General features: G+C 51.2%; 37 protein-coding genes and 1 pseudogene (1 of these 38 running past the window's edge). 24 read left to right on the forward strand and 14 right to left on the reverse strand.

The features are described 5' to 3' along the window. Positions 1-237 precede the first annotated feature (237 nt). From C233_RS22400 to C233_RS0107100, 11 genes and pseudogenes are all read right to left on the reverse strand, one after another. Positions 238-492, reverse strand: a pseudogene (locus tag C233_RS22400) (N-acetyltransferase family protein); the annotation flags it as partial. A 46-nt stretch (positions 493-538) separates the two neighbouring features. Beyond that, on the reverse strand, positions 539-1,756 hold the full coding sequence (locus C233_RS0107055) for an acyloxyacyl hydrolase (RefSeq protein ID WP_025068689.1): 1,218 nt from the start codon (positions 1,754-1,756) through the stop codon (positions 539-541). A 15-nt stretch (positions 1,757-1,771) separates the two neighbouring features. Then, positions 1,772-3,427: an AMP-binding protein gene (locus C233_RS0107060; protein ID WP_018666891.1), complete on the reverse strand. Its 1,656-nt coding sequence runs from the start codon at positions 3,425-3,427 to the stop codon at positions 1,772-1,774. 64 nt (positions 3,428-3,491) lie between these two features. Further along, on the reverse strand, positions 3,492-4,046 hold the full coding sequence (locus C233_RS0107065; RefSeq protein ID WP_018666892.1) for a helix-turn-helix domain-containing protein: 555 nt from the start codon (positions 4,044-4,046) through the stop codon (positions 3,492-3,494). A 27-nt stretch (positions 4,047-4,073) separates the two neighbouring features. Next, the gene (gene proC / locus C233_RS0107070) at positions 4,074-4,847 is read right to left on the reverse strand and encodes a pyrroline-5-carboxylate reductase (protein WP_018666893.1); all 774 of its coding nucleotides are present in this window, start codon (positions 4,845-4,847) and stop codon (positions 4,074-4,076) included. 123 nt (positions 4,848-4,970) lie between these two features. Further along, positions 4,971-6,092: an aspartate aminotransferase family protein gene (locus C233_RS0107075; protein WP_018666894.1), complete on the reverse strand. Its 1,122-nt coding sequence runs from the start codon at positions 6,090-6,092 to the stop codon at positions 4,971-4,973. A 35-nt stretch (positions 6,093-6,127) separates the two neighbouring features. Next, positions 6,128-7,096, reverse strand: coding sequence for an N-acetyl-gamma-glutamyl-phosphate reductase (gene argC, locus C233_RS0107080; protein WP_018666895.1), 969 nt, complete (start codon positions 7,094-7,096; stop codon positions 6,128-6,130). After that, positions 7,089-7,307: a PspC domain-containing protein gene (locus tag C233_RS0107085; protein WP_025068687.1), complete on the reverse strand. Its 219-nt coding sequence runs from the start codon at positions 7,305-7,307 to the stop codon at positions 7,089-7,091. The genes argC and C233_RS0107085 overlap by 8 nt, the downstream gene beginning before the upstream one ends. A gap of 1 nt (position 7,308) precedes the next feature. Continuing rightward, complete coding sequence (locus C233_RS0107090; protein ID WP_018666897.1) at positions 7,309-8,520, reverse strand: argininosuccinate synthase; 1,212 nt, start codon at positions 8,518-8,520, stop codon at positions 7,309-7,311. 67 nt (positions 8,521-8,587) lie between these two features. Then, entirely contained in the window at positions 8,588-9,145 is a 558-nt protein-coding gene (locus C233_RS0107095) for a GNAT family N-acetyltransferase (RefSeq protein WP_018666898.1), read from the reverse strand. A gap of 34 nt (positions 9,146-9,179) precedes the next feature. Next, positions 9,180-9,653: an arginine repressor gene (locus C233_RS0107100; protein WP_018666899.1), complete on the reverse strand. Its 474-nt coding sequence runs from the start codon at positions 9,651-9,653 to the stop codon at positions 9,180-9,182. 265 nt (positions 9,654-9,918) lie between these two features. Here C233_RS0107100 and C233_RS0107105 point away from each other — a divergent pair, with 265 nt between their 5' ends. From C233_RS0107105 to C233_RS0107205, 20 genes are all read left to right on the forward strand, one after another. Continuing rightward, the gene (locus C233_RS0107105) at positions 9,919-10,314 is read left to right on the forward strand and encodes an HU family DNA-binding protein (RefSeq protein WP_018666900.1); all 396 of its coding nucleotides are present in this window, start codon (positions 9,919-9,921) and stop codon (positions 10,312-10,314) included. 605 nt (positions 10,315-10,919) lie between these two features. Continuing rightward, positions 10,920-13,442 carry a glycoside hydrolase family 88 protein gene (locus C233_RS0107115; RefSeq protein ID WP_025068686.1) on the forward strand — a complete coding sequence of 841 codons (2,523 nt, stop codon included), beginning with the start codon at positions 10,920-10,922 and terminating at the stop codon, positions 13,440-13,442. A 2-nt stretch (positions 13,443-13,444) separates the two neighbouring features. Further along, on the forward strand, positions 13,445-16,234 hold the full coding sequence (locus tag C233_RS0107120) for an alpha-L-rhamnosidase (protein WP_051089635.1): 2,790 nt from the start codon (positions 13,445-13,447) through the stop codon (positions 16,232-16,234). Positions 16,235-16,239: 5 nt separating this feature from the next. Continuing rightward, positions 16,240-18,075 carry a rhamnogalacturonan lyase family protein gene (locus tag C233_RS0107125; RefSeq protein WP_026314771.1) on the forward strand — a complete coding sequence of 612 codons (1,836 nt, stop codon included), beginning with the start codon at positions 16,240-16,242 and terminating at the stop codon, positions 18,073-18,075. Positions 18,076-18,128: 53 nt separating this feature from the next. After that, positions 18,129-19,649, forward strand: coding sequence for a glycoside hydrolase family 28 protein (locus C233_RS0107130; RefSeq protein ID WP_025068685.1), 1,521 nt, complete (start codon positions 18,129-18,131; stop codon positions 19,647-19,649). Positions 19,650-19,783: 134 nt separating this feature from the next. Beyond that, a complete protein-coding gene (rhaB, locus tag C233_RS0107135) occupies positions 19,784-21,250 on the forward strand; it encodes a rhamnulokinase (protein WP_018666906.1) in 1,467 nt (488 codons plus the stop codon). Between the two features lie 41 nt (positions 21,251-21,291). Continuing rightward, entirely contained in the window at positions 21,292-22,545 is a 1,254-nt protein-coding gene (locus tag C233_RS0107140) for an L-rhamnose isomerase (protein ID WP_018666907.1), read from the forward strand. Between the two features lie 91 nt (positions 22,546-22,636). Continuing rightward, positions 22,637-23,668: an L-rhamnose/proton symporter RhaT gene (gene rhaT / locus C233_RS0107145; RefSeq protein WP_025068684.1), complete on the forward strand. Its 1,032-nt coding sequence runs from the start codon at positions 22,637-22,639 to the stop codon at positions 23,666-23,668. A gap of 37 nt (positions 23,669-23,705) precedes the next feature. After that, the gene (rhaD, locus tag C233_RS0107150) at positions 23,706-24,515 is read left to right on the forward strand and encodes a rhamnulose-1-phosphate aldolase (protein WP_026314772.1); all 810 of its coding nucleotides are present in this window, start codon (positions 23,706-23,708) and stop codon (positions 24,513-24,515) included. Between the two features lie 15 nt (positions 24,516-24,530). Continuing rightward, entirely contained in the window at positions 24,531-25,685 is a 1,155-nt protein-coding gene (gene fucO, locus C233_RS0107155) for a lactaldehyde reductase (RefSeq protein WP_034777455.1), read from the forward strand. Between the two features lie 21 nt (positions 25,686-25,706). Then, positions 25,707-27,029, forward strand: coding sequence for a glycoside hydrolase family 88/105 protein (locus C233_RS0107160; RefSeq protein WP_018666911.1), 1,323 nt, complete (start codon positions 25,707-25,709; stop codon positions 27,027-27,029). A 143-nt stretch (positions 27,030-27,172) separates the two neighbouring features. Beyond that, positions 27,173-28,099: an AraC family transcriptional regulator gene (locus C233_RS0107165; protein ID WP_018666912.1), complete on the forward strand. Its 927-nt coding sequence runs from the start codon at positions 27,173-27,175 to the stop codon at positions 28,097-28,099. A gap of 273 nt (positions 28,100-28,372) precedes the next feature. Beyond that, positions 28,373-31,564, forward strand: coding sequence for a SusC/RagA family TonB-linked outer membrane protein (locus C233_RS0107170; RefSeq protein ID WP_018666913.1), 3,192 nt, complete (start codon positions 28,373-28,375; stop codon positions 31,562-31,564). A 16-nt stretch (positions 31,565-31,580) separates the two neighbouring features. Then, entirely contained in the window at positions 31,581-33,233 is a 1,653-nt protein-coding gene (locus tag C233_RS0107175) for a RagB/SusD family nutrient uptake outer membrane protein (protein ID WP_025068682.1), read from the forward strand. A 111-nt stretch (positions 33,234-33,344) separates the two neighbouring features. Beyond that, positions 33,345-34,742: a sulfatase-like hydrolase/transferase gene (locus C233_RS0107180; RefSeq protein WP_039747363.1), complete on the forward strand. Its 1,398-nt coding sequence runs from the start codon at positions 33,345-33,347 to the stop codon at positions 34,740-34,742. A 137-nt stretch (positions 34,743-34,879) separates the two neighbouring features. Further along, positions 34,880-37,024, forward strand: coding sequence for a hypothetical protein (locus C233_RS0107185; RefSeq protein WP_026314775.1), 2,145 nt, complete (start codon positions 34,880-34,882; stop codon positions 37,022-37,024). A gap of 195 nt (positions 37,025-37,219) precedes the next feature. Then, positions 37,220-40,501: a DUF4450 domain-containing protein gene (locus C233_RS0107190; RefSeq protein ID WP_018666917.1), complete on the forward strand. Its 3,282-nt coding sequence runs from the start codon at positions 37,220-37,222 to the stop codon at positions 40,499-40,501. 23 nt (positions 40,502-40,524) lie between these two features. After that, positions 40,525-42,138: a DUF5060 domain-containing protein gene (locus C233_RS0107195; protein ID WP_025068681.1), complete on the forward strand. Its 1,614-nt coding sequence runs from the start codon at positions 40,525-40,527 to the stop codon at positions 42,136-42,138. 156 nt (positions 42,139-42,294) lie between these two features. Further along, positions 42,295-43,254 carry a polysaccharide deacetylase family protein gene (locus tag C233_RS0107200; protein WP_018666919.1) on the forward strand — a complete coding sequence of 320 codons (960 nt, stop codon included), beginning with the start codon at positions 42,295-42,297 and terminating at the stop codon, positions 43,252-43,254. 58 nt (positions 43,255-43,312) lie between these two features. Beyond that, entirely contained in the window at positions 43,313-47,686 is a 4,374-nt protein-coding gene (locus C233_RS0107205; RefSeq protein WP_018666920.1) for a hybrid sensor histidine kinase/response regulator transcription factor, read from the forward strand. Here the strand turns inward: C233_RS0107205 and C233_RS0107210 are convergent. The 3 genes from C233_RS0107210 to C233_RS0107220 all read right to left on the reverse strand — a co-directional run bounded on the left by C233_RS0107210 (position 47,672) and on the right by C233_RS0107220 (position 51,829). Beyond that, positions 47,672-48,094, reverse strand: coding sequence for a hypothetical protein (locus C233_RS0107210; protein ID WP_018666921.1), 423 nt, complete (start codon positions 48,092-48,094; stop codon positions 47,672-47,674). The two genes, C233_RS0107205 and C233_RS0107210, sit on opposite strands and share 15 nt — an antisense overlap. A gap of 29 nt (positions 48,095-48,123) precedes the next feature. After that, the gene (locus tag C233_RS0107215; RefSeq protein WP_026314777.1) at positions 48,124-49,695 is read right to left on the reverse strand and encodes a right-handed parallel beta-helix repeat-containing protein; all 1,572 of its coding nucleotides are present in this window, start codon (positions 49,693-49,695) and stop codon (positions 48,124-48,126) included. A 214-nt stretch (positions 49,696-49,909) separates the two neighbouring features. Further along, a complete protein-coding gene (locus C233_RS0107220) occupies positions 49,910-51,829 on the reverse strand; it encodes a rhamnogalacturonan lyase (protein ID WP_025068680.1) in 1,920 nt (639 codons plus the stop codon). 247 nt (positions 51,830-52,076) lie between these two features. On the opposite strand from C233_RS0107220, the gene C233_RS0107225 reads away from it, so the two are divergent. The 4 genes in view from C233_RS0107225 to C233_RS0107240 are tightly spaced (at most 36 nt apart) and all read left to right on the forward strand, a layout consistent with a single transcriptional unit that may run on beyond the window. Then, on the forward strand, positions 52,077-53,750 hold the full coding sequence (locus C233_RS0107225; RefSeq protein WP_018666924.1) for a fimbrillin family protein: 1,674 nt from the start codon (positions 52,077-52,079) through the stop codon (positions 53,748-53,750). A gap of 10 nt (positions 53,751-53,760) precedes the next feature. Next, on the forward strand, positions 53,761-55,041 hold the full coding sequence (locus C233_RS0107230) for a rhamnogalacturonan acetylesterase (RefSeq protein ID WP_025068678.1): 1,281 nt from the start codon (positions 53,761-53,763) through the stop codon (positions 55,039-55,041). Positions 55,042-55,068: 27 nt separating this feature from the next. Next, positions 55,069-55,845, forward strand: coding sequence for a hypothetical protein (locus C233_RS0107235; protein ID WP_018666926.1), 777 nt, complete (start codon positions 55,069-55,071; stop codon positions 55,843-55,845). A gap of 36 nt (positions 55,846-55,881) precedes the next feature. Further along, positions 55,882-57,671 carry the 5' portion of an exo-beta-1,4-galactosidase gene (locus C233_RS0107240; protein ID WP_373278732.1) on the forward strand. Its footprint extends 1,060 nt past the window's final position, so the window shows 1,790 of its 2,850 coding nt (coding positions 1-1,790); its start codon is at positions 55,882-55,884; its stop codon lies off the right edge, out of view.

Raw genomic sequence — 57,671 nt, forward strand, 5'->3', positions numbered from 1 at the left:
CTCTCATTAAAACTTTTGCGGTATTTTTCCAGAACATCAAATTCTGTGAAGCCCAAAGTTGGGTGAATTTCGGAAATATTTTGTATCTTAGCCATATCTTAGTCGGGGAATTTCCCCCGTTTTGGCCTTCAAACCTTATTTGCGGGGGAATACCTAAAGATACAAAAAAGCCAGCTAATTCGCAATATTTTGTGTATGAATTAGTTGGCTGATTTTATATTATTTACTGAATGTCCCCAGATATACGGTCGTTTCGAGGGTGTACCGGTAGGCTGCCCGCTCCTTCCAGGGGTGGGCATAACAGTAGCCCGCTACTTTATTGCCAGCTTCGCATACGAAGTAAGGAAAGCGTGGGTAGATTTCGGCTATGCGCCGGCGCATCTCGTCCTCGGACACCGGTTCCGTTTCGAATGTAATGGTGCTGCCGGTGATGTATTCGTTGTAAATCTCCGCGATGCGCCCGGCATCCTGGAGCCGTACCTGTCTAATCATACCGTAATAGCTGTTTGACATGGCAAAGGTAGTAAGATTTCCGTAATTAGCGGTACAGGCGGGGACGTTTGTTGTTGAACCGGTAGCCCACGCCCAACATCAGGTAGTTGGGTTCGTGGAAATCCTTCAGGTTGTAGCCGATATGCAGAAACGTATCGTGAGGCATATCTATTTTGAGTGCCAATATCTGGTAGAAAGATTGCAGGTCGCCACCACCGTGCAGGATATTGCCTCCGAAACCTATGCCGACGGTGAAATAAGGCATCACCCACTCCCCGCGTGCCGAGACACCCAGCGAGAGCTGCTTGCGGAGCGGGGGAGTACCGAAGGCATCTTCCTCGTTCCCGCCGTCGAGCGGAGTGATGTAATCTTTGGCATAGACATTGGCGCTGGCATCGTACACACCGTCCAGGGACACCCCTGCGCGGAATTTATATCCGAAATTGTACATAGGAGCGAAGCAGAAACCTGCCACGGCATATCTGCCGGGTGCGGGGACCTGCCCGCCCGAAACATCGATAGCCTTGCGCCGCCATGAGCCGAACAAGGTAAGGTCGTAGCTGACATGCCTGGGAAATACCGGAGCCGGAACCGGTTGCGACTGCCATATCATATCCTCTATATTCCGGTTGAAGTTATATACCACCCCGATTTTAAAGTCCACGGTATTCAAGCCCGTATTGGGATATTGGGTATTGCCGTTCGAGAAATGTACGGCCGTTGCGCCGATGTTGAGGTCGAATTGCGGAGAGAGTATCCAGTTCAGATGAACCCCGGCGTTGAGGTACGCATTGACTTTAGTCCCTATGACGGTATTATTGGGGTTGGCGAAGTAGTCGTAAGGCTTCCAGCCGAAAGACGCCCCGAAACCCCATTCGTAGTTGAGTGACAAGCGGGGAGTGAGCCTGGCGATACGTGCCCCTTGAAATATGTAGAGGGCGACGGGCGTTCCCGTCTCGCTGTGGTTGCCGAAGTCGAAATAACCTAATCCTATACCCTGGTAAGAACCGCCGTATATGCACTCGGCGGCAGTGCCCGGCCGTAGCTGGAACGAGTATTTGAGATGAGCGGAGTAGGCGGAGCTCAGCCTTTGGCGCATGACGTTCTCTCCCCGCAGGAAAGAATTGGTGGGGAATATATATCCCGGGCGGCCTTCGATGCCGAGCCGGTGGATATAACCGTTCTGTGCATATATGCCGACGGACAGAAAGAGTGCTGTCATCAGGAGGATGATACCTCTTTCTGTCCGTCGCCTGCTGCTCATGCTTGGTGGCATCGGTTATCTCTCGTCGTTTTTCCGGATTTCCACACGGCGGATTTTACCGCTGATAGTCTTGGGAAGCTCGTCTACGAATTCTATGACGCGCGGATATTTGTAAGGAGCGGTCACCTTCTTCACATGGTTCTGCAACTCCTTGACCAACTCCTCGCCGGCACGGTTCTTGTAATCCTTGGACAGCACGATAGTAGCCTTCACCACTTGTCCGCGGATTTCGTCGGGAACTCCGGTGATAGCGCATTCTATAACCGCCGGATGCGTCATCAGGGCGCTTTCCACCTCGAACGGGCCGATGCGGTAGCCGCTGCTCTTGATAACATCGTCGGCACGTCCTACGAACCACAGGTAGCCGTCCTCGTCTTTCCAGGCAACATCGCCGGTATAATAGATATTGTCGTGCCATGCCTCACGGGTACGGTTGGCATCGCGGTAATATTCCTTGAACAGGCCGAGCGGTTTGCCCTTGTCCGTACGGATTACAATCTGTCCCTGCTCGCCGGCTTCTACGGAACGGCCGTCATGGTCTATCAGGTCTACGTCGTATTGCGGGTTGGGCAGTCCCATACTGCCCGGCTTGGGCTGCATCCAGGGCATGGTAGCTACGGTAAGGGTCGTTTCCGTCTGGCCGAAGCCCTCCATAAGCTTGATGCCGGTGAGCTTCTTGAAAGTGTCGAACACGGCAGGGTTCAGCGCTTCGCCGGCAATGGTGCAGTATTGAAGCGAAGAAAGGTCGTACTTCGTCAAGTCCTCGTGAATCAGGAACCGGAAGATAGTGGGCGGGGCGCAGAGCGAGGTAACACGATAGTCCTGTATCTTCGTCAGGATATCGGCAGGCGTAAACTTCTCATGGTCGTACACGAAGATATTGGCGCCCGCTATCCACTGTCCGTAGAGCTTGCCCCATACGGCCTTGCCCCAACCGGTATCGGCAATGGTGAGGTGCAGGCTGTTTTCGTGCAGGTTGTGCCAGAAACTTCCGGTAACGATATGCCCCAGCGGGTAGGTGAAGTCGTGGGCTACCATTTTGGGCTCGCCGGTAGTGCCGCTGGTGAAGTACATCAGCGAGATGTCGTCGTTGCTGTTGGCATGCTCCGGCCTTGCGAAAGGAGCGGCGCCGGCTATGCCTTTGTGAAAGTCCTCGAACCCTTCGGCTACCTCCGGACCGACGCTGACCAGCTTCTCCACACTCGGAGACTCCGGCATGGCGGCGGTGACGTGGTCGGTGATGACAGGCTCGCCGGCACAGACAATCATCTTGATGTCCGCAGCATTGCAGCGATATACGATATCCTTCTTGGTAAGCAGGTGCGTGGCGGGAATAACGACAGCGCCCAGCTTGTGCAGCGCGATGATGCTGAACCAGAACTCGTAACGGCGTTTCAGAATCAGCATCACCATGTCACCGTGCCCGATGCCGAGGCTTTGGAAATAAGAGGCCGTCATGTCCGTATAGCGTTTCATGTCGGCAAATGAGAACTGTATCTGTTCGCCCTTGTCGTTGGTCCAGAGCAATGCGGGTTTGTCGGGTTGCTCGGCAGCCCAGGCATCTACTACATCGTAGCCGAAGTTGAAGTTCTCCGGTACGTTAATCTTTAAATTCTTGATAAAGTCCTCTTGAGATGTGAAGGACGTCTGCGATAAAAATCTTTCTACCATAATTAAAAAAGTGATAATGGGTCAGCGTGGTAATGTGTCAGCATAAGGAAATGCTATCACCTTATCACATGATTACGGCGAGGAAACGCACTTTCTTTCCGTCCAGCGCTTTCATGCCGTGCGGCAGCTTGGAGTTGAAATACAAACTGTCTCCTTCGTTTAAAATCAAATCTTTGCCGTCGATGCTCAGCATCATACGTCCTTCCAGTACGAGGTTGAACTCCTGTCCCGAATGGCTGTTGTAATGTATCGGCTCGCTGTCGGGCTTGGGCTCTACGGTCACGATGAACGGGTCGGCATTGCGGTTCATGAAGCCGGCGGCCAGCGACTGGTATTTATAGGCCTTGGTACGCTCGATGCTGGTTCCTTTTCCGGCACGGGTCAGGAAGTAACTGCTCATCTTCGGCTCCTCGCCGAACATCAGGGCATCCAGCGCAATGCCGTAGCGACGGGCTATTTTCTGTAACATGCTCACGGAGATGTCGAATTCTCCGGTCTCTGCAAGACGGTATTCCTCTGCCGAGATGTCGCAATCGCGGGCAATATCCTCGGTAGTCAGTTCCAGTACCTCGCGCAATCCGCGCAGGCGTTCGGCTATTTGTTTGATTTGTTCGTCCATGGAATTATTATTAAGTGGTGGGTTGGGTTATTTGCTTGCTTTTATGGCGTTGATAACGGCGGAGGAAAATCCCCGGTGCTCCAGCTCGTTGATACCTTTGATAGTGATGCCGCCGGGGGTACACACCTTGTCTATTTCCGCACTGGGGTGCGTATCGTTGTTCAATATGAGCTCGGCAGCACCTTTTACCGACTGGGCTACCATGCGCATGCCGTCTTTGGGATAAATACCCATTTCGATACCAGCCTGCATGGCCGCCTGGATATATTTCAGCACATAGGCAATGCCGCAGGAAGTCATGGCGGTGGCCGCAGCTATTTTCTCCTCGGAAATCAGCATGGCAAGACCCATTTGGTTGAAAATGTCGAGCAGCAACCGTTCCTGTTCCTTGTCGGCATTACGGCTTGCGATGAGCGTCATGCTCTCCATTTCGCTGATAGCCGTGTTGGGGATGAGGCGGAACATAGTCATTTCCGGTTCGGCTACATAATGCGCCAGCTCCTCGAAAGTGATGCCGGCGGCTACCGAGATAATGATTTGCCTGCTTTTCAGCTTCAGCTCGCGCAGCACGCTCTTGATAAGCCACGGCTTGACGGCAAGTATGATGAGGTCGGCTCCGGTAACGGCCTCCTGGTTGTCGCGGGTGGTTTGCAGGGCGGGAAACTCTGCTTTCAACGCATCCAGTTTGCCCTGCGTGGGATTAGAAACGACGATGTCGCCGGCCGGTATGATAGTACCTTTGGCCAGGCCGCGGGCGATAGAGCCGCCCATATTTCCTGCACCGATAATTGCTGTTTTCATATCATTTTCCTTTTAAAAACGTTGTCTTCGGGCAAAGGTAAAGAATTTCTATAAAAAACGACCGAAACAGGAAGGTATTCTTCTTTCGGTCGTCTCTTTTGCCGGCTGATTATCTTTCAAATATCAAAGTACTTTCTTAAAACGTTCCAGGAACATGCCGGCTTCGTCCATTCCAAGACATAGCGGCGGCAGCAGGCGGAGCACATTCGTGCCGCTCACACCGGTGAACACATGCTGCTCTTTCAGCAACTTCGAACGTAGTTCCTTGACGGGCTCCTCGAATTCGAGGCCAATCATCAGGCCGCGTCCGCGCACTTCCTTGATTTGCGGGAACCGCCTCAATTCATCCAGCAGGTACGCGCCTACCGTGGCGGCATTCGCCACGAGCCCTTCCTGCCCGATAACGTCCAGTACGGCGAGCGCTGCGCTGCAAGCCAGGTGATTACCGCCGAAAGTAGTTCCGAGCTGTCCGTAGACGGGGGTGAACATCGGGCTGATAAGCACGCCCGCCATTGGGAAACCGTTGCCTATGCCTTTGGCCACTGTGATGATATCGGCCTTGATACCGTTGTACTGGTGGGCGAAGAACTTGCCGCTGCGTCCGTAACCGCTCTGGATTTCATCCAGAATCAATACGGTATCGTGTTCGGTGCAGGCCTGGCGCAAGGCTTGCATAAATTCGTCGGTCGGCAGTTGTATGCCGCCTACCCCCTGGATACCCTCGATGATAACCGCGCATACATCGCCTTTAGCCAGCTCTGCCTGCATGGCCTCCGTATCGTTCAGCGGGAGGTAGGTTACATGCCCGCAGGCATTGATAGGAGCGATGATTTTAGGGTTGTCCGTTGCCTCCACCGCCAGCGAGGTACGTCCGTGGAAAGCTTTCGAGAAAGATACCACGCGCGTCCGCCCGTTGTAGAAAGAAGCCAGCTTGAGAGCGTTCTCGTTGGCCTCGGCTCCGCTGTTGATAAGGAACAGGGAATAATCGTCGTAGCCGCAGGCCTTTCCCAGCCGCTCCGCCACTTGCTGTTGCAGCTTGTTGATAACCGAGTTGGAATAAAATCCCAGCGTGGCTACTTGCTTGCTTATCATCTCCACGTAATGCGGATGCGCATGCCCGATAGAGATTACTGCATGACCGCCGTAGAGGTCGAGGTACTCTGTACCCTTGTCGTCCCATACACGGCAGCCCTTTCCTTTGACAATATCGATGTCGAAAAGAGGATATACGTCGAATAGTTTCATAATACGAAATTGTTTTTTACCATACGGTTCTTAATTTAGAATGCAGAGGGCTTTAGCCGCAAGCCGACGGTTTCTTCCAGGTTGAACATCAGGTTCATGTTATGTACGGCCTGGCCGCTGGCTCCTTTCAGCAAGTTGTCTATGCAAGAGATGACGAGCAGCTTGTCACCGTGCTTTTCCAGGTGGATAAGGCATTTGTTGGTGTTTACCACCTGCTTCAAGTCGATGTTCTTGTCCACGATGTGCGTAAAGGAATCTTTGGCATAGTATTCCTCGTACATGCGGACGATTTCCTCCAATGCGACTTTGGTCTTTACTACGATAGTGGCAAAAATGCCGCGGGGGAAGTCTCCACGGTAGGGTATGAAGTCGATATCCGAGTCGAAGCTGTTCTGTAACTGTTTGAGCGACTGCCTGATTTCGGGAATGTGCTGGTGCTCGAAAGCCTTGTACACGCTCAGGTTGTTGTTGCGCCAACTGAAGTGGCTCGTCGCCCCCGGCTTGACGCCTGCGCCGGTACTGCCGGTAATGGCGTTTACCGTAATGTCGCCGTTCAGCATCAGGTGCTTGGCAAGCGGCAGCAGCCCCAACTGGATACACGTTGCGAAACAACCGGGGTTGGCAACATGCTTTGCCTTGCAGGTAGCCCGGCGGTTCAGCTCGGGCAGCCCGTAGATAAAATCGTGGTCGTCGCTTTTGATGCGGTAATCCATGGAGAGGTCGATGATTTTCAGGTCTTCCGGCACATTATGGCTTTCCATGAATTTCCTGGTATCGCCGTGTGCGGTGCAGAAGAAAAGCACATCGATTTCGTCCAACGGCAGCGCGTCGGTAAATACTAAATCCGTTTCTCCGTACAGTCCTTCGTGTACGTCGGTAATTTTGTTGCCGGCATTGCTCGAGCTGTTGATGAATACGATTTCCGCTTCCGGGTGGTTCAGCAACAGGCGTATCAGTTCGCCTGCCGTATATCCGGCTCCGCCGATGATTCCTACTTTAATCATTTTGATACAATCTATTGGGTTCTTCTGGTATGATAATCAGTAATATAGTATATATAATGACACCTGAAAATACGGTAAAGACCGTCGCAAGGACATAAAGGATACGTACTAAGGACACGTCGAGCCCGAAGAAGTCTGCAAGCCCCGCACACACACCGGCAATCATTCTTCCGGTGCGTGGGCGTGTAAGCCTCTGTTTCCCGTTTGTCATATCAGATGTTTCCTTTCTCCTCTTTGTGGTTGGCATAGTAAGCGCGCAGTGCGGTAGAGGTTACCTTGATGAAACCTTTGGCATCTTCCGCCGTCCAGCCTTTCTGCATCTCGCCGTACTCGCCGAACTTGTTCTTCACGAGGTCGTCCTCGCTTTCTACACCTACCGTAGAGAAGCAGAGCGGATGAAGCTCGAGGATAGCCGTACCGTTGACATTGCGCTGCGAGGATTCCAGCATGGCTTCGATGTCGCGCATCACCGGTTCCAGGTACTGGCTTTCGTGCAGGAACATGCCGTACCAGTTGGCCACCTGGTCTTTCCAGTACTGCTGCCATTTGCTCAATGTATATTTCTCGAGGAACTTGTGTGCACCGATAATCAGCATGGGAGCCGCCGCCTCGAAGCCTACGCGTCCTTTGATGCCGATAATCGTATCACCCACGTGCATATCGCGTCCGATGCCGTAAGCCGCACCGATTTCCTCCACCTTCTGAATGGCTTTGATAGGGTCGTCGAACGCCTCGCCGTTAACCGCTTTCAGCTCACCCTTCTCGAAAGTCAGGCGTAGCTGCTCGCTGCCTTCTTTAGTACAATGTTTCAAGTAAGCGCTTTCGGGTAGTCCCTGTGCGGAGTCCAGTATCTCGCCGCCGCAAATGGAAGTACCCCACAAGCCTACGTTATAGGAGTATTTCAGCTTGGCGAAGTCGGCGGCGAATCCGTGCTTGTTCAGGTAGTCAATCTCCTCCTGGCGGCTCAGCGCCATGTCGCGTGTCAGCGTGATGATTTCCACACCCGGCGCCATTACAAGGAAAGTCATGTCGAAACGGATTTGGTCGTTGCCGGCGCCTGTAGAGCCGTGGGCAATGGCATCCGCACCGATTTCATTGGCATAGCGGGCAATGGCGAGCGCCTGGAATATACGTTCGGAGCTTACGGATATAGGGTATGTCCCGTTGCGCAGCACGTTGCCGAATACCATGTACTTCAAGCTCTTCTCGTAGTATTCCTGCGTTACATCCAGCGCGACGTATTTCACAGCTCCCAGCTTGTAGGCGTTCTCTTCGTTCGTTTTCAACTGCTCGGGGCTGAAACCGCCGGTATTGGCGCAAGCTGCATATACTTCGTATCCTTTCTCCTTGGCAAGATACATCACCGTGAATGAGGTATCCAGACCGCCGCTGAATGCGACTACTACTTTTTTCTTCTTTTCCATAACTTAGGGAGTTTAGAGAATTGCGATTTCGGACTTCCAATCATAAATCTGAAATCATAAATCTATTTTATATTTTATCTTCTTCATGTAATTCCGGGTCGTAAAGCATTGCTGTGCAGATGCAGAACTTCCGGTTTTTGGCTACCAATATGTCGTGGTTGATGCAGCCTTCGCAACCTTTCCAGAAGGCGTCATCGTCCGTCAGCTCGTTAAAAGTCACCGGCACGTAGCCCAGCTCGGTATTCATCTTCATTACGGCCGCCCCGCTGGTGAGGCTGAATATCTTGGCTTTAGGCCAACGCAGGCGCGCCAGGCGGAAAGAGGCCGTCTTGATGCGCTTGGCCAACCCCAGGCCGCGGTAATCGGGATGTACGATAAGTCCCGAGGTGGCTACGTATTGCTTGTTTCCCCAGCTTTCTATGTAAGTGAAGCCCGCAAACTCGTCTCCGCACAGGGCTATAATGGCTTTTCCTTCTTTCATTTTGGTCGCTACGTATTCGTGCGTGCGCTCTGCGATGCCTGTTCCGCGTATCTTGGCAGCTTCCCGGATGGTATCCAAAATCTTATCCACATAAACTTCATGTGAGGCGTCGGCCACCATCACATCAATCTGTTTCGAATCCATTTCTTCTCTTTCGTTATATTATAGTTATACTGACCTATTTCATGTTAGGAATGATTTGCGACAGAAAAATGCGCACCTCCTCATGGGAGGCGGCTTCGTGCAGAACCAGCATAATCGTGTCGTCTCCGGCAATAGTGCCCAGTATGGCGGGGCATTCGCGGTTATCGATGTCGTAGGCCATGCTGCTGGCATACCCCGGACGGGTACGGATAACGGCGATATTCCTGGAGAAATGGAGCGAAACGAAACCGCTGGTCATCAGCATCTCGCTGGCACTCTGGTCGTTGCTGCGCTTGTACATGATGTTGTTAGGCAGGACATATACGTACTTTCCGTTCATATTGGCTGCTTTGGCTACTTTCAGTTGTTTCAAGTCACGCGACAGGGTGGCCTGTGTCAGTTCAAAACCCTCTCTCCCCAAAGCCTGCAACAATTCTTCCTGCGAACTGATGTCTTTGCTCGAGATAATCATCTTGATGGCATCTAACCGATTAGCTTTCTTTTTCATGTTTCTGTATAATTATTCTTAGAATGGCGCAAAAATAGGGAATATTTTGGAAAGAATATGCAGAAATGCGATTTTTTTTATTCTTAATATGCAATAAGGGTATGGTCGTCCATAATGAGCCTATGACTGAGATATAATTAAAAGGCTTTCAATATGATAATAAAAGGCTTTTAATAATGTATTGTAAGGCTTTTAATCATACCTTTGCGTCGCCCTCGGGCAGACAGTCCGGGGAGATTATTCACCTTATTAAAATAGAGTCGGTATGTTTTATAAAAAGAGTCGCGCCAAGATAGGGGGTAAGTACAAATGGTTTCCCCGCGCATGCGTAAACAAGCACACGGTCGATACGCAGGATTTAGGAGAGGCCATTAGCCGGATGTGCACGGTTACGCCTGCGGATGTACATGCGGTAATCCGTTCGTTGCCCGAGGTTATGTCGTTCTTCATGGAGAACGGCAACAGTGTTCATCTGGACGGGCTGGGTTCTTTCTTCTACAAATTGAGCTGTGCGGGAAACGGGGTGGATACGCCGGAAGAAGTCAGTGCGGAGCAGGTGAAGGCCGTCCGCGTACAGTTCATCCCCGAGCGCCGCAAGAAATGCGGCAAGTATTGCCGGGCTTTGGGCGAAGGGGTGGAGCTGGTGAAATTCGGTGAGTGAGGAGGCACGGAGCTTTTTAACACAGAGGAGACGGAGTTTCACGGAGCTCACAGAGTTCTTTAACACAGAGGAGACGGAGTTTCACGGAGGCCACAGAGTTCTTTTTAACACAGAGGAGACGGAGTTTCACGGAGGCCACAGAGTTCTTTTTAACACAGAGGAGACGGAGTTTCACGGAGGCCACAGAGTTCTTTTTAACACAGAGGAGACGGAGTTTCACAGAGGTCACAGAGAGCTTTTTAATACAGAGGGTACGGAGTTTTGCGGAGTTCACGGAGTGTTTCTCATCACGGAATTAGCACAAGTTGATTAATTATTATCAAAAAGAAAAAAGCTCTGTGCCCTCCGTGCCCCTCTGTCTTCTCCGTGTTAAAAGCTCTCTGTGCCCTCCGTGCCCCTCTGTCTTCTCCGTGTTAAAAGCTCTCTGTGGCCTCCGTGAAACTCCGTCCCCTCCGTGTTAAAAAACTCTTCGCACAAGCGATAAACGACAAAAACAATAAGAGAACTGCCAAAAGATTCAGAACTCGTTTGCCGGGAAGCCCTTATTTTTGCAATACAGAATAAAGTCGTTTCTTAATTCTATTAAAAAAAACTATCAAAGGCACATGAAAAAACTACTTGGATTTATTTCCTTTCTTTTAGTGTTGGCAGGTTCTGTTTCTGCTAAAGTGGTACTTCCGGCTATCTTTTCCGATAATATGGTTCTGCAGCAAAATGCGCAGGTCAACCTGTGGGGAAAGGCTGCGCCCGGTGAGCGGATTTCCGTAAAGGCGTCGTGGGCGGACAAGGCCGTAACTACCCGGACGGCTGCCGACGGCAAGTGGTCGGTGAAGTTGAAAACCCCTGCGGCTACGAAAGGCCAGTCGGTGACGGTGAGCGGCGAGAATACGGTTATTATCAATAATGTATTGATTGGAGAAGTGTGGCTCTGTACCGGCCAGTCCAATATGGAGTATCCCGTTTCCAAACATCCCGATAAGAAATGGATGACCGGTATGCTTACGGAAGCCGAGGAGATGAAAGATGCCGATTATCCGGAGCTTCGTCTATTCCGGGTGGAGCATCAACTGGCTCCTGAAGGCGAAATGGACGACTGCCAGGGACGCTGGCTGGTGTGTACTCCGGAAAACCTGTACGACTTCTCGGCAGTGGGATTTGTGTTCGGACGCAGGCTGCATAAGGAGCTGGGCGTGCCGGTGGGCATGATACAGTCTACCTGGGGAGGCACGCATGCGGAGTCGTGGACCAAAATGAGCGTCATGGAGAATAATCCGCTCTATGCCGATGTGCTCGAGGACTTCGCACTGAAAAACGTGAAGCAGGAGAAAGGGTACTGCAAGGTTCCCTCTACGCTCTGGAACGGCATGATTCATCCTATCCTGGGCTATACGGTGAAGGGTAACATCTGGTATCAGGGAGAGTCGAATGCTATCCGTTACGAAAAGTACCAGCAGGTATTCACCAATATGATAAACAGTTGGCGCAAAGAGTGGAAGCAGCCCGACATGCCTTTCTATTTTATGCAGATTGCCCCGCACAAAGGGCAGCCGGCAGGTATCCGCGAAGCACAGCTCAAGACATGGCAGAGCGGGTTGAAGAATGTAGGCATGGCGGTAGTTACGGATGCGGCGGACTCCACGGATATTCATCCGCGCAACAAGCGCGTGGCGGGCGAGCGCATGGCTTTGTGGGCGCTTGCCAAGCAGTACGGCAAAGATGTGGCCTATTCCGGTCCCCTCTTTAAGACGATGAAAGTCAGCGGTAACAAGGCGGTATTGAGCTTCGAATATGCCGGAGACGGCCTGATGACGCCGGATAATGCTCCGGTGAAAGGCTTCCTGGTTGCAGGCGCCGACCGGCGTTTCTATCCGGCAACGGCTGTGATAAAGGGCAGCCGGCTGGAGGTCTCCGCTCCTCAGGTGGCAGAGCCGGTAGCGGTACGCTACGGTTTTTGCAATTTCTTCCGCGTAAATCTTTATAATAAGGCGGGTTTGCCGGCAGTGCCTTTCCGCACCGATACATGGGAGCAGGGCTCGTATGCCCGCTGGTTTGCCGACTCCGAAATGCTGCGTTTCCCGCAGGCTTACCAGTTAGACCACGGCAAACGCCTGTTCTTCGGCTATGCGCAGGGGGTAGGCTGCTGTGCCATGTTGCAGATGTGGAAAGCTACGGGCGAGCGCCGCTACTATGATTATGTAAAGCAGTGGGCGGATTCGCTGATTAACGAGAAAGGTGAAATACACCTGTACGACCGGGCGACTTATAACCTGGACTTCATCAATTCGGGAAAAGTGCTGTTCGACCTTTACCGCGAAACCGGCGACCAGCGCTATAAGGCGGCAATGGACGTGCTTATCAGGCAGTTGAAGAATCAGCCGCGCACGCTGGAGGGAGGCTTCTGGCATAAGTTGATATACCAGCATCAGATGTGGCTGGACGGCCTGTATATGGCCTCGCCTTTCATGGCGCAGTATGGTGCGGAGTTCGATAAGCCGGAGTGGATTGATGAGGCGGTAAAGCAGTTCCGTCTCTGCCATAAACATACTTACGATGCCAAGACGGGGCTGTATCATCATGCGTGGGACGAGAGCAAGAGCCAGCGTTGGGCAGACCCGGCAACCGGACATTCGCCCAACTTCTGGGGGCGTAGCATAGGCTGGTGGTTCATGGCGTTGGTGGATGCGCTGGATTTCATTCCGGAAGAGCATCCCGGACGTGCCGATATGATAGGATATATCCGCGGGCTGGCGGAAACGCTGCCCAAGTACCAGGATAAGGCAGGGCTTTGGTATCAGGTTATCGACCAGCCCAAGCGCAAAGGCAATTTCCCGGAGGCGTCCGTTACCACCCAGTGCATGTATGCCTATGCAAAGGCTGTAAACAAAGGATATATCGATGCGAAATACCGTGCTGTGGCAGAAAAGGCTTTGCAGGGGTTGAAAAGCAAGCTGCTGGTCGAGAAGCAGGACGGAACCCTGACGTTGACCCGTTGCTGTCAGGTAGGCGGCTTGGGCGGACATCCGTATCGCGACGGCAGTTTCGAATACTATATAGGTGAGAAGATGCGGGATAACGATGCCAAGGCAACGGGACCGTTCATTATGGGATGTCTGGAACTGGAGAAATAAAGATGAGTACGAAACGATTGTTCAGTATTGCCGCAGTTGCGTTGTATGCAGCGCTGTTGCCCGCACAGGATATAGCCTGGCCGGAAATAGGCCTGGAAGCGAAACCGGCAGCCCGCTGGTGGTGGATGGGAAGCGCGGTAGACAAGGAGAACCTGACCCGCAACCTGGAAGCGTATGCCGCGGCAGGAATGGGGACTATGGAGATTACCCCTATCTACGGGGTGCAGGGAAACGATGCGAATGATATCCCGTTCCTCTCTCCCCGGTGGATGCAGATGTTGCAATACACGGAAAGCGAGGCTTCCCGCCTGGGAATGCAGATTGATATGAATACCGGAACCGGCTGGCCTTTCGGTGGGCCCGAGGTGGCGATAGAGGATGCCGCCTGCAAATTGCTCGTTACGGAATACCGGTTGAAGGGGGGGGGGACGCTCGATAAGAAGATAGAAGCCGCCGATAGCAAGCAGCGGCCGTATGCTAGGTTGGAGCGCCTCATGGCTTTTTCCGATGCCGGGAAATGCCTGGACTTGACGGCTGAGGTAAAGGACGGGATGCTGCGCTGGAAGGCGCCGAAAGGCAACTGGCGACTGATTGCCGCCTTCTGTGGCAAGACTTTCCAGAAAGTGAAACGCGCCGCTCCCGGTGGCGAAGGGTATGTGATGAACCACTTCTCCGCCCGTGCCGTAAAGAACTACCTGGGACGCTTCGAGCGTGCCTTTGAAGGAAAATTCAAGGAGGCTGCCGGTGCTGCCACCGCTTATCCCCATAACTTCTTCAACGACTCTTACGAGGTGTATGGGGCGGACTGGTCGGAAGGGCTTTTCGATGAATTCCTGTCCCGCCGCGGCTATAAGCTGGAGGAGCATCTGCCGGAGTTCCTTGCCGCGGGAGAACGCACGGATGCGACCCGCCGTATCATCTCCGATTACCGCGAGACGCTCGGCGAGTTGTTGCTGGAGAATTTTACCCGCCAATGGACGGACTGGGCGCACCGGCACGGTTCCAAGACCCGGAACCAGGCACACGGTTCGCCGGGTAATCTGATAGACCTTTATGCCACGGTGGATATTCCGGAGTGCGAGGGTTTCGGCCTTTCCGACTTCGGCATACGGGGATTGCGCAAGGACTCGCTGACGCGTCCCAACGACTCCGACCTCTCCATGCTGAAATACGCTTCCTCGGGGGCGCATATCGCCGGGAAGCCCTATACCTCGTCGGAAACCTTTACGTGGCTGACGGAGCATTTCCGCACCTCGTTGTCGCAGTGCAAGCCGGATATCGACCTCATGTTCGTGTCCGGGGTCAATCATACTTATTTCCACGGCACTACCTATTCGCCTGCCGGCGCCGCCTGGCCGGGCTGGAAATTCTATGCTACGGTGGATATGAGCCCTACGAACAGTATCTGGCGGGATGCGCCTGCATTCTTCCGCTACATCTCCCGCTGCCAGAGTTTCCTGCAAATGGGGCAGCCGGATAACGATTTTCTCGTTTACCTGCCTGTATATGATATGTGGCAGGAACAGAACGGGCGCTTGCTGATGTATGACATTCATAAAATGGCGCAGCGCGCCCCCCGTTTCATTGAGGCGGTACACCGCATCAACGATGCCGGTTACGATATGGATTATATTTCCGACAACTTCATCCGTACCGCTACTTGCCGCGACGGTAAAATCGTGACTTCCGGCGGAACGGCTTATAAGGCACTGGTTGTTCCCGGTGTCCGCCTGATGCCTGCCGATGTGCTGGCGAAGCTGCTCGAACTGGCAAAGGCAGGGGCGCCGGTGGTATTCTTGGAGCAGTATCCGGAGGATGTTCCCGGATATGCCGGATTGGAGCGCCGCCGTGCGGACTTTAAGCGTGCGTTGGAGCAGATAAAGAAGCTGGGCAACGAGTCCGGCAGCGGTAAGACGGTATTCTTCGGCACGGATTATGCCCGTACGCTGGCACAGACTGCCGCCGTACCGGAAGCGATGAAAACGGCTTTCGACCTGAGTTGCATCCGCCGCAAGAATGCGGAGGGGTATCATTATTTCGTTTCCGCACTGACGGACAAGGATACGGACGGCTGGATACCGTTGGCTGTGCCGGCGCGTTCGGTCATGCTTTATAATCCGATGAACGGCGCTTCCGGCAAGGCCTGCCTGCGCCGGAAAGACGGTAAGGCGGAGGTTTACCTACAGTTGGCTTCGGGCGAGTCCGTCATACTGAAAACCTTTACGGAGCACGATGTGCAGGCTCCGGAATGGGAGTACCGCACGGCTTTGGAGGCAGGGGCGATTGAGCTGTCCGGCTTGTGGAGCCTGCAATTTGCGGAAAGCGCTCCTGCCGCGGGCAATGTGCCCGACTCCGTTTCTTTGGGCTCGTGGACGGATTTGCCCTTCGAGAATGCCAAGACTACTATGGGTACGGGGCGTTATACTACCACCTTTACGGTTGCCGACCCTGCTGCTGCGCAAGATTGGATGCTTTCGCTCGGCGATGTCCGCGAGAGCGCCCGTGTACGCATCAACGGCCGGGAAGTGGCTATCTTGTGGGCTGTGCCTTACCGTTGTACTGTGGGGCGGTATCTGCAACCGGGAGTGAATACGCTGGAGGTGGAGGTAACCAACCTGCCCGCCAACCGGATTGCCGATATAGACCGCCGCGGGGTGAAGTGGCGCATCTTTAAGGATATCAATATTGCGGCACTCGGCTATAAAAAAGGAACGTATGCCGGTTGGGAACCTGTCCCGAGCGGCTTGTTGGGCCCTGTGCGTATTATACCGTTGAAAACGACAAAAGAATGAACATTATGAAAAGATATTTTTTATCGTGGGTGCTGCTGGCTTGTGCAGCCGGCGCTCTGTATGCCCAAGACCCGCGCGAACGCCATTATTTCTATGAAATCCTTGAACCGCGGCATGAGCCGAAACCTTTGGTGGAGGGCTTTGCCCAAGAGCGGATTAGCGAAAGGCTGAACCGCGGCCTGGTGGCAGTGCCTTCCGGAGATGCCGGGGCTGTGTATCTGAGCTGGCGCCTGCTGGCATCGGACGATGCGGCTACTTCTTTCCATGTTTACCGCGAAGCGGACGGGAAGGTGCGCCGCCTTACGAGGAAGGCTATTTCCAAAACTTGCGATTTTGTGGATACGGCTCCCTGCAAACAGGCTTCCTATTGGGTGGAGGCGGTTGTAAAGGGACGGAAAGCCGTTGCCTCGGAAAAGCGGGAGGTGGTGCTTGCCGATTTGAAACCTTATACTTCCATTCGCCTGAAAGATAATGCCAAGGCGGGGAAGATAGCGCTTGCCGACCTGAATGGCGACGGCGCTTACGACTATATTATCCGTACTCCCGAAACGAATGTAGACCCGGGCATGCCGGGCGATACTACCGGAAAGACCTATAAAATCTCCGCTTACCTGAGCGACGGCACTTATTTGTGGACGTACGATATGGGACCGGGCATCGAGCCGGGTATCTGGTACTCGCCTTTCATCGTCTACGACTTTAATGGCGACGGCAAGGCCGAGGTCGCCATTAAGACGGCGGGCGCCGATTACGTAAAGAATGAAAAGGGGCGTGTTTGCGGCGGCAGCGAGTATCTTTCCGTGCTCGACGGCATGACCGGCAAGGAAATAGACCGTGTGGACTGGCCGGAGCGTAATGACCGTTACGGGAACCTGATTCGCCAGAACCGTAACCAGATAGGAATGGCTTATCTGGACGGTAAGACGCCGTTTATATTGGCTGCCCGCGGCACTTATAAGTTAATGGTAGTGGATGCCTGGATGTTAAAGGACGGTAAGTTGCAGCGCGCATGGCGTTGGGACGGCGACGAGGAGAACCCGGTTGTCCGCAGCATGGGTGCGCACAGCATGGTTACTGCGGATGTGGACGGCGACGGACGCGACGAGATTTTGCTGGGCTCCTGCATGCTCGATGATAATGGAACGCTTTTGTGGTCGTCCGGTCTGGGACATAGCGATAAGGCGTATCTTTGCAAGCTGCGTCCCGATATGGAGGGTATGCAGGTGTTCATGGTGAGCGAGCCGAAGAAGGAGGACGGCCGTGGCGTTTCCGTGGTCGATGCCGCTACGGGTAAGCTGATATGGGGCATAGGTCATACTACCTATCATGTGGGCGACGGCATGGTGGCCGATTTCGACCCCGCTCATCCCGGGCTGGAATGCTTTGCCAGCGAAGACCGCAAGGGGGGAAGCACCGATAAGTACCTGCTGACTGCGGACGGCAAGAAACTGGATGTGCCCCGGGAGGATATACCCGGATGCCGCAACTGGATATGGTGGGACGCGGATTTGTTGCGCGAAACTTTCAAGGGCGATGATAACCGCTGGGGGGCAGGCTCTTCTTCGGGCGGCCGCAAGCAGAGTATCTGGAAATGGAAAGGCGAGGTGCTGACGGAAGGCATCGAAGGCGATATCTTGTTAATGGCCGATATGGAGGGTGACTGGCGCGAGGAGCTGATTACCGCTTTGCCGGGCGAGCTGCGTATCTACCATACCGCTATCCCCGCCCGCGACCGTCGTGTAACATTGATGCAGGACGCCTTGTACCGCAGTTATGTGGCTCATCGCAGTATGGGATATCCCCAGGCTCCCGTACCGTCTTATTATCTGGGAAATGAATGAAAGGAGGAAGGCTCTGTCTGCCTCCGTTTGCTAACTTTAAAATGCTGTTAAGAATGACGAAACAATTGTATGTAATCGCTGCCGTCTGTGCATGGCTGCTTAGCTCCTGCCAGTCCGAAGGCTATAAGTATGAGTATGTTTACCGTAATTTACCGTTCGACATGCCCCGGGTGGAGGCACCCGAATTTCCCGACCGTACAGTCAACCTGAAGGATTTCAATGCCGTGGGTAATGGCGAAAGCCTGTGTACGGGGGCTTTTGCCGAGGCTATCAATACGCTTTCCGAGCAGGGGGGAGGGCATCTTGTGGTTCCCGCCGGCGTCTGGTTTACGGGGCCTATCGTGCTGAAAAGCAATATCGACCTGCATTTGGAGAAAGGGGCTGTAATTCTTTTCTCTCCCGATGTAGACCTTTATCCTTTGGTGGAAACCGTATTCGAGGGCTTGGATACCCGCCGCTGCCAGTCGCCTATTTCCGGACGTAACCTGGAGAATGTGGCGATTACCGGCGAGGGGGCTATCGACGGGAACGGCCATTACTGGCGTCCGCTGAAGCGCGAGAAGGTTACGGAGAGCGTCTGGAAGCAGACAACCGCCCGTGGCGGCGTATATAAGCGTCCTACTTATTGGTTCCCTTATCCTGAAACGCTGAAGGGAGATACTATCAGCAATATGAATGTACCCCAGAACCTGAAAACCGAGGAGGAGTGGCAGAGCGTGCGCCATTTCCTCCGTCCGGTAATGGTGAGCCTGATAGAGTGTAAGAACGTATGGTTGCAAGGTGTGATATTTCAAAATTCTCCGGCATGGAACCTGCATCCGCTGATGTGCGAGAATGTGCTGATTGAGGATGTGCAGGTGCGCAATCCGAGCTATGCGCAGAATGGCGACGGGCTGGACTTGGAGTCGTGCAGGAATGCGCTGATTGTAAATTCCACCTTCGATGTGGGTGACGACGGTATCTGCCTGAAAAGTGGCAAGGACGAGGATGGCCGCCGCCGTGCACGTCCTTGCGAGAATGTAGTGGTGGACGGCTGTACCGTATTCAAGGGACATGGCGGATTTGTCGTGGGTAGTGAGATGAGCGGCGGAGTGCGCAATGTGTCCGTAAGCAACTGCCAGTTCCTGGGAACGGATGTAGGGTTGCGTTTCAAGAGCAAGCGCGGACGCGGCGGTGTCGTAGAGAATATCTGGATTACCGATGTGTCCATGATGGATATCCCGACCGAACCGATAACGTTCAACTTGTATTATGGCGGTAAGTCCGCCGTCGAAGTGCTGGAAAGCGGCGAGAAGGTGCCGGCTAAGGTAGAGCCGCTTCCGGTGGACGAGACGACTCCTTGTTTCCGTAATATCCATGTAAAGAATCTGGTGTGTGCAGGCGCCCGCCGTGCGTTGTTCTTCAACGGCATTCCCGAAATGCCGATTGACGGCATAGTACTGGAAAATGTCGATATCACTTCCCGCTTGGGAGCGGAATTTATTTATAGCAAGAACATCACGATGAAGAATGTAACCATACGCAATACGGAAGGTGAGAAGGTAGTTACCCGCTTTTGTGAGGATGTGAACTGAGAAACGGGACGACATGGTGACGGTGAATGAAATGGATTGTCAAATCCGACACCCTTTCAGTCAAAATAAGTACAGAGAGTAGGGGATGATTCCCCTACTTTTGTATTATGAAATAGCGACTAAAACTGATTACCATGAAGCAATGTTTTTTTGCGGTCGATTTGGGTGCTACCAGCGGCCGTACTATTTTGGGAACTCTCACTCCGGAAGGACTGGAAATGGAGGATGTGAATCGTTTCCCGAATCACCTGATAGAAACCGGCGGACATTTTTACTGGGATATTTATGAGCTTTACCGGCATATCATCGAGGGACTGAAAACCGTTGCCCGGAGAGGGGATGTCGAGATTACGTCTATCGGCATCGATACATGGGGAGTGGATTTCGTCTGCGTGGGAAAGGACGGGGGATTTCTCCGCCAGCCTTATTCGTACCGCGACCCCCATACTGCCGGAGCGCCCGAGGCTTTCTTCAAGAAGGTAGCCCGTAAGCAGGTCTATGAGTGGACGGGTATCCAGGTGATGAATTTCAATTCGTTGTTTCAACTCGATACATTGAGGCGCAATGCCGATAGTGCATTGGCTGCCGCCGATAAGATACTTTTCATTCCTGATGCTTTGAGCTATATGCTGACCGGTGCAATGGTAACGGAATACACCATTGCGAGCACGGCGCAGTTGGTGAATGCGAAAACCCGTAAGCTGGAGAATGCCTTGTTGGGCGAACTGGGGCTGACGGAGGCCAATTTCGGCCGTTTCGTTTATCCCGGCGAGAAGATAGGGACATTGACGGCAGAGGTACAACGCATGACCGGGCTGGGTGGGATACCTGTAATCGCAGTAGCCGGACACGATACGGCCTCTGCCGTGGCTTCGGTTCCTGCAATGAGCCCCGACTTCGCTTATCTGAGCAGCGGAACCTGGTCTTTAATGGGGGTGGAGACGGATGCTCCGGTTATTACGGAGGAAACCGAGTCTTTGAATTTTACCAATGAGGGCGGCGTGGAAGGTACTGTCCGCCTGCTGAAGAATATTTGCGGAATGTGGCTGCTGGAGCGTTGCCGGGCTGCGTGGGGCGAAACATCCTACCCGGAACTGATAGCCGAAGCGAATGCCAGCGAGCCGTTCCGCAGCCTGATTAATCCCGACGACGCTTTGTTCGCCAATCCGGCGGATATGGAGCAGGCTATAAAGACGTATTGCGCGGAGCATCATCAGCCCGTTCCGCAAACGCGGGGGCAAGTTGTGCGCTGCATCTTCGAGAGCCTCGCTCTGCGTTACCGCCAGGTGTTGGATAATCTACGCACCCTTTCTCCCCGTCCGGTAGAGACGCTTCATGTAATAGGCGGCGGAAGCCGCAATGACTTGTTGAACCAGTGGACGGCCAATGCCGTCGGCATCCCGGTGGTGGCAGGGCCTTCCGAAGCTACGGCAATCGGTAATGTCATGATTCAGGCATTGGCTGCCGGGGCGGCGGAAGATATCGCCTCCATGCGCAGGCTTATCAACCGTTCCATTCCTTTGCAGACATTCTATCCGGAGGATGCGGAAGTGTGGGATGCCGCGTATCTGCATTTCAAACAGGCGACGATGAATAATTAACAACCGATATTCAGTAATTAATATTTAAATAAATCAGTATCATGAAAGAAGAATTAATAACAAAGGCCTATGAGGTAGCCAAAGAACGTTATGCCGCTCTTGGGGTGGATGTAGAAAAGGTAATGGAGCAACTCCAGAAAGTAGCAATCTCCATGCATTGCTGGCAGGCGGACGACGTTATCGGCTTCGAGTCGGGCGGCTCGCTGACCGGCGGCATCCAGACTACCGGTAATTATCCCGGTAAGGCACGCAATATGGAGGAGCTGCGCGGCGATATTTTGAAAGCCGCTTCTTACATTCCCGGCAAGCATCGCTTGAACCTGCACGAAATATACGGTGATTTCGGCGGTACGTTCGTAGACCGCGACCAGGTAGAGGTGAAGCACTTCGAAAGCTGGATGCAGTGGGCGGCTGAGAACGGAATGAAGCTGGATTTCAACTCTACTTCTTTCTCGCATCCGAAAAGCGGCAACTTGTCTTTAGCCAACCCGGATAAGGGCATCCGCGACTTTTGGGTAGAGCATACCAAGCGTTGCCGTGCCATTGCAGAGGAAATGGGACGCCGGCAAGGTGACCCCTGTATCATGAACCTTTGGGTACACGACGGCAGCAAGGACATTACGGTAAACCGCATGAAATACCGTGAGCTGTTCAAGGATTCTCTCGACCGGATTTTCGCTACGGAGTACAAGAACATGAAAGATTGCCTGGAGTCCAAAGTATTCGGTATCGGCCTGGAAAGTTACACGGTAGGTTCCAATGAATTCTGCGTAGGTTACAGCGTACAGCACCAGAAACTTATTACAATCGACACTGGGCATTTCCACCCCACGGAAAGCGCTGCCGATAAGGTTTCGTCCATGTTGCTGTTCGTTCCCGAGCTGATGCTCCATGTAAGCCGTCCGATACGTTGGGATTCCGACCATGTGACTATTATGGACGACCCTACTCTCGAACTTTTCCAGGAAATCGTCCGTTGCGATGCTTTAGACCGCGTACACATCGGTCTCGACTATTTCGACGCCTCTATCAACCGTATCGGCGCTTATGTCATCGGAACCCGTGCCGCACAGAAGTGCATGCTGCGTGCGTTGCTGGAACCGTTGGCCAAACTCCGCGAGTACGAAGCTGCCGGCCAGGGCTTCCAGCGTCTTGCTCTGCTGGAAGAAGCGAAGGCGTTGCCCTGGAATGCCGTTTGGGATATGTTCTGCCTGAAAAACAATGTTCCGGTAGGCGAGGAGTTCATTGCCGAAGTAGAGAAATACGAAGCTGAGGTTACATCGAAGCGTAACTGAGTTTACCAAGGTCGATGACAGTATTTAGCGGGGAAAGCGTATCTTTGCCCCGCTACTTTCATTACTTGTGGAATATTAACCATTGATTATCATGAATACACTAATAGGATTATTAATTATCGCCGTAGGCAGTTTCGGACAGAGCAGTTCGTACGTGCCTATCAATAAAGTGAAGGGCTGGTCTTGGGAAAACTTCTGGCTGGTACAGGGAGTTTTTGCCTGGCTCGTCTTTCCGCTGTTGGGAGCCTTGCTCGCTATCCCCTCCGGCAGTAACCTGATAGAACTCTGGGGAGCAGGCGGAGCTTTGCCGGCTATCGTCTACGGTATCCTCTGGGGCGTAGGCGGCCTTACTTTCGGATTGAGCATGCGCTATTTGGGCGTCGCTTTGGGGCAGAGCATTGCTTTGGGCACTTGTGCCGGTTTCGGAACGCTGTTCCCGGCTTTATTTGCAGGAAAGGACTTGCTGCACGGCGATGGACTGATGCTCCTTATCGGTGTCTGCATCACTTTAGCGGGAATTGCCGTTATCGGCTATGCCGGCAGTTTGCGTTCCAGGAATATGAGCGAGGAAGAGAAGAAGGCGGCAGTGAAAGATTTTGCATTGACAAAAGGACTGCTGGTGGCTTTGCTGGCAGGCGTGATGAGTGCCTGCTTCGCTCTCGGGCTGGATGCCGGAACCCCTATCAAGGAGGCGGCGCTGGCCGGTGGGGTCGCTCCGTTGTATGCGGGGCTTCCTGTTATCTTTTTAGTAACCCTGGGCGGTTTCTGCACGAATGCCGCTTACTGTATTCAGCAAAATATAAAGAACAAGACGGGTAAGGAATATTTGTCGGTCAAGGGTGATGTATTCGTGAATAACCTACTGTTCTGCGCCCTTGCCGGAGGCTTGTGGTATTCACAGTTCTTCGGCTTGGAAATGGGCAAGAGTTTCTTGGGCGGAAGCCCGGTATTGCTTGCATTCTCCTGGAGCATACTGATGTCGCTGAATGTTACATTCAGCAATGTCTGGGGAATTCTGCTGAAAGAGTGGAAAGGATGCGGCTCCCGTACGATAGGCGTACTGGTATTGGGGCTCGCCGTCCTTATCGCCTCTATTATAGTAGTGGCTATGGCACAGGCATAGAAATAACTGTCTAAATTAACTGTAATTAAATAAACACATGAAATCAATTCTTGAAAATCGTCCGAAATTGGCTTATGAAGTCAATCAGGCTGCCGAAGTAGCCGGATATCTCTGGCAAAAAGGATGGGCAGAACGTAATGGCGGTAATATCACCTTAAACATCACGGAATACATAGATGATGAAATCAAGGCTTTGCCGGCTATCAGCGAAGTCAAGCAAATAGGCAAAACCCTTCCTTATCTGAAAGGCTGTTATTTTTATTGTAAAGGCACTCAGATGCGTATGCGCGACTTGGCACGCCGGCCTATGGAGAACGGCTCGATAATCCGCATTCTGGACGACTGCGCCAGCTATGTAATCATAGCCGACCAACCGGTAATGCCCACTTCGGAATTGCCGTCGCACCTTGCGGTTCATAATTATCTGCTCGAAAAAGGCTCTCCTTACAGGGCATCTTTGCACACGCATCCTATCGAGCTGATTGCCATGACCCATAGTAAGAAGTTCCTGGAAAAAGATGTAGCTACCAACCTGCTCTGGAGCATGATTCCGGAAACAAAGGCTTTCTGCCCGCGCGGTTTGGGCATCATTCCTTATGAACTGCCGAGCTCCGTGAAGCTGGCGGATGCCACTATTGAGGCGCTGAACGATTACGATGTGGCCATGTGGGAGAAACACGGTGTCTTTGCGGTGGATGTGGACATCATGTCGGCTTTCGACCAGGTAGACGTGCTGAATAAGTCTGCATTGATTTACATCGCTGCCAAGAATATGGGCTTCGAGCCGGACGGCATGAGCCAGGAACAGATGAAGGAGATGAGTGTGGCTTTCAATTTACCAAAATAAAAGCGGAGAGTAATTATGTATAGAATGATATTGAACGAAACCTCTTATTTCGGAGCAGGCTGCCGCGAGACGATTGCGGTGGAAGCTATGCGCAGAGGTTTTAAGAAGGCGTTCTTTGTAACGGACAAGGATTTGATTCGTTTCAAGGTCGCAGATAAGGTAATCGAAGTTTTCGAGAAGAACGGTATCCCTTACGAGCTTTTCAGCGATGTAAAGGCCAATCCCACGATTGCTAACGTGCAGAACGGCGTAGCCGCTTTTAAGGCATCGGGGGCAGATTTTATCGTAGCGCTGGGTGGCGGTTCTTCTATCGATACGGCAAAAGGCATCGGTATCGTAGTGAATAATCCTGATTTTGCAGACGTGAAGTCATTGGAGGGCGTAGCTGCTACCCGCTATAAGGCAGTCCCGACATTCGCTCTGCCTACAACTGCCGGAACGGCTGCCGAGGTCACCATTAATTACGTGATTATCGACGAGGAAGCAAAGAAGAAAATGGTATGCGTAGACCCCAACGATATTCCGGCTGTGGCGATTGTAGACCCGGAGCTGATGTATTCCATGCCGAAGGGACTGACTGCCGCAACGGGAATGGATGCCTTGACGCATGCCATTGAAAGCTATATAACGCCGGGTGCGTGGGCGATGTCCGATATGTTCGAGCTGAAAGCCATTGAAATGATTGCCGCCAATTTGAAGGCAGCCGTCGATAACGGCAACGATGTGGCCGCCCGCGAGGCGATGTCGCAGGCACAGTATATCGCCGGAATGGGATTCAGCAACGTAGGCTTGGGCATCGTTCATTCAATGGCGCATCCGCTGGGCGCCCATTACGATACCCCGCACGGGGTTGCCAACGCGTTGCTCCTGCCCTATGTCATGGAGTACAATGCGGAGTCTCCGGCAGCTCCCAAATATATCCATATAGCCAAGGCTATGGGAGTAGATACGGACGGTATGACCCAGGCCGAAGGGATACGTGCGGCAGTGGATGCAGTCCGGAACCTTTCGTTAAGCATCGGTATTCCTCAAAAGCTGCATGAAATCGGCGTAAGGGAGGACGATTTGCACCGGTTGGCGGTCGATGCTTTCAACGACGTCTGCACGGGCGGCAATCCCCGTCCTACCTCCGTCGAGGATATCGAGGCCTTATACCGTAAAGCTTTCTAATTTATAATTTAAGAAAACACCATGAAGAAAACTATTATTTCGTGTATGCTGTTTTTAACAGCTACCACTGCTTTCTCGCAAACAGCCATGAAGACAGCGGCAGAGGCCAAGCTTTCTGCTTCCGAGCTCGCCGTGAAAATAGCAGACCGTATTCTTGCAACCACCACCTACGAGTTTAAGAATACCAAGACGGGCAAAACCTACAAGTCCGTCAAGAACCTGCCCCTGGATATGAATGTAAAGGTTGCGTGCAAGTACAATAACTGGCATTACACCAATGGCGTAACCCATATTGCCTTAATGGAGCTGGCCGACAAGACCGGCAACAAGAAATACGACGATTACGTTCTCAAGAACATGAACTTCGTATTCAACGACGGCAACCTGGACTTTTTCAAGCAACAGTACGACCAGGCAATGAAAGACGAAGGCTGGTACGGCGTCCGCAAGCTGAGCTGGCATATGATTTTCCGTGGGAAGCGCCTGGACGACAACGGGCCTATGGGCGCCAGCTTGATTGACCTGCAAATGAAGCATCCTAATGATGCATTCCTGAACTACATCAATGAAACGGCCGAACACCTGAACTATGGCGAGCCCCGCCTGGCAGACGGCACTATTGCCCGTATCTGGCCTCATGTAAACACAATCTGGGCCGACGACGCATTTATGGCTATCTCTTTCCTCGCCCGCATGGCGAAGATGACCGGCGACATGAACTATGTCAATGATGCTGCCAACCAGATAGTCAAATACCATAAATACCTGTGGTGTCTGGAAAAGCAAGTCCTCTATCACTGCTACCACACGGATACGGACGAACACGGCGTTGCCCATTGGAGCCGCGCCAACGGTTGGGTATTTATGGCTACGGCCGAGCTGCTCACGGTTATGCCGGAAAACCACCCCATGCGCCCCGAAGTACTGGAATGCTTCCAGCGCCAATGCAGCGGCGTAGTCCGTTACCAGGGCAAGAACGGTCTCTGGCATCAGTTGCTCGACAAAGAAGATTCCTATGAAGAAATCACAGGTACGGCTATGTTCGTATTCGGCATAGCACGCGGCGTTAAGCACGGTTGGCTGCACCCGGACTTCATCTACGCCGCCGAACAAGGTTTGAAAGGCATGATGACCAAGATTTCGGACAAGGGAGACGTTACCGCCATTTGTGTGGGCACAGGCATTATGCCCTCTCCGGCATACTATTATAACCGTCCCACCCAGGAAAACGACCCGATGGGCGAAGGCCCCGTACTCCGCGCGTTGATTGAAATGACGGATGCACCGAAATATACGGAGATTAAAGCCGAACAGCAGTACGACAAAATCATAGTCAAGAAGTAATAATCCTTTTACAGATATACGAATCCCGGCTGGAGCGATAAACATTCCTCCAGCCGGGATTTTTATTAAATCTTTCATTACCACTTCTTTTTTCATAAATATTTCCTATTTTTGTCCCGAACCCATCATGAAGGACACGTATTATGACAAAGAACTACAATGATTTAGGAGTAGAATTTAAGTATCTTATTGTAAATGACATGGACCGGAAGTATGGTTTGTGGGTGAATACCGTAGGCTTTCAATCCATTCAGCCGGATTCCCCGTATCCCCTGAAAGACCATCCTTCGGGTTATTTCTTCAATGCTCAGAAAGGACGCGTTTTACGTGAATATCAATTGGTTTACATAACGAAAGGCAGAGGACTTTTCTCCTCGGAGACGACCCCGGAGAAACAAGTCTGCAAAGGACGCCTCATGGTACTGTTTCCGGGGCAGTGGCATACCTATCATCCTTACCGTCAGACGGGGTGGAACGAGTACTACATCGGCTTTGAGGGTCCCGTTATCGATAATATGATGAAAGGCGGTTTCCTCTCGAAAGAGAACCAGGTACTCGAAGTCGGGCTGAACGAAGAGCTGGTATCCCTTTTCTCCCGTGCCCTGGAAATAGCGGAGGCGGATAAGATATCCTCCCAGCAATACCTCGCAGGGATAGTATTGCACATCATGGGGATGATACTGTCCATTTCCAAGAATAAGATTTTTGAGATAGGCGATGTCGACCAGAAGATTGAGCAGGCCAAGATTATAATGAACGAGAACGTATTCAAGGATGTAGACCCCGAGGAGCTGGCCATGAAACTGAACATCAGCTATTCCTGGTTCCGGAAAGTGTTCAAGGACTATACCGGCTATGCGCCGGCTAAGTATTTCCAGGAATTGAAGCTGCGTAAAGCCAAGCAACTGCTGGTCGGCACTTCCCAGTCTGTCAAGGAGATTTCCTTTATGCTCAACTATAAATCCACCGAGCATTTCTTTTCCCTGTTTAAAAAACGTACCGGGTTTACTCCGTTGGAATACCGCTCTTTCGGCAGGGAGACGGAAGTGGAAAGTGGGGATATAGATTAAGCCAAAATGGATAGTCGAGAATCAAAATGATTATAAAAAAACTTATATTCCACTATTTTACTATTTAGAACCTTCTTTTTGCTTAAGAGAAAATCAAAAAAGGAAGTATTTATGTCAGTAGTTGTATTTTGTTAAGTACATCTATATTTAACTTTGCAACCATGATTTCTGTGTCCGATAACGGTTTTGTCGGACTGTTAATCTTGAATTAATTAATCAACCAATTTATATTAATAGTCTATGAGAATCTTACACAAAAAATTATGCTTATTAATGCTTCTTTTAATAAGTTGTCATTTAAACATTCTTGCACAAGACAAGACCATTACAGGTGTTGTATTAGACAAAACAGGTGAAAGCGTTATTGGTGCGAGCGTGTTGGTTAAAGGAACTACTAATGGTACCATCACGGACATTGATGGTAATTTTACATTGAAAAATGTTCAAGATGATGCTATCCTGCAAGTTAGTTTTGTGGGTTATAAGGCGCAGGATGTTGCTTTGAAAGGACAAAGCAATATAAAAGTAGTTTTGGAGGAAGATACGGAAGTCCTTGATGAGGTTGTTGTTATCGGTTATGGCTCTGTGAAAAAAAGCTCCTTGACTGGTGCTGTGGCGAAGATGGATGCTAAAAGTATTCAAGATCGACCTTTAGCGCGTCCTGAAACGGCTTTGCAAGGACAACTTGCTGGTGTATCGGTACGTTCCATTACAGGTGAACCTGGTGCTGATATGCAGATTCGTGTACGTGGTGCTGCTTCAGTTAATGCAAATTCCGACCCTTTGTATGTAGTAGATGGTGTACCAATGACTACTTTGAGTGGTATAAACCCTGCGGATATTGCTTCTATAGAGGTTTTGAAGGATGCTGCTTCTGCTGCTATCTATGGCTCTCGCGGTTCAAACGGTGTCGTTATTGTTACTACTCAAAAAGGGAAAACCGGAAAACCAAAGGTTTCGTTTAATGCTAGTGTTGGTTTCCAAACGCTGGAAAAGAAAATTGATATGTTGAGTGCCACAGAATGGATGGAGTTTAGAACAAGATGGAACGATACCAAATATCTGACTGATGCAAAAAAAGCAGGAGTAACTAATGCAAGCATTCATGATGATAATGCTACCCGTCTTGCTAATCTTGGTGTAACTGCTGGCACTGATAAGGCGTATGAGTATATTTTGGATGACCGTTGGTTCAACTATATGAGCCAGGATATAAGAAATACGCATACCTATGCAGCAACAACTGAAGGTCTTAGCCTATTAGACTGGCAGGATGAATTTTATCGTACAGCTATGGTGCAAGATTATGGTCTGAGCGTTTCTGGGGCTACTGATAATGTAAACTATCTGTTTTCTGGCGGTTACCTGAATCAAGAAGGATTGGCTACAGGTACGGGATACAAACGTTTTTCTTTCCGTGCTAATGTAGAATCTAAAATCAATAAATACATTTCTGTCGGTATTAATTTGGCTCCTACTTATACCGTATCCGATGGCTCGGGTAAAGCTAATGGTAAAGATGCACAAACTCATAAAGCGTTGGCTTCTACCCCCGTGTCGGAGCCAGGTGTTGGTTATATGACAAATGTACAACCGAATGCTCGTTATGGATGGGCGGATACGAATTCAAGTCCTATTTATACATTGGAGAGTATGATTCGTCAAGATCGCACTTTACGTATGGTAGGTAATGCGTTTTTGCGTATCACTCCGTTTCAGGATTTCCGTGTAGAGTTATCAGCTGCTGCTAATTATTCTGATGTAGACGGAAACACTTATACATTCTCGAGCGCGAGTTCGAAGTGGTCTGCTGGTGAAGGACAAAATTCCGGTGGTGCCCATACTACAAGTCGGATATGGAGTACGTTGTTGCAAGCAGTAGCCAATTATGATCATACTTTTGACAAACATGGTGTAAGCGCTATGCTTGGTTTTTCATCTGAACAGTCTTCGTTGGGGTATAAAACGGAACAGTCTTTCAGCGCACCTTTTCCGAATGATGCCATTACAGGTACATTTGATGGTTCGAAATTGAAAGCTAAAGCTAATACGGTGACCGAACAAACTCCTAGTAAGCTGCTTTCTACATTCGGACGTTTACAATATAACTATGATGAACGTTATATGCTATCCGGTAGCTTACGTTTTGATGGTGGTTCTGTTTTTGGTGCTAATAATAAATGGGGGGTATTTCCGGCTGTATCTGGCGGTTGGTTGATTTCTAATGAAAAGTTTTTCAAGAATTGGGATCAGAAATGGTGGAATGCATTGAAGATTAGAGCTAGCTACGGTGTAACTGGTAATAACTCTATCAGTAACACGGCTGCATACGCTACATTGACATCTGCTATTTATGGAGGTGTTACAGGCTATTATACTAACAGTCTAGCTAATGCCGATTTGAGTTGGGAAAAAACGCATAGTACTGACATTGCAGTTGATTTTGGTTTCTTAAATAACCGTATTCAGTTGTCATTGGATTGGTATACAAAGAATACGACAGATTTGTTATATCAAGTTCCAGTAGAAGGAGCTTCCGGTTTTAGTACTATTTGGGATAACTTAGGTGATATTCATAATCAAGGTTTTGAAGTTGAGTTGAACACACATAACTTGACAGGTGAGTTTAAATGGGATACTTCATTCAATATGTCTTATAATAAAAATGAAGTAAAGAAGATAGGTGCAGATGATACGCCTGTCTATTCAGGATGGAATGGTAATGAAACGAATGTGTTGATTGTAGGCAAACCTGTTAATTCATACTATATGTATGAGGCTATCGGCGTATGGAAGAGCCAAGCAGAAATAGATGCGTACAGTGCTGCTCACGGTGGAAATCCTGTGACTTTCGAAGGTCAGAATATACAACCGGGCGATGTCCGTTACCGAGATGTCAATAATGATGGTAAGTTTGATAAGGATAATGATAGGGATTATTTAGGCACTCCGACACCAAAGTTTGTATTCGGTTTGACAAATCGCTTCTCTTATAAGAATTTCGACCTTTCCATTTTACTGACAGCACAAACTGGAGGAAAAATCTATAGTTTTTTGGGACGTGCTATTGACCGTCCTAACATGGGGGCGAGATCTAATGTATTGGGACGTTGGCGGAATGCATGGTGGTCTGAAAACGAACCGGGTGATGGAACAGTACCTTCTATTTTCAGTACTACGACTGCCTCTGCTATAGATTCCCGTTGGTTATATTCTTCCAACTATCTGCGTATTAAAAATCTGACTTTCGGTTATAAGCTGCCTATAAATCCCAAGTTTATATCATACGCACGTGTATATATGTCTATTGAAAACTTGGCAAAATGGGATAATTATTATGGAGGCTATTCTCCGGAAGCTGCGAATATAGGTTCTGGACCTGGTGGTGCGACAGCCTTAGGTTTGGACTATGGTGGTTACCCTAATTCACGTACGTTTACGTTTGGTATAAATGTTAATTTCTAATTTAATGCTAAGAATTATGTTTAAATTTAAAAATATACTTTGGATGGGCGCATTGGCACTCACTGTCCTTTCTTGTGATGATTTTTTAGATACTCCTCCTGTGGATAGGCTTACTTCAGAGGGATTTTATCAAACTCAGGAACAATCGGAGCAAGGTGTTTTGGGCGTTTATGCCGATTTACGTCAGTTAGCTAACTGCTCTTATTGGTTTATGTCCGAGTGTCGTTCCGATGGAGCATGGGTAGAACCTAACCCTGATGCTTATCGTGAATATTCCGAGATTGGAACATTTCGTGCTTCGGAGAATACAACGATGTTCAATACAACTTGGAACACTTGGTATAAAGTTATCTATGATGCTAATATTGCTATCTCCAAAATTCCGAGCGCATCTTTTGATTCAGAAGAAATCAGAAGCCAATTTTTGAATGAAGTTTATTTTTTGAGAGGTTGGGCTTATTTTGAGTTGGCTCGTCTGTTTGGTAATATACCTATTGTGGACAAGCCAATGTCACCTGCAGAAATAAAATCTGTTAAGCAGTCGTCTGCAATAGATGTAATTAATAACATTGTTATTCCCGATTTAAAGAATGCAGAGAATTTGCCGTATAAGGAAGATATGAAAGATGCAAAGGGAAAAACTGGTATTGAAAAGCAAGGACGTGCAGACAAAATGGCTGCAAAGGCGATGTTGGCGCGTGTATACATGACTTTGGCGGGGTATCCATATAATGATGTAGCTGCGAAAGGTCTCGCCAAGACACAGCTTGAAAGCGTACTCAATGATTCACATGCTACTGGTTATTGGGCTCCGGATTTGGAAGAGTGGAGGATGCAATGGATGCCGTCTGAGGACTATTATAACAAGTATTCTATATTTGCTATACAATATCGTAGTGGCGGTTCCGGAAATCCTGCGATATTCAATATGATTGCAGTCAAGGATTTGCCACAAACATGGACTAAATGGGTATGCTCTAATAATAAGATATTTATAGAAAAAACATTGATGCACGAGTTTGACAAGCTTCATGTTACTAGCGGTAAGAAAGATGGGCGCGGTTATGACTTTGGGATATTGGCATCTATTCCGGCAGAGGGTAGTATCAATGCCTATCAGAGCAAACAGGAAATAATGACTTTTGAAGATGGTACTTCAGGTAATGTATATACGGAAGCCATGCTTTATAAATTTTTGCCTTCTAAACCCAAACTTCAGATGATGAATACTACTTATGATGAGACAGGTATGAAGAATTATGATGACTGGGGTGTGAATCTCCCGATTATCCGTCTTGAGGATATGCAGCTTATGTATGCAGAATTGTTGGCAAGCGAAGGTAAGACGGAAGATGCCATGAAGATTGTCAACAAAATACGTGAGAGAGCTAATTGCGATCCAAGAGCTGAAACTGGTGTAAGCGTGGACGATGCGATGAAATACATCAAACTCGAACGTAAGATTGAGTTAATGGGTGAAGGTATTCGCTGGTTCGACCAGGTTCGTTACGGTACTTGGAAATCAGATACAGAGGCAAAGTTCGACCGCTATAATTATCCTGAATTGAAGGCTAATTTGAAAGACGGTTGTTATCTTTATCCGATTCCTCGTAATCAGATGAATGTGACTCCCGGTCTTTATGAACAGAATGAAGGATATAAGAATTGATATATCACTTAATTACATGTAATGATTAATAAAATTAAATTTTAGGTTAATGAAAGAGGTGGGTGCTTTTTAGGGGGTATACCACCTTTTTCTCTATATTTGAAACAGATTATGTTTAAAAAGAATATATTGTTAGAAAGTGTATGTAGTGCCGGTATGCTTGTTGCACCTCAACTTGCAGCACAAGCACAACAAGCTGCTACGGTAAAAGAAGGTAAGCCTAATATCGTTTTCATCTTAGCCGATGATATGGGGTATTGCGACTTGGCATGTTATGGGAACAAATACATAGAAACCCCCAATATAGACCGCTTGGCAGCTACGGGAACCACTTTTACCCAATGTTATGCCGGTTCCGGCATAAGTTCCCCTTCCCGTTGTTCCCTGATGACGGGAAAGAATACCGGTAATACTACCATACGCGATAACTTTTGTACCGCTGGCGGCATTGAGGGATTGAAAGGAACAAAACCTATCCGGCGTATGCACCTTCAACCGAATGATACGACAATTGCCACTGTACTCGGAGCTGCCGGTTACAGAACCTGCTTGGTGAATAAGTGGCATTTGGACGGCTTTAATCCGGAGGCTACTCCTTTAAACCGGGGATTTGACGAGTTTTACGGCTGGCTCATCAGTACCACCTATTCCAACGACCCGTACTATTACCCTTATTGGCGTTTCAACAACGAGAAGCTGGAGAATGTGGAGGAAAATGAAGGCGATAAGCACATCAAGCATAATACAGACCTTTCAACGGAAGATGCCATTAAATTCATTAACCGCAATAAGAATACCCCGTTCTTTTTATATCTGGCCTACGATGCTCCACACGAACCTTATATCATCGATGAAACTGGCTGGTATGATGATGAGGCTTGGGATATGAATACAAAACGTTATGCTTCGCTTATTACCCATATGGACCGGGCTATCGGGCGTCTGTTGGCAGAACTCGACCGGTTAGGGTTACGCGAGAACACCATGGTTATCTTTGCTTCGGATAATGGTGCTGCCAAGCAGGCCCCATTGGCGGAATTAGGATGTAAAGGCTCTCTTAAGGGCATGAAAGGCCAACTGTATGAAGGCGGTATCCGCGTACCTTTTATTGTGAATCAACCAGGTAAGGTTCCGGTACAAAAATTGAACAATATTATTTACTTTCCGGATGTGATGCCTACTTTGGCTACTTTGGCGGGCGCAACGGACAAATTGCCGCAGAAGCTCAACGGAATCAATATCCTTCCTTTGTTCTATGGGCAACAGCTCGATACGGACAACCGTTTATTATATTGGGAATTTCCCGGAAAGCAGCGTGCGGCAAGACGCGGAGACTGGAAAGTCGTGACCGTAAAGAAAGATGCTCCGTTGGAGTTGTATAACATCAGAGAAGATATGACCGAATCCATTAATTTGGCGGATAAATATCCCGAAAAAGTTGCACAGTTTGAAGAAGAAATGAAAGCGATGCGTGTTCCTACCCCTAACTGGCCGTTACCGGGTGAATAAAATAGGTTATCGGTTGCAGGGGATTGGAAGCAAATTTTATAGCTTTTCTGCCAATACATACAGATTCGTATTTCTGCAAAAGCCTTATCTTTGCTTCGTTCACAACTATGGAATATATTACTTACACTAAAAATACCATGAAAAGACTAATTTATTCTCTACTTGCAGTCGTTCTGGTAGCCTGCGGTTCGGACAAGCAGGCGCCGATAAATCGCGAGGCGTTAGTTGCCCGCAATAACCCCCAGGTTTCCTCGTTCGATTCGCTCTCGTCGGTTTCGGTAGGTAACGGCGAGTTTGCCTTTACCGTCGATGCCACCGGTCTCCAAACCTTCCCCGAGCTATACAGCAAGGGCGTACCCCTGGGTACACAAAGCCAGTGGGGTTGGCACAGCTTCGGTAATCCCAACCGCTATAAGGCGGAAGAATACCTGAAAGAGTACGACTTCGGCCGCGGCCATAAAGAAATATACGCATGCCAGTTCAAGGAGGACGGACGGCAGAAGGAAGCCGCCAACTGGTTCCGCATGAACCCCCACCGCCTGCATCTGGGCATCGTGGGGCTGGAACTGGGCGACGATGTAAAAGCCTCCGACATCACCGGCATCTCCCAAACCCTGGATATGTGGAACGGCATCGTTAGCAGCCGCTTCACGCTGAAAGGCAACGCCTTCGATGTGCAGACCGCCTGCCACCCGGAACAAGATATGATTTCCGCCAGCATCGCCAGCCCGGCACATGCAGGGGTAAAACTGCACTTCCCGTATCCTACGGGCGCCCATGCCGATGATGCCTGCAACTGGGACGCCAACGACAAACATACAACGGATATCGTGTGCGAAGATGCGCAGAGCGCCGTCCTCAAACGCACGCTCGACTCCACGGTATATTACGTATCCCTGCGTTGGGAAGGAAAAGCCTCTTTGAAAGAGAAAGCCAAGAACTATTTCGTACTGACACCCGAGGAAGACAAGCTTGCTTTCTCCTGCAAATTCACGCCGGATTTCCCGGGAAGCGTATCCGAAGGTAAGCCGGCATCCTATAAAGCCGATACCCTGCCCACCTTTGCCCAGACAGCAGCCGCCAGCACCGGCTACTGGAACAACTTCTGGAAAAACGGCGCAGCCGTAGACTTCTCGCACTGTACCGACCCGCGCGCCGCAGAGCTGGAACGCCGCGTGGTGCTGAGCCAATACCTGCTCGCTATCCAGTCCGCCGGCAGCGTGCCGCCGCAGGAAACCGGACTTACGTATAACTCATGGTTCGGTAAATTCCACCTCGAAATGATATGGTGGCATCAGTCCTGGCAAGCACTTTGGGGACATCCCGAGCTGTTAGACCGCACTATGGGCTGGTACGAAACCGTAGAACCCGTTGCCCGCGAGATAGCCCGCCGCCAGGGCTTCGACGGAGTGCGCTGGATGAAGATGACCGACCCCAGCGGAACAGAAGCCCCCTCCAACGTGGGCAGCTTCCTGATTTGGCAGCAGCCGCATTTCATCTACCTGGCAGAACTCATCTACCGCGCCAACCCCTCGGACGAGGTGATAAAGAAATACAACCACCTGGTGCAGGAAACGGCGAAGTTCATGTACTCTTTTGCCACTTACGACGATTTCCACGGCCGCTTTATACTGAAAGGCGCTATCCCTGCGCAGGAAACGCTGCGTGCAGCCACCACCATTAATCCGCCGTTCGAACTCTCGTACTGGCACTATGCCATGAGCGTAGCCCAGCAGTGGCGCGAGCGTGCCGGCGAAAAGCGCAACCTGGAATGGGACGAGATGATAGACAAACTCTCTCCGCTGGCATACAACGAAGACAGCCTGTACCTGGCCTCGGAAGATGCCGTAGATACATACAAGGACATCCGTTTCACCAGCGACCATATGGCGGTACTCGGCTCCGTGGGCATCCTGCCTATGAACAAACTGATACGCGCCGATTACATGAAGAATACCCTCCACTGGATTTGGGACAACTGGAACTGGGGCAAGACCTGGGGCTGGGACTACCCGATGACGGCGATGAACGCCACCCGTCTGGGCGAGCCCGAAAAAGCGGTGGGCGCCCTGCTTATGGACAAGCGTACCAATACCTACCTGCCCAACGGCCACAACTACCAGGACGGACGCCTGCGCTGCTACCTGCCTGGCAACGGCGGCCTGCTTACCGCCGTAGCGCTGATGTGCGCCGGCTGGGACGGCTGCGAGGTGAAGAACCCCGGTTTCCCGCAAGACGGAACATGGGATGTACGCTGGGAGGGCTTGAAGCCGATGCCGTAATCCTCTCTTTGTATTTAAATATTACTGTATGATTAAACTGTAGTGATTTTGCGCTCCTCCCTACCCAGGATAGCCTGTGGAAGGGGGGACCCTAAGTATACGACTGAGATACCCTAAGGGTACGACTGAGGTAGCCTCAGTCGTACGGTGAGGTAGCCTCTGTCATACCTTCATCTTTAGAACCGGATATGCCCTATGGAACGCACCTCTGTTTTTGCAATTATTTTTACCCTATTCATGCCTTTGGGTTCTTATGCGCAATATGCTTCTTCTTCGCAAGCGCCGAAGAAAGCAGGCGACCTGATAGAATCCACCTCCTACAACGACCATAAGCGGGGAGCTCCCCGCACCTTGCAGTACCTGCCCGCAGGCGAAGACTTCGTCTGTGTCAACGGCAAGAACCGCTATACCCGGGCGCTATACGGCAGCCCTACGGCGTGGCGTCTGGAAACCAGCGACCGCCCGATATTCGCCGCTTATATCAAGAACGACAGCCGCAACATACGCTTCCGCCTCCGCCTGCCCGACGGCACGGTGACGCCGTTGGAGGAGACTACGTGGTGTGAGGCGCGTTATAGGCCGGGCAGTCGCATCTACTCCCTGAAAGACAAGGCATGGGGAGAGGATTGCAGCCTGGAAATCTCCGTGCTGGCAAGCCTTACGGGAGAAATGGCTATGTGGGAGTTCTCCGGAACGCTGCCTGCCGGCTGCGAGCTGGAGGTGCTGAACTCGCCGATTCGCCGGAAGAAACTTTCCCGCAACGGCGATATGGGAGCAGACCCTCCCGGATGCTTCGAGCCGGCGGAGGACGGTACGGTGCTGCAAACGCTGAAATGCCGTTTCCCCTCCCGCGGGCATCTGTATATCGGTATCTTCCGTAACGAGCTGAAGGAGATGCCGGACGGCGGTACGCAGTATGCCGCCCTTCGCGATGCCTGCCGCGAGCTTGCCGGACGTATCAAAATCACCACTCCCGACCCTTATTTCAATACGCTCGGCGGCGCGCTTGCCGTTGCCGCCGACGGCATCTGGGGCGAGGAGGGCGTGTGGTTGCACGGAGCCGTGGGCTGGCGCATGCCGCTTAGCGGTTGGCGTGCCGCCTATACGGGCGATGCGCTGGGCTGGCACGACCGGGCGCGCACCCATTTCGACAACTATGCCGCCAGCCAGGTAACCGAGGTTCCCAATACGATTCCGCATCCCGCACAGGACTCCACCCTTGCCCTGGCGCGCTCGGCCAAGATATGGGGCACGCCGCAGTACAGTAACGGCTACATCTGCCGCAATCCCCGCCGCAACAACCAGATGCATCATTACGATATGAACCTCTGCTACATAGACGAGCTGCTGTGGCACTTCAACTGGACGGGCGACCTGGACTACGCCCGCCGCATGTGGCCGCTGCTTACGCTGCACCTTGCCTGGGAGAAGCGCAACTTCGACCCCGACAACGACGGCCTTTACGATGCCTATGCCTGCATCTGGGCGAGCGATGCGCTCTATTACAACAGCGGAGCTGTTACGCACAGTTCCGCCTACAACTACCGCGCCAACCGGCTGGCTGCCCTGATTGCCGAAAAAATAGGCGAAGACCCTACGCCCTACCGGGAGGAAGCCGATAAGATACTGAAAGCGCTCAACGACCGCCTGTGGCTGCCCGGGAAGGGACATTGGGCGGAGTTCCAGGACTTCATGGGACACCGCCGCCTGCACGAGGATGCTGCCGTGTGGACTATTTACCATGCCCTCGACAGCGATGTGGCAGACCCGTTCCAGGCATACCTTGCCACCGGATACATAGACCGCGAAATCCCCCATATCCCCGTCGTAACCTCGGACGTTGCATCTGCCGCTGCCGCCCTGCCCGTCAACGCGGCGCCTTATGCCCGTTGGCAGAAACAGTTGCAGGATGCCGGCGCCGCTATCAATGCCGGCGGGTATGCCACGGTAGCTACTACGGACTGGATGCCCTATTCGTGGAGTATCAACAATGTGGCTTTTGCCGAGGTGATGCATACGGCGCTTGCCTATTTCCAGGCGGGGCGTGCGGATGCCGGCTTCAAGCTGCTGAAAAGCTCCGTGCTGGACGGCATGTACTTGGGCGACAGTCCGGGCAACTTCGGTCAGATAAGCTTCTACGACGCTGCCCGGGGCGAGTGTTACCGCGATTTCGGCGACCCTATCGGGGTGGCTTCCCGCGTGTTGATTCAAGGACTTTACGGCATCCTGCCCGATGCCCTGAACGGCCGGTTGTCGGTAAAGCCCGGTTTCCCGGAGGGGTGGGAGTATGCCTCGCTGCATACGCCGGACATCGATTTCGACTTTAAGGCGGGCGAGGCGGTTGCCGGCAAGTACTCCTCCCGCGACCGTTCGCTCTATACCATTACCCACCGCCTGCCTGCGGTGAAGGAGCTGGAACTGCAATTTCCGGCACGCCGCTCTGCTGTGGCGCGCCTTACGGTGAATGGGCAGGATGCTGCGTGGAGGCTGGTAGAGAATTCGGTAGACCGTCCCGTGCTTGCCGTTTCCGTTCCCGCTGCTTCCGGCCGGGAGGTGGCAATCGACATCTGTTGGGAGGGCGAGTTGCTTGTAGCGCCTTCCGCCATTGAAACGTATCCCGCCGAACGTGTCCGCAAGGCAGGGCCCGTGAACTTCGTAGCTATGGAGCAGGGGCAGATGAAGTGGTGGGCGCCGGTAGAGCAACCGGCAGCCGCCAGCCGCAAAAAGCCCGTTCCGGCGGGCGACTTTAAGGCGGTGGAACCTGACCGGTGCACTCCTGTGGATATGCAGGAGGTGTTTAATGCCGATGTAACGGATATTTTCCGCAATGAATACCTGTCGCCCCGCTCTCCGTACACTACGTTGCAGTTGCCCAAGCAGGGCATAGGCGAGTGGTGTCACCCGTTGAAAACCGCCGTCATCGACGATTCGGGCTTGCGTGCCGCCGTGCGCGGGGGTGTGTTGGAGACGAAGCTCGGAATACCTTTCCGTACGCCTGCCCGGGGGCATAACATTGCCTTCACCTCGCTTTGGGACAATTATCCGGACAGCCTCCGGATACCTTTGGAGGGAAGGGCGTCCCGCGCCTATCTCTTAATGGCGGGCAGCACCAACCATATGCAGTGCCATATCGACAACGGGGTAATCCGCGTATATTACAAGGACGGCACGTGCGACGTCCTGCCTTTGGTGAACCCGGACAACTGGCCGCCTATCGAGCAGCTATTCTTCGAGGACGGGAAGGCTTTCAACCGTCATGCTCCGTCTCTCTACCGCCTGCGCCTGAAAACGGGCGAGCTGAGCAACCGTTTCGGCGAGGAGCTGGGCTTCACCGGGGTGTCCCGCGAGGTGGACGGGGGTGCGGCGGTGTTGCTGGAGATGCCGCTGGATGCCGGGAAGCAGCTTTCGCATCTTGTGCTGGAAACGCTCTCCAATGAGGTGGTTATCGGAATAATGGGAATTACGCTTCAGCGGTGAGGCGGTTTTTAAATCGAACGGTTATGAAACTTTTTAGGAAAATCGTATGGTGCATGGCGTGCCTTTCCGCCTCTGTCTGGCGGCTCGGTGCGCAAGTAACGGAAATCCCGCAGTGGGAACGTTTCGAGGTGGTGTTGCAGGGCACTGCCGAGGGTAATCCTTTCAGGGATGTCTGCCTGCATGCGGATTTCTGGCAGCAGGGGGGAGATACGGTCGGCGTGCGTGGGTTCTACGACGGCGACGGGCGTTATGTTATCCGCTTTATGCCTACGTTGCCGGGTGTCTGGCATTATGCCACGACGAGCAATGTGCCTGCTCTTGCCGGGCAAAGGGGGAGCTTGGAATGTGTGGCTGCCGCGGCGGGCAGTCACGGTCTGGTAAGGGTGCGGGATGCGCATAGTTTCATGTATGCCGATAGCACCGTTTACTATCCCGTAGGCACTACGGCTTATGCCTGGACGCACATGCCGCAACCCGTGCAGGAAAAGACATTGCGCTCGTTGGAGAAGGCACGGTTCAACAAGCTGCGGATGTGCGTGTTTCCGAAGAATTACGGGCTTTGCAAGGAGGAGCCCGAAATCTATCCTTTCCTTGTCGAGGGGTATGCCGGTGGGAAGCCGGTGTTCGACTTCACCCGTTTCGACCCTGCCTTTTTCCGTCATTTGGAGAAGCGCATCGACGACCTGAGGCGTTTGGGCATCGAGGCGGATTTGATATTGTTTCATCCGTACGACAAGGGGCGCTGGGGGTTCGACAGCCTGCCGGCGGAGGTGAATACGGCGTACGTGGAGTATCTGGTGGCGCGGCTTGCCGCTTTCAGCAATGTATGGTGGTCGCTGGCTAATGAGTACGACTACGTTGCATCCAAGACGGAGGAGGACTGGAAAGCGCTGATACGTACCGTAGCTGCATCGGACTCCTACGGGCATTTGTGTTCCATTCACGGGAGTACGGCTACTTATTTCCCGTACTGGATGAAGGAGCTTACGCATACGAGTATCCAGGACGAGGCTCCGGTGGAGGACTTCGGCCGGGCTGCCATTGTACGGAGTATTTACCGGAAGCCGGTCGTTTTCGACGAGGTGTGTTACGAGGGTAATCTCGCTTCCCGTTGGGGGCGTTTGAGCGGCCCGGAGATGCTTCACCGCATCTGGCAGGGGTTGATAGCGGGTACGTACGTCACGCATGGGGAGTGCTACCAGTGGAATGCGGGCAGCATGGACACCATTTTCTGGGCGAAGGGAGGCGAGTGGCGCGGCGAATCGTGGAAGCGCATCGCTTTTACCCGCAGCCTGCTGGACTTGCTGCCTAACCCGTTGCAGTTGGCGGATGTCAGCCGCGACCACCGCACGGCTACGGCGGGGGATGATTATTATCTGATTTATTTTGGCAGGCAGATGCAGGACGAATGGCAGTTCAATCTCCCGGCAAAGAATGCTTCTTACCGGAAGGTGAAGCCGGGAACTAAGTATAGGGTGGAAATCATCGACACGTGGAACATGACGGTCACCGCATATCCCGGCACTTTCGAAGTGGGGAAGGCGGTGGATTACCGGCATTATGACGTGAACCGGCGGAAGGTACGCCTGCCGCTGTTGCCGTATCTGATGCTGCGTGTTACGGCGGCGGAAGAGTGAGGCGGTAGGTGGGTACGTAGCGGGTACGGCCGGCGGTAATGTGGCCGCAGCGGCGGGCGAGTGTACGAAACTACATGGATTCCGGATGTTCGGGGGTGTTGCATGTGCGGGTGTTTCTTTACCTTTGCAGCAGATAAACCCAAACATAGAACGACCATGAAGACTTTTTCAGCTATTCTTTTGTGTGCACTCTTTTGTCCCGGCTTTTCATTCGCTGCGGATTGGAATGTGTATGTAGCCAAGTACAGGCACGGCAAGGTGTGTGCCGTCAGCTATACCTTCGACGACGGGCTGGCGGAGCATTATACGCTGGCAGCCCCGCAACTGGAGAGGCGTGGCTTTCGCGGTACATTTTTCATCAACGGCTCCAAAGTGAATAAGGACGAGCGGCATATCAGGGATACTACCCGTGTAACATGGCCTCAGTTAAGGGAAATGGCAGAAAAGGGACATGAAATTTCCAATCACGGCTGGGCGCACCGCAACTTCGCGAGGTTTCCCTTGGATGTGCTCAAGGAGGATATCCTGAAAAACGACAGTGCGATATATGCCAATGTAGGCGTCGTACCCCGTACCTATGCCTATCCCAACAATACGAAGGAGGGCGAGGCTATGGAGTTCGTTGCGCGGAATCGTGTAGGTACGCGGATGAAACAGCGCTCCGTAGGCAGCAAGCGCTCGGCGCGCGACTTGGAGAAGTGGATAGAAACGCTCATAAAGACGGGCGACTGGGGTGTGGGTATGACGCACGGGCTGACTTACGGCTTCGACGCTTTCGGCAACCCGCAACGCTTGTGGGAGCATTGGGACAGGGTAAAGGCTGCTGAAGATAAGATATGGGTGGGGACTTTCCGCGAGGTAGTCTCTTATCTCAAAGAGAGGGAGGCTGTGCGGCTGGCCGTTACGGAGAAGAAGAATAAACTGCATATCGTTCCCTCCTTGCCGCTGGATAAGGAGCTTTTTACCGAACCGCTGACCCTGGTGGTCGAGGGAGGGGTTATGAAGAAGGTTACGGCGCGTCAGGCAAAAAGGAAGCTTCCCGTACAGCTTCGTGGCGGTAAGGCTTTTTTCGACTTCGACCCTTTCGGCGGCGAGATTGTAGTAACTATTAGATAGGGTGCGGATGTAAATACGGAGAAAATCATTACTTTTGCCGTAACGACATCGGAAACTTATGAAAAACATGAAACAAGGAGTCTGCGGGAAAAGAATATATGCCTTTCTGTTGGCATGTCTCGTTGCGGCGGCGTGCCTGCCGGGATATGCCTCCGTCAAGGTACATGTGCAGTATCTGACTACGGCGGACGGGTTGTCCAATAACTCCGTCCGTTATATTTACCAGGATAGCAAGGGTTTTATTTGGATGAGTTCGCTGAATGGGCTGAACCGTTACGACGGCAACTCTTTCCGTACTTTCCTGCCCGAGAATAAGGGGCGGATATCGCTTACCGACCGGCGTGTAAAGCATCTGTATGAAGACGGTAACGGTTTTTTGTGGATATCCACCTCGGCAGACCGTTTCAGTTGTTACGACTTGAAGAAAGATTGCTTCGTGGACTTTACCGGCTGCGGGGAATACGAGGACCATTACGGGTATATCACTATCCTGCCCGACGCCGTTTGGTTGTGGGGGCGGGGGCAGGGATGCCGCCGCGTACGATACCGGGACGGCAAGTTCGTTTCGGAGGTGTTTGACGTCGGGAGCGGGCAGTTGCGCTCGGACAATGTACAGTTTGTGTTGCAGGATGCCGGCCGGCGGGTGTGGATAGGTACGGATAAGGGGCTTTATTTCTGGCAGAGCGGCGCGTTGCAGTGTGCGGACGAGGCGCATTGCTTCCAGCGTGCCTACAGTTTCGGGGATAAAGCCTGTTTTATAACCGCCGAGGGCGAGATATGGAGTGCCGGCAGGCAGGGACGCCCTGCTTTCGCAGCGAAGTTGCCGGACGTATCTTCGGGGCTGGACTTGCCGGGCAATCTGGCTATCGGCGGTCAATGGGTTATTTTCACATCGAAGGGCAGCTTCGTTTTTGAGCCGGAGGGTAATGTGCTGAAGCCTTCGCCTGCCCAATGGAATATTCCCGGCGGTGAAGTCTCCGTGGATAACCGGGGAAATTATTGGGTGCACAACGGAACGGGGAAGCTGTATTATATCCGGTCGGCAACGGGAGTTGTGAAGGTTTTTCAACTGATGCCCCGGGAGAAGGTGGGATACATCGACATGGAGCGTTATCATGTGGTGCACGACTCGCGAGACATTCTTTGGATTTCCACCTACGGCAACGGTCTTTTTACATATGATTTGCGGACGGACGAGCTCCGTCATTTCAAGGCGGACGACAGCCGTTCGTCGCTTATTTCGTCCAATGCCCTGCAATATGTCATGGAGGACCGCTCGGGCAGTATATGGCTGAGCTCCGAATATACGGGGGTGTCTCATTTGAAGGTAGTGAACGAGGGGGCGGTGCAGTTCTATCCGGAGCCGGTGGAATATGATACGGAAATGCATGTGAACAATATACGCATGCTGGCTGCCGGAGCCGGCGGCGATGTGTACCTGGGTACACGCGACGGGAAAGTCTATGTGTACGATGCTGCATTGTCGCGTTTGAAAAAGAAGGAGGCTTACAGTAAGAATATATATGCGCTTTGCGAGGATACCGCAGGTACTTTGTGGCTGGGGAGCCGTGGCGACGGGTTGTATGTAGGCGGCAAGAGGTATGCTTACCGGGTTGATGATGTGAGTTCGGTGGCTGCCGATGAAATATTTTGTATGCTGCATGACCGTAAGGGACGGATGTGGGTCGGGACTTTCGGCGGCGGGTTGGATTTGGCTGTGCCCGACGGAAAGGGCGGCTATCGCTTCCGGCATTTTTTTGATAAGTATTATTCCCAAAAGCGGATACGTACATTGATTGAGGACAGGCAGGGCTGGATATGGGCGGGAACGAGCGACGGTATATTCGTGTTCCGCCCCGAGGAATTGCTGGCCGACTCTAAGGCTTATTATCATTATAACTGGAGCAACCGGAGTTTGCTGAGCAATGAGGTGCGGCATATCATGCAGGACAGCAAGGGGAATATCTGGATTGCCGAGTCGGGGGCGGGTTTCTCCGTCTGTACGCCCGGCACTGATTACGGTAAGCTGGAATTTGCCCATTACGGTGTGGCCGACGGGCTGGTGAACAGCATGGTGCAGGCATTTGTAGAGGATGAGGCAGGCAGGGTGTGGATTACGACCGAATACGGCGTGTCTTGCTTCTTTCCCCAATCAAAAACTTTCGAGAATTACTTTTTCTCCAGCGATATGTTGAGTAATGTGTATAGCGAAGGTTGTGTATTAAGGTTGCAGGACGGCAGGATTATCATGGGAACCAACCAGGGACTGACCGTTGTAGACCCCTCGCAGGTGGAGAGCGTGCAGCGTATTCCTTCCGTCACCTTTACGGAGCTGAAGCTGAACGGCATATCGGTGGCTTCCGATGACCCTAACTCTCCGTTGGAGTATTCCCTTGCCTATGCCCGTGACATCCGTTTGCGGTATAACCAGAATTCTTTCGGGATTAATTTCTCTACGCTGGATTACTCTACGACGATTCCGCCGAAGTTCAGCTATAAGCTGGAAGGGTACGACAAGGAGTGGAGCACCCCGTCTGCACTGACCTTTGCCGCATATAAGAACCTGAAGCCGGGTACTTACGACTTCCATGTAAAAGCGTGTAATGCGGCAGGGCAGTGGGCGGAGCAGGACACGACGCTGCGGATTGTCATCGCACCGCCTTTCTGGCGTACCGACTGGGCTTACTTGCTCTATACCTTGCTTGTGGCCTTTGTGCTCTACACGGTATGGCGCATCGTGCGCAATATGAACGACTTACGCAATAAGATAAAGGTGGAGGAGCAGCTCACGGAATACAAATTGGTATTCTTTACCAATATTTCTCACGAGTTCCGTACTCCGCTGACGCTGATTCAGGCTGCGTTGGAGAAGATGCACCGGGTAGGCAAGATTCCCAAGGAAATGGCTTATTCGGTGAAAGTCATGGATAAGAGCACGCGGCGTATGCTGAGGCTTATCAACCAGTTGCTCGAGTTCAGGAAGATGCAGAACGACAAGCTTGCGCTTTCGCTGGAAGAGACCGATGTGATAGCGTTCCTCTATGAGATCTACCTGAGTTTCGGGGATGCCGCCGAATCCAAGAAAATGGATTTCAGGTTTATTCCTTCCATAGCGTCTTATAAGATGTTTATCGATAAGGGAAATTTGGATAAGGTTACTTACAACCTGCTTTCCAATGCGTTCAAGTACACTCCCTCGGGCGGTAAGATAGACTTTTCCGTGCAGGTGGATGCCGCTGCGCGTAAGCTGATTGTCAGGGTGGCGGATTCCGGCGTAGGTATTCCTAAGGAGAAGCGCGACCAGCTTTTCAAGCGTTTCATGCAGAGTAACTTCTCCGGAAGCAGTGTGGGGGTAGGGTTGCACCTGACCCACGAGCTGGTGAGTGTCCATAAGGGAACCATAACGTACGAAGAAAATCCGGGAGGCGGTTCCGTCTTTACGGTGGTACTTTCTACCGATGCTTCGGTTTATGAGGAGAAGGACTTTCTGATACCCAACAATGTATTGCTCCGTGAGGAGGAAATGGCGCAGAAGCATCTGGCGGATATGGAGAGGGATGAAAGGGCGGATGCCGGTAAGAGTGCGGATACGGAGAAAGAGGATATACGGGAGGAAGGCATGCCTGTTGCCCCCCTGAACAAGCGGAGATTGCTGGTTATAGAAGATGATACGGATGTACGCGAGTTTCTGAAGGAGGAACTTTCCGTTTATTTCGAAGTGGTGGCGGAGGCCGACGGGAATGCGGGGTTGGAGCGGGCTTGCTCCTACGATGCCGATTTGATAATCTGCGATGTCCTGATGCCCGGCTTGTCGGGGTTCGAGGTTACCCGGAAGCTGAAAGGCGACTTTAATACGAGTCACATCCCTATCATCTTGCTTACGGCTCTGAATGCGCCCGAAAGCCATTTGGAAGGGGTGGAGAGCGGGGCGGATGCCTACATCACGAAGCCGTTCAGTACGAAGCTCCTGCTGGCGCGTGTATTCAAGTTAATCGAGCAGCGGGATAAGTTGCGCGAGAAGTTCTCGAGCGACCTTTCCATGGTACGTCCGGTTATCTGTACGACGGACAAGGACAGGGAGTTTACGGACAAGCTGACGCGTATCGTAGAGGAGCAACTGGAGAACCCGGATTTTACAGTGGACGAGTTTGCTTCCATGATGTCGTTGGGGCGTACCATATTTTACCGCAAGGTAAAGGGGGTTACCGGCTATGCCCCCAAAGAGTACCTGCGTGTGATGCGTATGAAGAGGGCGGCGGAGCTGTTGCTGAAAGCGGATGTCACTGTTGCGGAGGTGGCTTATCAGGTAGGTATCAACGACCCCTTCTATTTCAGCAAGTGTTTCAAGGCGCAGTTCGGCATGTCTCCCTCGGCCTACCAGAAGGATAGAGGCGATGCGGGGCGGGACGGGCTTCCGCTATCGGGCGAATGAGAATAACAACGTACCCGTTTTTTCGCCTTGCTGGAACCGGATGTTGTAGTACGTTCCGCCTATATCTTCTATGGATAGCTTGTCCAGGCGGATAGTTTGCAGTTTCTTGCCTGCCTCCGCTATTTTCAGGATGCCGTCTGTTTTCTCGCCTGCACCCGGGCCGCCGCTCCATGAGAGGTGGTACTGGCATTTCAGGTCGAAGTTACTGAGTGCGATGCGGTCGGCGAAACGTGTGATTCCCCAACCGTTGTCTGTCTCCAGTTGAAATGAATTTTCTTGCCAGGAGAAGGCGGGAGTGGCTTCCCGGTCCGATGAAATGTGCCCGTCGTCGTCTTTGCAGGCGGTAAGGACTGTCAGTAAGATAATAATCCGGAAAGCTGCGGCGAGCGTATGGATGATGCTTTTCATAAGTGTACTGTTTATGGACTGTTTAGCGGTTATTTGTTTAGGGTAAGTTTCACGATGCCGCCCTGGGTGGAGGTGGCTTTTAAATTCAGCGTGCCGTTATATGCGGATAAATCGACTGTTCCGTCGCTCATTTTCACTTTCTGCCCGTTGATGTAGAAAGTGGTGAAGTCCTCGGCTCCCGGTCCTTCTACACTGGCAATGCCATTGCTTACGCGGATAGCGGCTTCCATGAGCCAGTCTTTTTCGCCTATCAACGTGTTGTCATCGATGCCGTCGTTATCTTCATCGGTAATGGGGGCTTCGAATGAGTAGCCTATTCGGGCGGTGTGGAGCGGACTGCTTTCCGCCGGTTGCAGAAAGGTGATATCCGGCAGGCTGCCGTCTGCCTTGCGTTCTGCTTCCAGTTGGCTGGCATCCAGGCTGAGGAAGTCCGTTTCCGTAAGCTCCATAGCTGCGGGCAGGAAACTGTTGTTGGCTATTCGGCATTGGCTTTCGTCGATGTCGATTATATGCTTTCCCGTACTTCGCGGGCTGTATGAGAGGTTATTCTTCAGAATATGCCCGTATCCGGCCACATTGACGGCTTCGTCTATCGACTTGCGGTTGAGCATGCAATAGTTGGAAGGGTTTTTGTAGCCGCTGTTATTAGACCAAAGAATGCCGCCCAGGTGGTGGTTGGCGTAGAAGCCTTTATTCCTGTTGTAGTAGGCGATGCAGTTTTTCACTTCGTGCATCGGTATGACGTCCGGCGCCTTGGGGGTGTCGCTCATGCCGTATCCGCCTGCTTTGAAACCTGTACCGTCTCCTGCCTTGGCTGTCATACTGTTCGGTTGGTAACCGTTGTAAAAAGACCAGCAATGTTCTATAACTACGGCTTGTCCGGCGTTGATGAGGTCGAAACCGTCGTCGCTGTTCCTCCACGCACGGCAACCTCTGAATACGTTGCCGCTTCCGTTGTTGTCGGGATGTCCGCCGAAACCGTCTACATTGCCTCCCCTGCCATTGTCCGATACGGGGTCGTAATTGTTGTAGGCATCGCAGTTCAACACGAGGTTATCACCTCCTTTCACTAAGTAGAAACCGATTGCCATGCCGTCGTGCATGGACAGGTTTTCGTAAATGTTGTGGCTGCCGCCCCGGTTGCTGAAACATTCCGACTGGGTATGTCCTACAATGGTGACTTGTGTGCCCACCACTTCGATGTTCTTGAAATGCAGGTAGGAACCGCTCACATAGAACACGCTGATGCGCTTTTCGTCGGGTTTTACTTGGGAGAGGTCGAATATAGGACGTTCACCCGGATAACCGAAGTAGCAGATACGGTGTTCCTCGTCCGTTCCGCTCTTGTCCATTAGGAATACGCAGGCGTAGATGTTTTCTTTCTCTCCCATAATTTGCGACTCTTCTACGGTGTATTTCCCGCCGCGGATATATACGATATCGCCGGGCTTCACTTCCGATTGCGCACGCGACAGTGTTGCGAAGGGGGAGTCGATACTACCCGTATTGGCATCGTTGCCATTGGTCGCTACATAGTACTCTTTGGCTGCCAGCATTATCGGCAGGCAAAGTAAAAGGCATAAGGTTTTTAATCTTTTCATAATGGTGGTTCTGATTTTTTAATGGTATGGAAGCAGCAGGGTTTCTCTTGAGGAGACGGCCGTTTCCTTTAAGAGAAATTCCGGTTTCCTTTAGGAGAAACTTGGGTTTCCTTCAAGAGAAACATGCGTTTCCTTTAGGGGAAACTGTCGTTTCTGTGCCTGGAAACGCTCGTTCCCTTCGGGAGGAAACTGCAACAGCTTGTTGGTTAGCTCTTTATTTCTCTAATCGGCATCCTCTGAACGTACCTTTCAAATCCGGTCCGAAGTAGAATCCGGGTTGGGTCGGCTGGTTGTATCCTACGTTTTGGGTGGCTATGCTGATACGGTACACTGGGTCTTCGAGAAATGTATGGAAACGGTATGCTGTGGGAATGGTACTTACGTATAAGCGTAATGCCGTATTATCTGCGGTACGCAACAGTATCTCTTCGCGCCAGTCGCCGATGATATCGCCTTGCAGGCAGGGGTTGGCTTTGGTTCCGTTGTTGGCGGCCGTTCCCTCGAAAGTGGCGAGCGGGGTATAGGTTTCCACTCTCCAGTTGTACTTGCCTACGACATTTCCGTCGAGCATTTCCCGCAGTAAATCCCCGTCCCACCATACGGCCATGTTTATCGGGAGCTTCTTTATCTTGGGAGCAACGATTTCGCCTTTTATGTTGCGTATGCCTTCGGAACGTGCCGACCACATCTCTACGCCGGGGTGGATGGGGTCGATATCTGCCGCCATGCAACGGCCTACATCCGTATTATGCGGTAGCTGGAAAATGACTTTTCCGGTAGCTGCGTCCCTGAAAGTGGAGCCGTCTTTCTTATTTTCATGGCAGGCCCATACTTGCAGTTTCGGGTCCGAAGGGTCGAATTGCGTGAGGTGCAGTGCATCACCATGCCCCATGCCGGTGGAATACAGTCCTTTTCCGTTGTGGTCTACGGTCATGGAGCCGTACACTATTTCGTCGCAGCCGTCACCGTCTACATCTGCCACACGCAGGTTGTGGTTGCCTTGGCCGGCAAATTTTTCGTTGCCGGGCTGGTTTGTATCGAAGGTCCAGCAGTTCTTCAGTTTCTTTCCGTCCCAGTTGAAGGCGGCAAGGACGGTACGGGTATAATAACCGCGGCACATCACTACGCTGGGATGTATTCCGTCCAGGTATGCGATACAGGCAAGGAAGCGGTCGCTGCGGTTGGCGCGGTTGTCGCCCCAGCCTTTCAGTTCGCCCCGCTGGGGGATGTAGTCGGTAGTGTACAGGGCTTCGCCCGTCATGCCGGAGAATACGGTGAGGTATTCTTTCCCTTTAAAGATGCGTCCCTGGTTGCGGAGCCTCGCTTCGGGTGTCCGGGTATCGCCTTTTTTCTTGCGGGGGGTGTACATCTCTCCCGGTTCACGGTAGTCGGCGGTGGCGTCGCCTATGACATTGCCTTTGCCGTCTGTGCTTCCGTCGGCGGTACGCATTACTACTTCGGCTTTACCGTCGTTGTCCAGGTCGTAGACCATGAACTGGGTGTAATGGGCGCCGGCGCGGATGTTCTTTCCGAGGTCGATACGCCACAGTTGCTCGCCGTTCAGGCGGTAACAGTCTATCAGTACTTCGCCGGTGTAGCCGTCGTGGGCGTTGTCGTGAGAGTTGCTCGGGTCCCATTTCAGGATGATTTCATATTCTCCGTCCCCGTCCACATCGCCTATGGAGGCATCGTTGGGCGAGTAGGTGTAGGTGTCTCCTGCGGGGGTAGTACCGCCTGCCGGTTTGTTCATCGGGATTTGGATGTAGCCTGTCGGAGCATTGGCGGGCAGGATATAACGGCCGTTCTTATGATTGGTTTCTTTTCCTTTTACGACCGGACGCACTTCATAGTCTGCGGCGTCCGGGCCTGCATACGGGTCGTCATATAAGGTGGCGGTATTTACCGGTTGCGGGGTAATCTTCTTGCCGTTGCGGTATATGTTGAACCCGGTATCCATAGGGTCGGACGAGAGGTATCTCCAGGATACGGTTACGGTGGAGGCGTCTTTGCGGACAGCAACGACACCGCGTCCGAGGTTTTCGCGTTGCAGCTTCTTATAGTTGTAGCGGGTCTGGGCGTTCAGGCTCATGGTAACCAGCATGGATGCGATTAGGTAAAGCAGGTATTTTTTCATATTCTTCCAGTTCTTGGGGTTACGGGAGTTTTGTTTTTCGATGTCAAAAGTAGCGGATATTTTTCTATCGGCGATGTATATATGTACACAAAGCATGGAAAAAGATAACTTTGCCGGCAGTGGATGAAATTACATGCAAAATGAATATTCGTCATGGCAGGTTTGGGCTCTATTGTTTACATTTGCAACGAAATCGGAGAGTAACGACATAAGGTTCGACTTTAATAATCTACTAAATATTAATATCATGAAAACTAAAAAGCTTTTTTTGACAGGCACTGTCGCATTGGTGCTGCTGGGTGGCTGCAATAATGATTATGACGGGCAGGATATCGCCGGTTCTAAACTTGTAGTGTCGGCCAGTATCGACCAGGTGAATACGCGCGTGGCCGATGACGGTATCACTTGGACGGTAGACGATGCAATCGGTGTAAGCGATAACCTTGCTAATCCGAATGTGAATATCAAGTATGTGGCTGGTAGTACTGCGGGTGATTTCTCCAGTGCTACGGGTATTTATATCTTGGGCGATGATGAAGTTGCGTATACGGCTTATTATCCGTATGCCGGCAATGAGGGTACATCTGCCGGAGTACAGAGTTTTAAGATTGCCGATGAGTCCGGTGTATATGTAGGCCATAATGCGGTAGATTTTATGTATGCTACGGGGACGGCTACACGGAGCAATCCGAATGTTACGTTCTTGTTCAAACATCAGATGAGTAAGGTAAGCCTGAAAATTACAGACAGTAATGCGGCTGCTACCAAGGCGGAAGGAGCTCCTATTTCCTATACGTTGCAGGGTGTTATTATCGACGGTACTTTCGATACTGCAACGGGTGAAGTGAAGCCCGGAACTACTAAGGGAAATGTAAAGGTGGAGGCTGTATTGGGTGCTTCTTCCTCCGTTATTTTGCCGCCGGTGGCTGCGGACGGTACGGCAGAGGCTATCCAACTGGTGATTGAGGTAGGAGATAAGGTTTATGCCGGAACCTTGACTCCTGATTTGGACAGTTCTCAGGAATATCAGTACTCTGTCGATTTGAGCAAGACGGAAAGCGGCGAGAAGTTGCAGATTGATTCCCCGACCATTGAGGGGTGGACACCTAATGATAAAGGGGATATCGGTGTGGAGAAAAAAATAAATTATAATCCTACGCTCGAGATAGGCGATTTCTTCTGTAATGACGGTACGACTATCGATAAGGATTATGATTTGGATAAGTTGGAGCCAGAGATGAAAAATAGTATTGTGGGAGTGGTATATTATGTCGGTAATCCGCAACCGTCGGTATTGTATAGTGATACGTATACGGAAACACAAGATGTCTTAAAGAAAGAATATCCTTCGTGTGTAAATGGACTGGCAATAGCGCTTAAAAATGCGAATAATAGCAGTGATGCAGTGAGCGGTAGGTTCGGGTCGGTTAAAGAAGATTATAAGGACTGGTTGGAAACGCAAGATTATGCTTTGGATTATATTGATGCTACCTTAAGTATATCCAGTACACCTGCAATGATATTAGGTTATAATAATACTAAGATTGTAGAGCTGGCTGCTGCAAACACAGATAATCTTGGAACTGATTTTGTAGATTTCCTTACGACCTATCGTGCTGCTGTAACCATTGAAGAAGGCAAATCTTCCAAATGGTATTTACCTTCTTACGAGGAATTGAATATCATACAAAATAACTATGAGGCTATTTCTACAAGTATAACAAAAGTTGGAGGAGATTTGCCGCAATATGCTAATTATGATGCATCATCTTCCGAGACATTTTATTGGTCGAGTGATTTCAGGGGTTCTTCTAATGCATGGATATCTCCCTTAGTAACAGTTGCCGCTGAAACGAATTTGTTTATTGGTAGAGTTAGTAATGGTACTAAAGGCTTCTTCCGCTTTGCTGTAGCTTTTTAATCATTGAATTATGAAAAAAAGAATATTTGTCTATTCTCTATTGCTTGCGGCAGGCTTCGGGCTTGCCCAAGCTCAAACTTTCAAATTCGATTTCTCACCCGAAAAGAAAGCGCAGGAAGGCTTTACCAAGATAACTTCCGATGTCTTGTTCAGTGAATCGCAGGGTTATGGCTATGATTTTCAGCCTGCCTGGGACGGCAAAGGCAATAAGCCTTTCTTTTTCTCGGTGAATGTGCCCGACGGGAATTACAAGGTGATTGTAACATTGGGAAGCAAAGAGTCTGCCGGCAGTACTACCGTCCGCGGTGAATCGCGCCGCCTTTTCATCGAAAACCTCGATACGAAGAAAGGAGAGTTCGTAACGGAGACTTTCACAATAAATAAACGCAATACTGTTATTAAAGGTAATCAGAAAGTAAAAATCAAGGAACGGGAGAAGAAGAAGCTGAATTGGGATGATAAACTGACCTTGGAGTTTAACGGCGATGCCCCCCGCCTGGCTTCTTTGGTGATTGAAAAGGTGGATAAAGTTCCTACCGTTTTCCTTTGCGGTAATTCGACGGTAGTGGATAATGATAACGAACCTTGGGCAAGCTGGGGGCAGATGATTACCCGTTTTTTTACGGATAAGGTTTGTATAGCCAATTATGCGGAATCGGGACTTTCCGCCAATACTTTCATCGGCGGCAAGCGCCTGGATAAAGTGCTGACCCAGATGAAAAAAGGCGATTATCTGCTGGTGGAGTTCGGCCATAACGACCAGAAACAAAGAGGACCGGGTAAAGGTGCTTATTATTCTTTCTCTTATTATATCAAGCAATTCATCGATGAGGCACGTCTGAAAGGTGCGTATCCGGTATTGGTGACGCCGACCCGTCGTCGCCAGTATGACGAAAATGGCAAAATCAAGGATACGCATGCCGATTATCCTGCTGCTATCCGGGATATCGCCGCACGCGAGAATATCCCCGTCATCGACTTGCAGGATATGACGAAAGTGCTCTGTGAGGCAATGGGGATAGAGGAATCCAAACATCTGTATGTACACTATCCCGCAAATACTTATCCGGGACAAACCCGGGAATTGAAAGATAACACGCATTTCAATACCTTTGGAGCTTATGAAGTGGCGAAGTGCGTGATTGAAGGGATGAAGAAAGCAAATCTTCCCATTGTGAAGGATTTGAAAGCGGATTATATTAACTTTGACCCCGCAAAGCCGGATAAGTTCGAGGACTTTAAATGGAATTTATCTCCGTTTACAGAGATTGAAAAACCGGACGGGAACTGATAGATAACAACTTAAAAACATAAAATAATGAAAAAGATAATTTTTACACTGGCATTGGCCGCATTTGCTTTTGCAGGAAATGCACAGATTTTGAAAAACGACTTGTTGAAAGGATATAAGGAAGGCGATAAGCTGGAGAAATCCGTTTATAATGAAAAGAAAGCTCCGATTGCTGTGGATACGTGGTGCGGGGCGTTCTCTTCAAAACCCAATACCAATCCGAGTCCTACCATTGGTAAGGAACTGACTTATGAGGGGTATGCAGAGAAAGGTCCGTCTATCAATATTGGCGGTTATCCTGCCGGTACGAAAGGGGCGCGTTTCAGCATCTATTCCATGACCGAGGGAAAACAATATGCACGCGGCACTTTCTATCTGTCTTGCCTGGTGAACTTTTCTAAGCTCGGTACGAAAGGCATGGCCGATTTTCTGGGAGTGAGCGCCAATTATGTGGGCGGCAGCAACCGTGCCAATATTTATGTAGCCCGTGAAGGCAGCGATAGAATCCGTTTCGGAACGAGCTTGCTGAAAGTGAAAGCTGAAACGACTATGGCTTACGATTATGACAAAACTCACCTACTTGTATTAAAACTGGATTATGCCAACCAGAAGGTGTCTTTGTTTGTAGACCCGGAACTGGGTGCGGAAGAACCTGCAGAGGCTTCATGCGTTGCTATGGGCGATGCTGATAATGTGTTGAAGCATGCTATCCGCTCTATTTCTTTCAGGAACCGCAGCGGTTTCATTGGCAATGTAGGTAATTTCCGTTGGTGTAACAGTTGGGCAGGAGTAATTGCAGAGTAAAAGAGGCTTATGAAACATATTATAGCAGGCTTGCTTATGATATTTGCCGGCATGCTGACCGTAGTGGGACAAAACCGCTCGGTCAGCTTGTCCGGCAATTGGGTTTTTCAGATAGACCGTGAGGATAAGGGTGTCCGTGAGGAATGGTTCGGCAGAATTTTGGAAGACCGGATTAATCTGCCCGGTTCTATGCCCGAGAAGTTGAAAGGGGATGAGGTAACTGTCCGTACCCGGTGGACGGGAAGCCTTTACGACAGTTCTTATTATTTTAACCCTTATATGGAGAAGTACCGGATAGACGGGCAGGTAAAACTTCCTTTTTTTCTTACACCGGACAGGCATTACGTAGGTGTGGCATGGTATCAGAAGAGGGTATCGGTTCCGGACGATTGGAAGGGGGAGCGGGTGGTTCTCTTTCTGGAACGTCCCCATATAGAAACTACTGTGTGGGTGAACCGGCGGGAGGTCGGTATGCAGAACAGTCTTTGTGTGCCTCATGTGTACGACCTTACTCCGTATGTTGCTCCGGGAGAGAGTTGCTTGTTGACTATCCGTGTAGATAACCGGATTAAAGAGATTAACGTAGGACCGGACTCGCATAGTATAACCGACCAGACGCAGGGTAACTGGAACGGCATTGTCGGTAGAATAGAGTTGCAGGCTATGCCGAAAGTATTCTTCGAGAATATCCAGGTGTACCCCGACCTTTCCGGAAAGAAGGCGGTCGTGCGTATGAATGTGCGGGCTTCCTCTTCCGTAAAAGGGGAGATTACGCTTGCGGCGGAGAGCTTCAATACGGACGTATGTCATAAAGTTGCCCCGGTACGCAGGACGGTTGTTGTAAAGAGCGGCGATAACCCGTTTGAAATGGAACTTCCGATGGGAGATGGTTTCTTGGCATGGGATGAATTTAGCCCGGCGCTTTATCGGTTGACGGCAACCTTGAAGAGCGGCAGGCAGACTGAAAAGAAGCAGGTACAGTTCGGTATGCGCGAGTTTACGATAAACGGTAAGTGGTTTTATGTAAACGGACGCAAGACGATGTTGCGGGGAACCGTGGAGAACTGCGATTTCCCGTTGACGGGGTATGCTCCTATGGATGTTGCTTCTTGGGAACGGGTGTTCCGTATCTGCCGCAGTTATGGACTGAATCATATGCGGTTTCACTCTTTTTGCCCACCGGAAGCCGCCTTTATAGCGGCCGACCTCGTGGGTTTCTATCTTCAGCCCGAAGGACCGAGCTGGCCTAATCACGGCCCTAAGTTAGGAAACGGGCAACCTATCGACAAGTATCTTATGGACGAAACCATTGCGTTGACAAAAGCGTATGGCAACTATGCTTCTTATTGCATGCTTGCCTGTGGAAACGAACCTTCCGGACGCTGGGTAGACTGGGTAAGCAGGTTCGTAGACTACTGGAAGGCGACGGATTCCCGCCGCGTGTATACAGGAGCATCGGTAGGCGGCAGTTGGAAGTGGCAGCCGCATAGCCAGTATCATGTGAAAGCCGGTGCGCGGGGGCTGACATGGGCGGAACGGCAACCGGAAAGTATGTCGGACTACCGTGCTAAAATAGATACGGTGCGGCAGCCTTATGTGTCGCATGAGACAGGGCAATGGTGCGTATTTCCCGACTTTAATGAAATCCGTAAATATACGGGGGTGAACAAAGCCCGGAATTTCGAGATATTCCGGGATATACTGGAAGATAATAACATGGGTGCTTTGGCGCACGATTTCATGATGGCGTCGGGTAAGTTGCAGGCTATTTGTTACAAGCATGAGATAGAGAAAACCTTGCGTACGCCCGATTATGCCGGGTTTCA

The sequence above is a fragment of the Bacteroides gallinarum DSM 18171 = JCM 13658 genome (genome assembly GCF_000374365.1).
Lineage (GTDB): Bacteria > Bacteroidota > Bacteroidia > Bacteroidales > Bacteroidaceae > Bacteroides > Bacteroides gallinarum.

What these genes read in the sequence shown, in the direction of transcription:
- C233_RS0107055 (WP_025068689.1), bottom strand. Translation starts at nt 1,756, where the DNA reads ATGAGCAGCAGGCGACGGACAGAAAGAGGTATCATCCTCCTGATGACA.
- C233_RS0107115 (WP_025068686.1), top strand. Translation starts at nt 10,920, where the DNA reads ATGAAAAAACTACTTGGATTTATTTCCTTTCTTTTAGTGTTGGCAGGT.
- C233_RS0107185 (WP_026314775.1), top strand. Translation starts at nt 34,880, where the DNA reads ATGAAAAGACTAATTTATTCTCTACTTGCAGTCGTTCTGGTAGCCTGC.
- C233_RS0107190 (WP_018666917.1), top strand. Translation starts at nt 37,220, where the DNA reads ATGGAACGCACCTCTGTTTTTGCAATTATTTTTACCCTATTCATGCCT.
- C233_RS0107205 (WP_018666920.1), top strand. Translation starts at nt 43,313, where the DNA reads ATGAAAAACATGAAACAAGGAGTCTGCGGGAAAAGAATATATGCCTTT.
- C233_RS0107210 (WP_018666921.1), bottom strand. Translation starts at nt 48,094, where the DNA reads ATGAAAAGCATCATCCATACGCTCGCCGCAGCTTTCCGGATTATTATC.
- C233_RS0107225 (WP_018666924.1), top strand. Translation starts at nt 52,077, where the DNA reads ATGAAAACTAAAAAGCTTTTTTTGACAGGCACTGTCGCATTGGTGCTG.
- C233_RS0107175 (WP_025068682.1), top strand. Translation starts at nt 31,581, where the DNA reads ATGTTTAAATTTAAAAATATACTTTGGATGGGCGCATTGGCACTCACT.
- C233_RS0107130 (WP_025068685.1), top strand. Translation starts at nt 18,129, where the DNA reads ATGACGAAACAATTGTATGTAATCGCTGCCGTCTGTGCATGGCTGCTT.
- C233_RS0107230 (WP_025068678.1), top strand. Translation starts at nt 53,761, where the DNA reads ATGAAAAAAAGAATATTTGTCTATTCTCTATTGCTTGCGGCAGGCTTC.
- C233_RS0107215 (WP_026314777.1), bottom strand. Translation starts at nt 49,695, where the DNA reads ATGAAAAGATTAAAAACCTTATGCCTTTTACTTTGCCTGCCGATAATG.
- C233_RS0107235 (WP_018666926.1), top strand. Translation starts at nt 55,069, where the DNA reads ATGAAAAAGATAATTTTTACACTGGCATTGGCCGCATTTGCTTTTGCA.
- C233_RS0107090 (WP_018666897.1), bottom strand. Translation starts at nt 8,520, where the DNA reads ATGGAAAAGAAGAAAAAAGTAGTAGTCGCATTCAGCGGCGGTCTGGAT.
- C233_RS0107195 (WP_025068681.1), top strand. Translation starts at nt 40,525, where the DNA reads ATGAAACTTTTTAGGAAAATCGTATGGTGCATGGCGTGCCTTTCCGCC.
- fucO (WP_034777455.1), top strand. Translation starts at nt 24,531, where the DNA reads ATGTATAGAATGATATTGAACGAAACCTCTTATTTCGGAGCAGGCTGC.
- C233_RS0107065 (WP_018666892.1), bottom strand. Translation starts at nt 4,046, where the DNA reads ATGGACGAACAAATCAAACAAATAGCCGAACGCCTGCGCGGATTGCGC.
- argC (WP_018666895.1), bottom strand. Translation starts at nt 7,096, where the DNA reads ATGATTAAAGTAGGAATCATCGGCGGAGCCGGATATACGGCAGGCGAA.
- C233_RS0107170 (WP_018666913.1), top strand. Translation starts at nt 28,373, where the DNA reads ATGCTTCTTTTAATAAGTTGTCATTTAAACATTCTTGCACAAGACAAG.
- C233_RS0107060 (WP_018666891.1), bottom strand. Translation starts at nt 3,427, where the DNA reads ATGGTAGAAAGATTTTTATCGCAGACGTCCTTCACATCTCAAGAGGAC.
- C233_RS0107220 (WP_025068680.1), bottom strand. Translation starts at nt 51,829, where the DNA reads ATGAAAAAATACCTGCTTTACCTAATCGCATCCATGCTGGTTACCATG.
- C233_RS0107075 (WP_018666894.1), bottom strand. Translation starts at nt 6,092, where the DNA reads ATGAAACTATTCGACGTATATCCTCTTTTCGACATCGATATTGTCAAA.
- proC (WP_018666893.1), bottom strand. Translation starts at nt 4,847, where the DNA reads ATGAAAACAGCAATTATCGGTGCAGGAAATATGGGCGGCTCTATCGCC.
- C233_RS0107105 (WP_018666900.1), top strand. Translation starts at nt 9,919, where the DNA reads ATGTTTTATAAAAAGAGTCGCGCCAAGATAGGGGGTAAGTACAAATGG.
- C233_RS0107100 (WP_018666899.1), bottom strand. Translation starts at nt 9,653, where the DNA reads ATGAAAAAGAAAGCTAATCGGTTAGATGCCATCAAGATGATTATCTCG.
- rhaD (WP_026314772.1), top strand. Translation starts at nt 23,706, where the DNA reads ATGAAATCAATTCTTGAAAATCGTCCGAAATTGGCTTATGAAGTCAAT.
- C233_RS0107120 (WP_051089635.1), top strand. Translation starts at nt 13,445, where the DNA reads ATGAGTACGAAACGATTGTTCAGTATTGCCGCAGTTGCGTTGTATGCA.
- C233_RS0107140 (WP_018666907.1), top strand. Translation starts at nt 21,292, where the DNA reads ATGAAAGAAGAATTAATAACAAAGGCCTATGAGGTAGCCAAAGAACGT.
- rhaB (WP_018666906.1), top strand. Translation starts at nt 19,784, where the DNA reads ATGAAGCAATGTTTTTTTGCGGTCGATTTGGGTGCTACCAGCGGCCGT.
- C233_RS0107165 (WP_018666912.1), top strand. Translation starts at nt 27,173, where the DNA reads ATGACAAAGAACTACAATGATTTAGGAGTAGAATTTAAGTATCTTATT.
- C233_RS0107085 (WP_025068687.1), bottom strand. Translation starts at nt 7,307, where the DNA reads ATGACAAACGGGAAACAGAGGCTTACACGCCCACGCACCGGAAGAATG.
- C233_RS0107180 (WP_039747363.1), top strand. Translation starts at nt 33,345, where the DNA reads ATGTTTAAAAAGAATATATTGTTAGAAAGTGTATGTAGTGCCGGTATG.
- C233_RS0107200 (WP_018666919.1), top strand. Translation starts at nt 42,295, where the DNA reads ATGAAGACTTTTTCAGCTATTCTTTTGTGTGCACTCTTTTGTCCCGGC.
- C233_RS0107095 (WP_018666898.1), bottom strand. Translation starts at nt 9,145, where the DNA reads ATGGATTCGAAACAGATTGATGTGATGGTGGCCGACGCCTCACATGAA.
- C233_RS0107160 (WP_018666911.1), top strand. Translation starts at nt 25,707, where the DNA reads ATGAAGAAAACTATTATTTCGTGTATGCTGTTTTTAACAGCTACCACT.
- rhaT (WP_025068684.1), top strand. Translation starts at nt 22,637, where the DNA reads ATGAATACACTAATAGGATTATTAATTATCGCCGTAGGCAGTTTCGGA.
- C233_RS0107125 (WP_026314771.1), top strand. Translation starts at nt 16,240, where the DNA reads ATGAAAAGATATTTTTTATCGTGGGTGCTGCTGGCTTGTGCAGCCGGC.